This window comes from Erwinia sp. Eh17-17, assembly GCF_039675725.1.
Classification (GTDB): Bacteria; Pseudomonadota; Gammaproteobacteria; order Enterobacterales; family Enterobacteriaceae; genus Erwinia.
In genome coordinates this window covers 1-57,491 of record NZ_JBDFQT010000001.1, presented here as the reverse complement: position 1 = coordinate 57,491, position 57,491 = coordinate 1, and the positions used below count along the sequence as shown (strand labels likewise).

Annotated in this window: 53 protein-coding genes and 1 tRNA gene (1 of these 54 running past the window's edge); 27 read left to right on the top strand and 27 right to left on the bottom strand. The window is 56.2% G+C overall.

The window, feature by feature from the left end; genetic code table 11:
- The 4 genes from ABEH87_RS00270 to flk form a co-directional block, all read left to right on the top strand.
- Positions 1–237, top strand: the final stretch of a protein-coding gene (locus tag ABEH87_RS00270; RefSeq protein WP_346572843.1) for a fimbria/pilus periplasmic chaperone. Its footprint begins 513 nt before the window's first position; the window shows 237 of its 750 coding nt (coding positions 514–750); its start codon lies off the left edge, out of view; the stop codon is at positions 235–237.
- Positions 238–297: 60 nt separating this feature from the next.
- Positions 298–2,862, top strand: a complete 2,565-nt coding sequence (locus ABEH87_RS00265; protein WP_346572841.1) for a fimbria/pilus outer membrane usher protein — start codon at positions 298–300, stop codon at positions 2,860–2,862.
- A 13-nt stretch (positions 2,863–2,875) separates the two neighbouring features.
- Positions 2,876–3,913, top strand: coding sequence for a fimbrial protein (locus ABEH87_RS00260; protein WP_346572839.1), 1,038 nt, complete (start codon positions 2,876–2,878; stop codon positions 3,911–3,913).
- A 143-nt stretch (positions 3,914–4,056) separates the two neighbouring features.
- On the top strand, positions 4,057–5,112 hold the full coding sequence (flk, locus tag ABEH87_RS00255; protein WP_346572837.1) for a flagella biosynthesis regulator Flk: 1,056 nt from the start codon (positions 4,057–4,059) through the stop codon (positions 5,110–5,112).
- A gap of 48 nt (positions 5,113–5,160) precedes the next feature.
- Here flk and ABEH87_RS00250 read toward each other — a convergent pair whose 3' ends face one another.
- Both ABEH87_RS00250 and ABEH87_RS00245 read right to left on the bottom strand, forming a co-directional pair.
- Positions 5,161–6,609 (bottom strand): sugar porter family MFS transporter, encoded by a 1,449-nt coding sequence (locus tag ABEH87_RS00250; protein ID WP_346572835.1) that lies wholly within the window; start codon positions 6,607–6,609, stop codon positions 5,161–5,163.
- A gap of 141 nt (positions 6,610–6,750) precedes the next feature.
- Entirely contained in the window at positions 6,751–7,944 is a 1,194-nt protein-coding gene (locus ABEH87_RS00245) for an MFS transporter (protein WP_346572833.1), read from the bottom strand.
- Positions 7,945–8,130: 186 nt separating this feature from the next.
- On the opposite strand from ABEH87_RS00245, the gene ABEH87_RS00240 reads away from it, so the two are divergent.
- The 9 genes from ABEH87_RS00240 (at position 8,131) to ABEH87_RS00200 (ending at position 16,889) form a co-directional block, all read left to right on the top strand.
- Positions 8,131–8,829, top strand: a complete 699-nt coding sequence (locus tag ABEH87_RS00240; protein ID WP_346572831.1) for a hypothetical protein — start codon at positions 8,131–8,133, stop codon at positions 8,827–8,829.
- Between the two features lie 468 nt (positions 8,830–9,297).
- A complete protein-coding gene (locus ABEH87_RS00235) occupies positions 9,298–10,284 on the top strand; it encodes an autoinducer 2 ABC transporter substrate-binding protein (RefSeq protein WP_346572829.1) in 987 nt (328 codons plus the stop codon).
- A gap of 51 nt (positions 10,285–10,335) precedes the next feature.
- Positions 10,336–11,835: a sugar ABC transporter ATP-binding protein gene (locus tag ABEH87_RS00230; RefSeq protein ID WP_346572827.1), complete on the top strand. Its 1,500-nt coding sequence runs from the start codon at positions 10,336–10,338 to the stop codon at positions 11,833–11,835.
- On the top strand, positions 11,828–12,814 hold the full coding sequence (locus ABEH87_RS00225) for an ABC transporter permease (RefSeq protein WP_346572825.1): 987 nt from the start codon (positions 11,828–11,830) through the stop codon (positions 12,812–12,814). Before ABEH87_RS00230 ends, ABEH87_RS00225 begins: the two co-directional genes overlap by 8 nt.
- A 1-nt stretch (position 12,815) precedes the next feature.
- Positions 12,816–13,769 (top strand): ABC transporter permease, encoded by a 954-nt coding sequence (locus ABEH87_RS00220; RefSeq protein WP_346572823.1) that lies wholly within the window; start codon positions 12,816–12,818, stop codon positions 13,767–13,769.
- A 14-nt stretch (positions 13,770–13,783) separates the two neighbouring features.
- Positions 13,784–15,418, top strand: coding sequence for an FGGY-family carbohydrate kinase (locus tag ABEH87_RS00215; RefSeq protein ID WP_346572821.1), 1,635 nt, complete (start codon positions 13,784–13,786; stop codon positions 15,416–15,418).
- Positions 15,418–16,020 (top strand): SIS domain-containing protein, encoded by a 603-nt coding sequence (locus tag ABEH87_RS00210; protein ID WP_346572819.1) that lies wholly within the window; start codon positions 15,418–15,420, stop codon positions 16,018–16,020. Before ABEH87_RS00215 ends, ABEH87_RS00210 begins: the two co-directional genes overlap by 1 nt.
- 169 nt (positions 16,021–16,189) lie before the next feature.
- On the top strand, positions 16,190–16,462 hold the full coding sequence (locus ABEH87_RS00205; protein WP_346572817.1) for a YceK/YidQ family lipoprotein: 273 nt from the start codon (positions 16,190–16,192) through the stop codon (positions 16,460–16,462).
- Positions 16,463–16,517: 55 nt separating this feature from the next.
- Positions 16,518–16,889 (top strand): MmcQ/YjbR family DNA-binding protein, encoded by a 372-nt coding sequence (locus ABEH87_RS00200; protein ID WP_346572815.1) that lies wholly within the window; start codon positions 16,518–16,520, stop codon positions 16,887–16,889.
- A gap of 57 nt (positions 16,890–16,946) precedes the next feature.
- Here ABEH87_RS00200 and fabB read toward each other — a convergent pair whose 3' ends face one another.
- Positions 16,947–18,170, bottom strand: coding sequence for a beta-ketoacyl-ACP synthase I (gene fabB / locus ABEH87_RS00195; protein WP_346572813.1), 1,224 nt, complete (start codon positions 18,168–18,170; stop codon positions 16,947–16,949).
- A 155-nt stretch (positions 18,171–18,325) separates the two neighbouring features.
- Between fabB and mnmC the strand changes: the two genes are divergently transcribed.
- The 6 genes from mnmC to ABEH87_RS00165 all read left to right on the top strand — a co-directional run bounded on the left by mnmC (position 18,326) and on the right by ABEH87_RS00165 (position 26,042).
- A complete protein-coding gene (gene mnmC, locus ABEH87_RS00190) occupies positions 18,326–20,323 on the top strand; it encodes a bifunctional tRNA (5-methylaminomethyl-2-thiouridine)(34)-methyltransferase MnmD/FAD-dependent 5-carboxymethylaminomethyl-2-thiouridine(34) oxidoreductase MnmC (protein ID WP_346572811.1) in 1,998 nt (665 codons plus the stop codon).
- Between the two features lie 162 nt (positions 20,324–20,485).
- Positions 20,486–20,959, top strand: a complete 474-nt coding sequence (locus ABEH87_RS00185; RefSeq protein WP_346572810.1) for a (2Fe-2S)-binding protein — start codon at positions 20,486–20,488, stop codon at positions 20,957–20,959.
- Positions 20,956–23,193: a molybdopterin cofactor-binding domain-containing protein gene (locus tag ABEH87_RS00180; protein WP_346572808.1), complete on the top strand. Its 2,238-nt coding sequence runs from the start codon at positions 20,956–20,958 to the stop codon at positions 23,191–23,193. Before ABEH87_RS00185 ends, ABEH87_RS00180 begins: the two co-directional genes overlap by 4 nt.
- On the top strand, positions 23,190–24,485 hold the full coding sequence (locus tag ABEH87_RS00175; protein WP_346572806.1) for a cytochrome c: 1,296 nt from the start codon (positions 23,190–23,192) through the stop codon (positions 24,483–24,485). Before ABEH87_RS00180 ends, ABEH87_RS00175 begins: the two co-directional genes overlap by 4 nt.
- Positions 24,486–24,489: 4 nt before the next feature.
- Positions 24,490–25,068 carry a nucleotidyltransferase family protein gene (locus ABEH87_RS00170; RefSeq protein WP_346572804.1) on the top strand — a complete coding sequence of 193 codons (579 nt, stop codon included), beginning with the start codon at positions 24,490–24,492 and terminating at the stop codon, positions 25,066–25,068.
- Positions 25,065–26,042 (top strand): XdhC family protein, encoded by a 978-nt coding sequence (locus ABEH87_RS00165; protein ID WP_346572802.1) that lies wholly within the window; start codon positions 25,065–25,067, stop codon positions 26,040–26,042. Before ABEH87_RS00170 ends, ABEH87_RS00165 begins: the two co-directional genes overlap by 4 nt.
- 35 nt (positions 26,043–26,077) lie before the next feature.
- Here ABEH87_RS00165 and ABEH87_RS00160 read toward each other — a convergent pair whose 3' ends face one another.
- Both ABEH87_RS00160 and ABEH87_RS00155 read right to left on the bottom strand, forming a co-directional pair.
- Positions 26,078–26,359 (bottom strand): YfcL family protein, encoded by a 282-nt coding sequence (locus tag ABEH87_RS00160; RefSeq protein WP_346572801.1) that lies wholly within the window; start codon positions 26,357–26,359, stop codon positions 26,078–26,080.
- 30 nt (positions 26,360–26,389) lie between these two features.
- Positions 26,390–26,938: an elongation factor P hydroxylase gene (locus ABEH87_RS00155; protein WP_346572799.1), complete on the bottom strand. Its 549-nt coding sequence runs from the start codon at positions 26,936–26,938 to the stop codon at positions 26,390–26,392.
- Positions 26,939–27,421: 483 nt separating this feature from the next.
- On the opposite strand from ABEH87_RS00155, the gene ABEH87_RS00150 reads away from it, so the two are divergent.
- On the top strand, positions 27,422–30,001 hold the full coding sequence (locus tag ABEH87_RS00150) for an EAL domain-containing protein (protein ID WP_346572797.1): 2,580 nt from the start codon (positions 27,422–27,424) through the stop codon (positions 29,999–30,001).
- Here the strand turns inward: ABEH87_RS00150 and ABEH87_RS00145 are convergent.
- Positions 29,972–30,817 carry an AraC family transcriptional regulator gene (locus ABEH87_RS00145; protein WP_346572796.1) on the bottom strand — a complete coding sequence of 282 codons (846 nt, stop codon included), beginning with the start codon at positions 30,815–30,817 and terminating at the stop codon, positions 29,972–29,974. The genes ABEH87_RS00150 and ABEH87_RS00145 overlap by 30 nt on opposite strands.
- A gap of 132 nt (positions 30,818–30,949) precedes the next feature.
- Between ABEH87_RS00145 and iolE the strand changes: the two genes are divergently transcribed.
- Positions 30,950–31,843: a myo-inosose-2 dehydratase gene (gene iolE / locus ABEH87_RS00140; RefSeq protein ID WP_346572794.1), complete on the top strand. Its 894-nt coding sequence runs from the start codon at positions 30,950–30,952 to the stop codon at positions 31,841–31,843.
- A gap of 9 nt (positions 31,844–31,852) precedes the next feature.
- A complete protein-coding gene (locus ABEH87_RS00135; protein ID WP_346572792.1) occupies positions 31,853–33,025 on the top strand; it encodes a Gfo/Idh/MocA family oxidoreductase in 1,173 nt (390 codons plus the stop codon).
- Between the two features lie 47 nt (positions 33,026–33,072).
- Here ABEH87_RS00135 and ABEH87_RS00130 read toward each other — a convergent pair whose 3' ends face one another.
- Genes ABEH87_RS00130 through prmB form a run of 4 tightly spaced genes read right to left on the bottom strand, consistent with a single transcriptional unit; the run spans position 33,073 to position 36,757 of the window.
- Entirely contained in the window at positions 33,073–33,870 is a 798-nt protein-coding gene (locus ABEH87_RS00130; protein ID WP_346572790.1) for a sulfite exporter TauE/SafE family protein, read from the bottom strand.
- Positions 33,871–33,883: 13 nt separating this feature from the next.
- Complete coding sequence (mepA, locus tag ABEH87_RS00125) at positions 33,884–34,708, bottom strand: penicillin-insensitive murein endopeptidase (RefSeq protein ID WP_346572788.1); 825 nt, start codon at positions 34,706–34,708, stop codon at positions 33,884–33,886.
- Positions 34,709–34,711: 3 nt separating this feature from the next.
- A complete protein-coding gene (gene aroC / locus ABEH87_RS00120; protein WP_346572787.1) occupies positions 34,712–35,797 on the bottom strand; it encodes a chorismate synthase in 1,086 nt (361 codons plus the stop codon).
- Between the two features lie 27 nt (positions 35,798–35,824).
- The gene (prmB, locus tag ABEH87_RS00115; protein ID WP_346572785.1) at positions 35,825–36,757 is read right to left on the bottom strand and encodes a 50S ribosomal protein L3 N(5)-glutamine methyltransferase; all 933 of its coding nucleotides are present in this window, start codon (positions 36,755–36,757) and stop codon (positions 35,825–35,827) included.
- Between the two features lie 199 nt (positions 36,758–36,956).
- Here prmB and smrB point away from each other — a divergent pair, with 199 nt between their 5' ends.
- Entirely contained in the window at positions 36,957–37,505 is a 549-nt protein-coding gene (gene smrB / locus ABEH87_RS00110) for an endonuclease SmrB (protein WP_346572783.1), read from the top strand.
- Positions 37,506–37,618: 113 nt separating this feature from the next.
- On the opposite strand, the gene sixA is transcribed toward smrB, so the two are convergent.
- The 4 genes from sixA to ABEH87_RS00090 form a co-directional block, all read right to left on the bottom strand.
- A complete protein-coding gene (sixA, locus tag ABEH87_RS00105) occupies positions 37,619–38,101 on the bottom strand; it encodes a phosphohistidine phosphatase SixA (protein ID WP_346572781.1) in 483 nt (160 codons plus the stop codon).
- Positions 38,102–38,271: 170 nt separating this feature from the next.
- Entirely contained in the window at positions 38,272–40,425 is a 2,154-nt protein-coding gene (gene fadJ, locus ABEH87_RS00100; protein WP_346572779.1) for a fatty acid oxidation complex subunit alpha FadJ, read from the bottom strand.
- On the bottom strand, positions 40,425–41,735 hold the full coding sequence (gene fadI, locus ABEH87_RS00095) for an acetyl-CoA C-acyltransferase FadI (protein WP_346572778.1): 1,311 nt from the start codon (positions 41,733–41,735) through the stop codon (positions 40,425–40,427). Before fadI ends, fadJ begins: the two co-directional genes overlap by 1 nt.
- Before the next feature lie 209 nt (positions 41,736–41,944).
- Entirely contained in the window at positions 41,945–42,241 is a 297-nt protein-coding gene (locus tag ABEH87_RS00090; protein WP_346572776.1) for a YfcZ/YiiS family protein, read from the bottom strand.
- Between the two features lie 376 nt (positions 42,242–42,617).
- Between ABEH87_RS00090 and fadL the strand changes: the two genes are divergently transcribed.
- The gene (fadL, locus tag ABEH87_RS00085; protein ID WP_346572774.1) at positions 42,618–43,952 is read left to right on the top strand and encodes a long-chain fatty acid transporter FadL; all 1,335 of its coding nucleotides are present in this window, start codon (positions 42,618–42,620) and stop codon (positions 43,950–43,952) included.
- A gap of 99 nt (positions 43,953–44,051) precedes the next feature.
- On the opposite strand, the gene mlaA is transcribed toward fadL, so the two are convergent.
- The 10 genes from mlaA to ccmA form a co-directional block, all read right to left on the bottom strand.
- Positions 44,052–44,813 carry a phospholipid-binding lipoprotein MlaA gene (mlaA, locus tag ABEH87_RS00080; protein WP_346572772.1) on the bottom strand — a complete coding sequence of 254 codons (762 nt, stop codon included), beginning with the start codon at positions 44,811–44,813 and terminating at the stop codon, positions 44,052–44,054.
- Positions 44,814–44,850: 37 nt separating this feature from the next.
- The gene (gene ccmI / locus ABEH87_RS00075) at positions 44,851–46,056 is read right to left on the bottom strand and encodes a c-type cytochrome biogenesis protein CcmI (RefSeq protein ID WP_346572770.1); all 1,206 of its coding nucleotides are present in this window, start codon (positions 46,054–46,056) and stop codon (positions 44,851–44,853) included.
- Positions 46,053–46,514 carry a cytochrome c-type biogenesis protein gene (locus ABEH87_RS00070; RefSeq protein ID WP_346572768.1) on the bottom strand — a complete coding sequence of 154 codons (462 nt, stop codon included), beginning with the start codon at positions 46,512–46,514 and terminating at the stop codon, positions 46,053–46,055. Before ABEH87_RS00070 ends, ccmI begins: the two co-directional genes overlap by 4 nt.
- Positions 46,511–47,068, bottom strand: coding sequence for a DsbE family thiol:disulfide interchange protein (locus ABEH87_RS00065; RefSeq protein WP_346572766.1), 558 nt, complete (start codon positions 47,066–47,068; stop codon positions 46,511–46,513). Before ABEH87_RS00065 ends, ABEH87_RS00070 begins: the two co-directional genes overlap by 4 nt.
- Positions 47,065–49,020: a heme lyase CcmF/NrfE family subunit gene (locus ABEH87_RS00060; protein WP_346572764.1), complete on the bottom strand. Its 1,956-nt coding sequence runs from the start codon at positions 49,018–49,020 to the stop codon at positions 47,065–47,067. The genes ABEH87_RS00065 and ABEH87_RS00060 overlap by 4 nt, the downstream gene beginning before the upstream one ends.
- Complete coding sequence (gene ccmE, locus ABEH87_RS00055; RefSeq protein WP_346572762.1) at positions 49,017–49,499, bottom strand: cytochrome c maturation protein CcmE; 483 nt, start codon at positions 49,497–49,499, stop codon at positions 49,017–49,019. Before ccmE ends, ABEH87_RS00060 begins: the two co-directional genes overlap by 4 nt.
- Complete coding sequence (ccmD, locus tag ABEH87_RS00050; RefSeq protein WP_346572761.1) at positions 49,496–49,729, bottom strand: heme exporter protein CcmD; 234 nt, start codon at positions 49,727–49,729, stop codon at positions 49,496–49,498. The genes ccmE and ccmD overlap by 4 nt, the downstream gene beginning before the upstream one ends.
- Positions 49,726–50,469 (bottom strand): heme ABC transporter permease, encoded by a 744-nt coding sequence (locus ABEH87_RS00045; RefSeq protein WP_346572759.1) that lies wholly within the window; start codon positions 50,467–50,469, stop codon positions 49,726–49,728. Before ABEH87_RS00045 ends, ccmD begins: the two co-directional genes overlap by 4 nt.
- 93 nt (positions 50,470–50,562) lie before the next feature.
- The gene (ccmB, locus tag ABEH87_RS00040; RefSeq protein WP_346572757.1) at positions 50,563–51,222 is read right to left on the bottom strand and encodes a heme exporter protein CcmB; all 660 of its coding nucleotides are present in this window, start codon (positions 51,220–51,222) and stop codon (positions 50,563–50,565) included.
- Positions 51,222–51,839, bottom strand: coding sequence for a cytochrome c biogenesis heme-transporting ATPase CcmA (ccmA, locus tag ABEH87_RS00035; protein ID WP_346572755.1), 618 nt, complete (start codon positions 51,837–51,839; stop codon positions 51,222–51,224). The genes ccmB and ccmA overlap by 1 nt, the downstream gene beginning before the upstream one ends.
- A 249-nt stretch (positions 51,840–52,088) precedes the next feature.
- On the opposite strand from ccmA, the gene ABEH87_RS00030 reads away from it, so the two are divergent.
- The 3 genes from ABEH87_RS00030 to ABEH87_RS00020 all read left to right on the top strand — a co-directional run bounded on the left by ABEH87_RS00030 (position 52,089) and on the right by ABEH87_RS00020 (position 54,973).
- The gene (locus tag ABEH87_RS00030) at positions 52,089–53,006 is read left to right on the top strand and encodes a formate/nitrite transporter family protein (protein WP_346572753.1); all 918 of its coding nucleotides are present in this window, start codon (positions 52,089–52,091) and stop codon (positions 53,004–53,006) included.
- A 462-nt stretch (positions 53,007–53,468) separates the two neighbouring features.
- A tRNA-Arg gene (locus ABEH87_RS00025) sits at positions 53,469–53,543 on the top strand.
- A 179-nt stretch (positions 53,544–53,722) separates the two neighbouring features.
- Positions 53,723–54,973, top strand: a complete 1,251-nt coding sequence (locus ABEH87_RS00020) for an integrase arm-type DNA-binding domain-containing protein (protein WP_346572751.1) — start codon at positions 53,723–53,725, stop codon at positions 54,971–54,973.
- A 71-nt stretch (positions 54,974–55,044) separates the two neighbouring features.
- On the opposite strand, the gene ABEH87_RS00015 is transcribed toward ABEH87_RS00020, so the two are convergent.
- The 3 genes from ABEH87_RS00015 to ABEH87_RS00005 all read right to left on the bottom strand — a co-directional run.
- Positions 55,045–55,218: a hypothetical protein gene (locus ABEH87_RS00015; RefSeq protein WP_346572749.1), complete on the bottom strand. Its 174-nt coding sequence runs from the start codon at positions 55,216–55,218 to the stop codon at positions 55,045–55,047.
- Between the two features lie 77 nt (positions 55,219–55,295).
- Positions 55,296–56,882: a patatin-like phospholipase family protein gene (locus tag ABEH87_RS00010; protein WP_346572747.1), complete on the bottom strand. Its 1,587-nt coding sequence runs from the start codon at positions 56,880–56,882 to the stop codon at positions 55,296–55,298.
- Positions 56,883–57,148: 266 nt separating this feature from the next.
- Positions 57,149–57,491 (bottom strand): hypothetical protein (locus ABEH87_RS00005; protein ID WP_346572746.1); only part of this gene is annotated, 343 nt, incomplete at its 5' end.

Genomic DNA, 57,491 nt, shown 5'->3' with positions numbered 1-57,491 from the left:
CCGCCCTCTGCAGCCGAAAAAACCTTGCGGGTCAACAATCCTTCCGCCTATTTCATCAGTGTATCCAGCATAAAAATCATCACTAATGGAAAGGAAACTAAGAGTCTTAAAAGCCAGATGATCGCCCCGAAAAGCTTCGCAGATTTTCGCTTTACCTCGCTTCCTGAAAAGATAGCGGAGGGTTCGCTCAGTTATGAAATGATTAATGATTACGGCAGTGTCACGACGATCAAATAACCGCCAATAAAATAAAAGAGTGACGATTGACAATAGTCATATAATGCATGGAGAACTGATATGACCGGGGTTTTATTCCCTTTTTTTCCTGCACGCTGCGGCAATTATTCCTTTTCTACTGCGCGCAGCCTGATGGCCGCGCTATTTCTGGCAGGACTGCTGGGCTACGCCCTGCAGCGCAGCGCGATGGCTTCCGCAGATGAGGATGCTGCCATTTTTGATGCTAATTTTTTGCACCATACTTCGGATGAAATCATTGATATCAACCAGTTCAGCCACCGTAATGCTCTCCCTGCCGGTTATTATGATGTCAGGGTGATGCTGAACGAGAAATATGCCGGGGATATGCGGCTGCGGGTGAAAAAAGTCCATCACCGGTCGGTGATTTGCACGACCCGTGCGCTGATCGATCTGATCCCGCTGAAGGACGGGGAAATTGCTGCCGCGAAAATGGCAAACCTCACTGATAGCGGTAACTGCCTCGGCCTGGAATACTGGATCCCAGATGCCAGTGGGTATATCGATATCACCACGCTAAAGATGAATATCACTGTCCCGCAGGCACGACTGCGGCATCGCGCACAGAACGAGGTTGACCCTTCGCAGTGGGATCGAGGCATCAACGCGCTCATCCTGGGATATGACGCTAACTATTATCAGTCTCAGCAACAGGACAGCGCATACCGCTCTTTCTATAACGGCGACAATATTGGACTGAACTTATGGGGTTTTATGCTGCGCCATCAGGGGTCAATGAGCTGGCAGAAAGACAGCGGAAGCCACTATGTTAGTTTGCGTAACTACCTTGAGCATGACATACGTGCATGGCGATCGCGCATGGTCATTGGCGATACGGATACCAGCGGTAACCTGTTTGACAGTTTTTCCCTGCGCGGCGTGATGCTGTACAGCGACGATAATATGCTGCCAGACTCGAGGCGCGGCTATGCCCCGATGATCAGAGGGGTGGCCGATACCAATGCGCGTGTCAGCGTACGGCAGAATAATGTGCTGCTCTACGAAACGACCGTTTCCCCCGGCCCTTTCAGCATTGACGATCTCTACCCCACCGGCTACGGCGGCGATCTGACCGTGACGGTCCGGGAGTCCGACGGCAGGGTGAATCAGTTCAGAGTGCCCTACGCGGCTCTTCCACAGCGGGTCAGGCCCGGAATTACCCGCTACAGCATCAGTGCAGGCACCCTGCGCAATATGAACCTGTCAAAGCATGATGCGGTGGCACAGATGACGCTACAACGGGGTATCAGTAATTTACTGACCGGTTATGGCGGCGTATTAAGCACCCGCCACTATCATGCTTTCCTGTTGGGCGGAGCCATTGGCAGTGAATGGGGAGCACTGGCGCTGGATGCCACACAGGCACAAACCGTCACTCCCCATCACCACCTTTCCGGACAGAGCTATCGCGCCACGTACAGCAAGGAGTTTAACGCCGGCAACAGCACGGTCTCCGTGGCCGCCTGGCGATTTTCCTCTGCGGGCTACCTCGGTCTCAATGACGCCATGGTCACCCTCGATCGTGCCAGGCACCCCAGGCCTGGATCGTCTGACTATCGCGTACAGACACCTCGCAGCCGTTTATCAGCCAGCCTGTCGCAGGCCTTTCCCGACCACTGGGGGCAGCTTTATCTGACCCTCATCCGCCAGAGTTACCGGGTACAACGTAGCAAGAATAATCAGCTACAGCTGGGTTACAGCAATGCCTTCCGTAGTCTGAGCTGGTCGCTTTCCGTGAACCGTGTTCATTCACGCGATAACGAAGAAACGCAGTACACTCTGGGCCTGTCCGTCCCGCTGGGGGGAAGTTCGCCCAGAACTCATCTGAACATCAATATGAGCCACGACGCGGAGGGCATGGCCAGCCAGGCCAATATCAACAGCTCCTTTGGTGACGATCGGCAGCTGGATTATTCACTGGGCGTGCGCCATGACCGCCAGGAGCGCACCAGCGCGAACCTTGCCGCTAACTGGCACACGCCCTATACCTCACTGCAGGGCAGCGTTGAAAAAGGCCATCACAGCCACGCGTGGTCAGGTGGCTTAAATGGCTCGCTGGTGGCGCTGGCAGATGGCGTCGTCTCCAGCCCGTGGTACAGCGAAACCATGGCGCTGGTGGAGGCACCTTATGCGTCAGGGGCGAAAGTGGAAGGCCACTCAGGCCTGACGCTCAACCATCAGGGGCGGGCGCTGGTGCCTTACCTGCTCCCTTATCGCCTGAATGAAATCACGCTCGACCCGCAGCAGCTTCCGCAGGATGTTGAACTGAAAAGTACCCGTCAGCAGACCGCTCCCCTCACCGGTGCGCTGGTCCGGGTCCATTACGCAACCTCGCGCGGACGCGCGGTGCTGATTCATTCAACCCTGCCCGGCGGCAGGAGCCTGCCCTTCGGCGCAGCGGTACAGGATGCTCAGGGTAACAATCTCGGGCTGGTCGCCCAGGGCGATATGATTTACGTACGCCTGCCGACGGGCCGCTCCAGCCTGAGCGTTAAATCAGGTGACAACACGGTCTGTACGCTGTCACTGCAACTCACCCCTGAGGCGGCGCTGAAAAACGGATTTGAGCGTTTTGACCAACCCTGCCTGCCAACATCTTCCCATTGATAATGAGCCTGTCATGATGAATAACCGTCTGCTTTTACCGCTATCATGCTTCATTCTGGCGCTGTCACTGTTCAGCCCGAAAGTCGATGCCGGTTCGCTGAAATGCGCGACCGAAGTCAAAGGCGCCTTTCCTCTGATCGCGTTTACCGGCAGCAACGGCATCAAGCTGTCCTCCTCGCTGCCGGTTGGCCGGACGGTTTTCAATCAGAATTATGTCGTGAATGTCTGGTGCAGCATCAGCGATCCCCTTCAGCAGGGTGCTGAAATGGCGTTTTTCACCCGCACCACCACGCAGAAAACACTGGGCAATGGCTTAACGCTGTTCACCACGCTGAACGGCAATCGCGACAGTGAGCGCAGCGTCGTCAGTACCGGAGTGATGATTGATAATCATAATGCCGCGGCTCATAAGCCCTCCCGCACCTGGCAGCGCTTTCCGCTCAATGTCACCGTGGAAATCGTCAAAACGGCAAAAACCCCTGAGCGCCCTGAACAGGTCACCCCCATTAATTCACGCGTTCAGCTCTTCCATGTCGGGGGGGAAAGCGGGATCAGAAATGCGAAATATATGATGCTTGATGCCGCGACCGGACTGACATTCATTGCGCAGAGCTGCCATATTCAGGGGCCATCCTCGTTTAATGTCGCGCTGGGTCCGGTCAGGTTAAGGCAGCAGAAAGAACTGGGGTCCGGCATCGGTTCGACCAGCGCGGGTAAAACCTTCCTGATGGATTTTCTCTGTGATACCGCCGTTTCCGGTGAGTTCAGTGTGTTTCTGCAACTCAATGGCGTGGCCCCCGCAGGCAGAGCAACACCGGGGTTGATTGCGCTGAGCAACGACAGCAATCGCGCCACCGGGGTGGCACTGCAAATCTTGCATGCCGCCAGCGGGAGTGCCGTTGACATCGGGCAGCGCTGGCCTGTTGCTCGCTACCCGCTGAGCGGAAGCGCCATCTCCGTCCCGCTGCGGGTGCGCTACTATCAGACAGAGGAGCGCATCACGGCCGGAAAGGCCAACGGGACAATGACCTGGGTCCTGAGCTATTTTTAACGCCGCTGAATGAAAAAAAGCCGTCAGGCTGCGCGATTGTCTCCCACTTTCTCTACCTATCGCCGGGCGGGATTGTTATCATAGCGGATGACCATTCTTCTCCGGCGCTCCCCGGACGTTGACTCTGACTGAAGGACTTCGCCATGCAACCTATAAGCGGCCCCGGCGCGCCGTTACCCGGCGATCGCCCGGCGATTGACGCCCCTCCCGGCACTGTGCGCCCCGCCACCCTTTCGGCTGCGGGAACCGGCGAACAGCCGTTAACGCCAGCCCAGCGCACCACGCTGGAACGGCTGATCGTCAAAATTATGTCACTCAGTTCGCTGAAATCCGCTGAACTGTGGGCAGGCCTGCGCCATGAAGTGGGGGTCAAAAACGATGCGGGGTTACAGGCGCGTCATTTCCCGCCTGCGGAACAGTTCCTCAATACCCGCCTGTCGCAGGTGCAGAATACCCACGCCACGCGCCAGCTGCTGCAACAGCTGACCGACCTGCTGCCAACCGGCAATAACCGCCAGGCGGTGAGTGACTTTATTCGCCAGCAGTTCGGCCATACCGTGCTCAGTTCGCTCAACCCGGACCAGCTGCATCAGGTTCTGACCATGCTGCAAAATGGTCAGATGGCCATCCCGCAGCCGCAGCAGAACCGCGTTACTGACCGCTCCCTGCTGCCTGCCGAACACCAGACGCTGAATCAGCAGATTTCACGTCTGGCGGCGGCCACCGGTGAACAACCGGCTAAAATCTGGGCGTCCCTGCTGAAGGTGGTGAACCTGCACAGCGGCGACCCGATTCCGTCACGTTTCTTCCCGCTGATGAATCAGTATCTTCACGCCAGCCAGACGCTAAGCCAGCATACTGCGCCGACGCTGACGCTGCTGACCACCACGCTGAAGCAGCCGCCGGATGCCGGTGAACAGCGTATGCTTGAGGATTACAGCCAGCAGCGCTTTAACGCCACACCACAAACCCTGCTGACGCCGACCCAGACGCAGGACCTGCTGAATCAGCTGTTCAGCCGCCGCGCTGAGCGCCTGCTGGAACAGCCGCTGGCTGACAGCGAACTGAACCCGCGTCCGGTGGCTGTGCCACTGTGGGGAGCACTGCCGCCGGTGCTGCAGCCGCTGGCTAATCGCCCGGTGTTCACCGCCTTTGCGGTACTGTTCCTGCTGGTCCTGTTCCTCTGGATACTGCTTTAACTCACGCAGTCTGGCTGGCTCAGAATAGGGTTTTCTGAGCCACCAGCCTTACGCGGGCTGTTGAGTCACGCTCTTTTCACCAAATTTATCGCGCATGTGCTGCTCGATTTCCTCCAGGCTTTTTCCCCGTGTTTCAGGCAGCATAAAGGCGACAAAGGCCAGAGAACCCACGTTGATAATAGCGAAGATAAAGAAGACGTTGCTGCCGGCAAAGGCCATCAGCGGCGGGAAAGTGAACGCCACGATCGCATTGAAAATCCACTGCATCGATACCGCCGTTCCGGTGAGCGCGCCGCGTAACTGCATGGGGAAAAGCTCTGACATCAGCAGCCAGTAAACGGGGGAGATACACATTTGCATAAAGAACAGAAACAACAGAATCAGCCCCAGCGCCATGTAGCTTTGGGTTAAGCCAACCGGTACCAGCGTCATCACCAGCCCCAGCAAGACCTGAGCAGTCACGACAAAAAACAGACCGGTTATCAGCATTTTTCGGCGTGGAAAACGGCTAACCGCCCATATCCCGACAAACGTCGCCACGACCGAAACCACGCCATTCCCAATCGTCGCCGCAATAGCCGCACTGGTTCCCAGCCCGGTGGATTTGAGAATGATCGGGGTGTAATACATAAATCCGTTGACGCCGGTAAACTGAATAACGAACCCTAAACCCGTGCCAATCAACAGCAGACGTAATACCCATTTCTCCCGGATCAGGGTGCGCACGTCTGGCCCGCGCTGCGCTTTACGCGCCTGCTTTTTCATTTCACTCATTTCTTTACGGACTTCACGCGGCGTTTCACGCAGGTATTTCAGTATCTTTTTCGCCTCATGCAGTCGCCCTTCGGCCACCAGCCAGTGGGGGGAAGCAGGAACAAAAAAGGTGCCAATAAACAGCAGCAGACCGGGGATCATGGCAATCGCCAGCATGTAGCGCCAGAGATGCTGATCGTGAAGCAGGTAGCTGAGTAAGGTACTGGCGACATAAGCCACCAGCTGCCCGGTGACAATCATCAGTTCATTACGACTGACCAGCGGCGCCCTTAATTTAGGCCCGGCGATTTCGGCAATAAAGACCGGAACGGTAGCTGACCCACCGCCAACGGCAATACCGAGCAGAAAACGCATGGCGACCATCACAGGAACAGAAGGTGCGAGAGCCGTGCCGAGGGAACCCAGCACAAACAGGACGGCCAGACTGCGCAGTGTGATGCGGCGGCCAAACTTATCGGAGAAAAATCCGCTCAGGAAAGAACCCAGCGCAGCCCCGAACACCAGTGACGAAGCCACCAGCCCTTCGGTAAAGGAGGTTAACCCCAGCCCGCCCTGTGCGGCAGGCGCAGACATATAGGGTAAAGCACCGGAAATAATCCCGGTGTCGTAACCAAAGGCCAGCGCGCCCATTGTGGCCACCAGCACGACAAAGAAAATACGTTGCCGGACGGTCACCGCGCGCTGAGACTCATCGCCTGATGAGTCAGAAGAGGTTGTGTTCATAATTTCCCTGAATAATAGAAAAGTCTGTGACGCTCACTGTTGTCGTGAAGCAGCGCTAAAGGGTGAGTCGCGCTGAAAGTGTAGACTCCGTCACAGTTTTCGCCAGATTCAGGGAAAACTTAACATTTGCAGGTGCCCGGCTCAGCCGTCTGAGCTGTTGACGGCGGTACGGGAAAAGCGAAAGGTGACGGCAATCCCCACCAGCGCGCAGACAGCCCCCGCCACAAATACCGAACCATAACCCAGCGTCATGGCGAGGATCCCGGTCAGCGGCCCGCTGGCACCGTAGGCAATATCCTGAAATGCAGCAAACCCGCCAAGAGCCGTACCGCGCACCTGCGGCGCCACGCGTCTGAGCACTTCAACCCCCAGCGCCGGGAATACCAGCGAACAGCCGCAGCCGGTCAGTGCCGCACCCGCCAGCGCCATCCAGCCGTTCGATGCCGCACCCAGCAGCAGCAGTCCGCAGGCTTCCACCACCAGGGAAATCAGCGCTACGCGAATGCCTCCCAGACGATCCGGCAGCCCGCCAAACAGCACCCGCACCAGCACAAAAGCCAGCCCGAAGGCCGTCAGCGCAAATCCGGCATTACCCCACTGCTGGTCAGCAAAATAGAGCGAGGTAAAGGTTCCGATCACCGCAAATCCGGCGCCCTGCAGGGCCAGCGCCAGGCCCGGCCAGGCGATCTGCCCCACCACTTTCCACAGCGACGGTCGCTCCCCGCCGTGGACCGCCACCGCCGGCACGCCGACGTTGAATAACAGCGCCACCAGCGGCAACCCTATCGTTGCCGCGCCGAGGGCGAGAAAACCCCACTGGCTGTGCAGCCACAGGCCGATCGGTGCCCCGGCGGCCAGCGCACCGTAAATCGCCATGCCATTCCACGACATCACCTGTCCACCGCGCTTCGGTCCCACCAGCCCCATACCCCAGGTGAGATTGCCGGTCAGCAGCTGGCTTTCACCGAAGCCCAGCAGCAGCCTGCCCGCGACCAGCAGGGCAAATTTCCCCATCACCGGCAGCGGCAGCAGCGCCGCCGCCAGGTAAGCGACGCCCACCAGCGCCAGCGCCAGCATCCCCTGCAGCGTGGAACGTTTTGCGCCGCGCTGATCGGCCAGCCGCCCGGCATAGCCGCGCGTCAGCAGGGTAGCAAAAAACTGCACCCCAACCGCCAGGCCAACCATCACGTTATTCAGCCCCAGCTCGTGATGGACATACAGCGGGATCACCGGCAGCGCGAGCCCCGCCGTCAGATAGGTGATAAATACCGCTAATGAAATACGCGCAAGGGCCTGCGTTCCCTGCTGCGGGCTCCTGGTGACAGGGGTGGACATCGTCAACTTCTCCTTAGCAACCGACAGCGCAGCCTGTTCCGGTCAGCTGGCCTGAGTGAAATTTAATTTTCAAAGAAATTCAGACTGGCCAAAATATTTCACGCCGTCAATTTTTCGCGCGTGAGTATGTGAGACAGCCCGCAGTCAGGTATTATCAGGCAATATTGACTGACGGGGAACAAGGCATTGAAAAAACGGATATTCCCATTAACACTTAGCGCACTGCTGGCCAGCACTCACGCGTTTGCCGCCGAAGACGATAGCTGCCGCAACGGCTTTTTTCCAGGCTATCAGGGCGAATATCACCAGGCGGAAATCCGCGCCGGGGCGGGCCAGGTGCATTTCTATGACGACATGGACGGCTGCCCGGAAAAAGGCGAAAGCTGTGCACGGAAGGCCTATCTGGTGCCGGGCAACACGGTGCTGGTCGCGCAGACCAAACCCGGCTGGAGCTGCGTCTGGTATTTTGCCAAAAAACGCGATTTTACCAGCTGGATCCCCTCTGCCAGCCTGACCGCCATCCCGACCCGCGCCGTACGGGAAGAGGACTGGCTGGGGCAGTGGCTACCGGTGGAAGGCAACAATGCAATCGTCATTTCCCATCATGGCGACAAACTGCACGTCAGCGGCAGTGCAGACTGGCACGGCGGCACCAACAGCTACGGTGAAGAAGTGGTGCATATTGGTGAGATCGATGATGACGCCACGGTAAAGGCTAACCGCCTGACCTTTGGCATTCCTGACTCGACAAAGTATGAGTGTGGCGGCGAAATGCTGCTGATCAACGGCAATCTGGTGGTGCGCGATAACAGTAACTGCGGCGGAATGAACGTGCGTTTTGACAGCGTTTATCGCAAAGTCAGCCAGACAAAACAGACCCATTGATAAACTGACCGCCTGCGGGCGGTTTTTCCTCAGCCACTCTCCCCCCGCCTCCTGCCGTGTAATAAAATTACGTTCCCTTCTTTCCCCTCAACTGTCAGAAGATACCGACGCTGGCGCTAAAATCGTGAGTCCGATCCCATCCCGGACATATCAGCAGCAGCCAATTGCCCTTAAATCGGCATTACCGGCAGGTTACTTGCTGCATTTAGCCTCACAAATGTTAATTAATTGTTACCAATCAATTTAATTAACAAAAAAATAACTAATTACTGCTGTTTTAATCCGACAAAAAAATTAAATTTAACAAAAAATATACACAATAAATCTAATAATTTAACATTAAAAGTTATCGATCACATTTCATCACTCTGCTCAACTCTTCGCCAAAATCTTCTTGCTATCTTGAGCCGGTGGTTAATGCCACCTCTTACCTGACAAAAACAACGATTCGGATAACAAGGTACCGCTATGAAATTCAATCTCACGTTACTCAATGCATGTGTTGTTTCCGCCTGCATGTTGTTCGCTACCCCGCTGCTGGCCGCAGAAAAACATGACATTGCTCTGGTGGCCAAAGTGACCGGCATTCCATGGTTTACCCGTATGGCGGTCGGCGTGGATGAAGCCGCCAAAAAACTGGATGTGAATGCCTACCAGGTCGGTGGTTCCACCGCTGACCCGGCGCAGCAGGTGAAAGTGATTGAAGACCTGATTGCCAAAAAAGTTGACGCAATTATCGTGGTGCCCAACGACGCCAAAGTGCTTGAGCCAGTGCTGAAGAAAGCGCGCGATCAGGGCATCGTGGTGCTGACTCATGAATCGCCTGACCAGCCTATCGGCCAGTGGGATATTGAGACCATCGACAGCGTAAAATATGCTGAAAAGAACATGGATGAACTGGCCAGCAGCATGGGCGGTAAAGGGGGCTATGCCATCTACGTCGGTTCACTGACCGTGCCGCTGCATAATGCCTGGGCCGATGCGGCGATTAAGTATCAGAAAGAAAAATATCCTGAGATGCATGAGGTAACCTCGCGTCTGCCGGTAGCAGAAAGTATCGATAAGTCCTACGCCACCACGCTCGATCTGATGCGTACCTATCCTGACCTGAAGGGCATTATCGGCTTCGGCTCACTCGGGCCAATCGGTGCCGGACAGGCGGTGAAAAGCAAGCGGGCGAAAAATAAAATTGCCGTCGTCGGCATCGCCATGCCTGCCCAGGCCGCCCCGTATCTGGCCAGCGGTGATATTAAAAAAGCCCTGCTGTGGGACCCGAAAGATGCCGGATTTGCCCTGGTAAGCCTGGCTGACCAGCTGCTGGACGGCAAGCAGGTCACCCCGGACCTGACGATTGACGGTCTGGGTAAAGCCGATGTGGATATGGAACACCATGTGATTCGCTTTAACCGCATCCTTGAAGTGACCAAAGATAACGCGAAATCCCTCGGCTTCTGATCGTATTGGGCCAGTCTCTGCTGGCCCTTATCCACTCCAGGATACTGAATTATGTCCACGCAAATACCGTTTATCTCACTGGAAAACATCAGCAAATCGTTTCCGGGCGTCCGCGCGCTGGATAACGTATCGCTGACGCTCAACCGTGGTGAAGTGCACTGCCTGGCCGGACAGAACGGCTGCGGTAAAAGCACGCTGATCAAAGTGATCTCCGGGGTCTATCAGCCGGATAAAGGCTCGCATATCAGCATTGACGGTAAGCTGCTGAGCCATCTCACGCCGTCACTTTCGGCTTACTACGGTATTCAGGTCATCTACCAGGATCTGTCGCTGTTCCCCAACCTGTCTGTGATGGAAAACATCGCCGCCCATCGCTATCTGCCAGGCGGCAACTTCTGGGTTAACCGCCGGGCGATGCGCCAGCTGGCGCAGGAAACGATGGCACGCATTGGCGTACAGCTGGATCCGGCGCGCAAGGTTGAAAAACTGTCGATTGCCGACCGCCAGCTGGTCGCCATCTGTCGGGCGCTGGCGGCTGATGCCAGCCTGGTGATCATGGATGAACCCACGGCCTCACTGACCCGTCACGAAGTGAACGGCCTGCTGCGGGTGGTCAGTGAACTGAAAGCCGCCGGGATCTGCGTGGTGTTCGTCAGCCATAAGCTGGATGAGGTGATGGAGGTCTCCGACCGCATCAGTGTGATCCGCGATGGCAAACTGGTGGACACCTTTGCCGCCAGCAAGCTGGATAGCGACGATCTGGCATACCTGATGACCGGGCAGCGCTTCAGCTTCAGCCACCTGCCGGAACGCGCTGATGTCAGCGAAACCCCGCTGCTGGAAGTGCGCCAACTTTCCCGACGCAATCAGTATCAGCAGATCAATTTGCAGCTGAGAAGCGGCGAGATCACCTCGATTGTTGGCCTGTTGGGCGCCGGACGCACTGAACTCTGTCTGTCGCTGTTTGGCATTACGCGGCCCGACAGCGGCGAGATCATCATCGACGGCAAACCGGTAACGCTGCGCAGCAACCGCGATGCCATCCGCCACGGTATTGCCTACGTGTCGGAAGACCGGCAGACCGAAGGGCTGATTATGTCACAGTCGATCTTCGACAATCTGCTGGTACCGATTTTCTCCCGACTGCGCAACCGGTTAGGGCTGATGGACCGCGATGAAGCGCGTCAGCAGGCTTCGAAGCTGATCCGCGAGCTGAACATCAAAGTGTCTGACAGTCAGCTGGCCGTACAGACGCTGTCCGGCGGCAACGCACAGCGTGTGGCGATTGGTAAATGGGTCGCTACCCGACCGAAAGTGCTGATCCTCGACTCCCCTACCGTGGGCGTTGATATCGCCAATAAAGAGGGGATCTATCGCATTGCCCGCGAGCTGGCCGAGTCCGGTATGGCGGTGCTGATGATCTGCGATGAGATCCCGGAAGCTTATTACAACAGCCACCGCGTGCTGGTGATGCGTAAAGGTAAACTGGTCGCCAGTTTCGCCCCTCATCAGTGCCGCGAAGAGGAGATTGCCGGGGTGGTCAATGAATAACAAATTACGTCACCTCGTCAGCCAGCACGAGTTCTGGCTGGGTATGCTGATTGTGTTACTGGCGCTGGGCCTCAGCCTGCGCACTAACGAGTTTCTCACCCTGGGCAACCTGACCGACGTTGCCACCAGCTATGCCATCCTCGGCATTCTGGCCTGCGGGCTGTTTGTGGTGCTGATTGCCGGAGGCATTGATATCTCGTTCCCGGCCATGACGGCGATTGCACAGTATGTGATGGCCAGTACCATGCTGGCGCACGGCGGCAACCTGTTCAGCGCCTTTGCCATTGCTATCGGCTGCGGGCTGCTGCTGGGTATGCTCAACGGCCTGCTGGTTTATCTGCTGCGGGTGCCGGCGATCATAATCACCATCGCCACGCTGAACCTGTTTTACGGCCTGCTGGTCTGGGTCACCAACGGCACATGGCTGTACGGTTTCCCTGACTGGTTTATGAACGGGATTAACTGGTTTTCCTTCACCGCCGCCGACGGCTACGAATATGGTCTGACGCTGCCGCTGTTCTGTCTGCTGGCGGTGTTTATCCTGACCGGGGTGCTGATGAACTTTACCCGCATCGGGCGGCAGATTTATGCGATGGGCGGCAGCCGCGAGTCGGCTTCGCGTCTGGGCATTAACCTGCGCAGTCTGCATCTGACGGTTTACGGTTACATGGGGGTACTGGCCGGTGTGGCCGCGGTGGTGCAGGCGCAAACCACGCAGTCCGTCGCGCCCAACTCACTGGTTGGCTACGAGCTGACGGTGCTGGCAGCGGTGGTGCTGGGCGGGGCCAGTATGAGCGGCGGTCGCGGGACGCTGACGGGAACGCTGCTGGGCGTGCTGCTGCTCGCCTTCCTGCAAAACGGCCTGACGCTGCTGGCGGTGTCGTCTTACTGGCATATGGTGTTTAGCGGCATCATTATTCTGGTCAGCGTCAGCGCCACGGCCTGGAATGAAAAACACCAGCGGGCAAAGGGGAACTGAGATGCAAACATTACTGAATAAACTGCCGGGCGACCGCATTATCCGGCTCCAGGTGCTGATGCTGGTGGCGGTGCTGGTGCTGTTTTCCCTGACGCTGGGTGGGCGCTTTTTCAGCGCCGGTAATTTCCAGTCGATTGCCAGCCAGCTGCCGGTGCTGGGGCTGCTGGCGCTGGGGATGGGCGTGACCATGCTGACGGGCGGAATTAATCTGTCGATTATTGCCAGCGCCAACGCCTGCTCGCTGCTGATGGCGGCGCTGATTGTTGCGCACCCTGACCAGCCGCAGTGGATTGCTCTGGCTCTGCTGGCCGGGCTGGCCCTGGCAGTGGTGATTGGCGTGGTCAATGGCGTGCTGATAGCCGTGATTGGCGTCTCGCCGATCCTCGCGACGCTGGGCACCATGACGCTGATTGCCGGGCTGAATATTCTGCTGTCGAACGGCGCAGTGATCTCCGGCTTCCCACCGCTGATACAGATGCTGGGCAACGGCGATATCGCCGGAGTGCCGCTCTCCCTGCTGTTGTTCCTGGGCGTCGCCGCGCTGATGTGGCTGCTGCTGGAACGCACCACGCTGGGACGCACCATTCTGCTGCTGGGCAGTAACGAAAAGGCCACGCGCTTCAGCGGGGTCAATACCACCCGCGTCACTATCGTGGTGTATGTGCTGTCGGCACTGATGAGCTGGGGTGCTGCCCTGCTGATGATGTCGATGTTCAACTCTGCCAAGGCAGGCTACGGCGAGTCCTGGCTGCTGGTGACCATCCTTGCCTCCGTGCTGGGTGGCATCAACCCGGACGGGGGGTTCGGGCGCATTCCCGGCCTGATTCTGGCGCTGATTGTGCTACAGATGCTGGAGAGTGGACTGAATCTGCTGGGAGTGAGCAGCTACCTCACTATGGCCCTTTGGGGTGGTGTACTGATCCTGTTTATTGCGTTGCAACATCGCAGAACCTGAGACTGAGGATAAAAATGGCGAGCTATTACATTGGTGTGGATGTGGGAACCGGCAGCGCACGCGCAGGCATTTTTGATGTAACCGGGCGCATGATGGGCCAGGCGAGCCGTGAGATCGCACTGTTTCGCCCGCAGGCCAATTTTGTCGAGCAGTCCTCTGACAATATCTGGCAGGCGGTATGCCAGGCGGTACGTGATGCGATTAATCAGACCAATATCAATCCGGTGCAGATAAAAGGCCTGGGATTTGATGCCACCTGCTCGCTGGTGGTGCTGGATAAAGAAGGCCAGCCGCTGACGGTCAGCCCGTCCGGACGCAGCGAGCAGAATATTATTGTGTGGATGGATCACCGCGCGATTGTGCAGGCGGAACGCATCAACGCCTTAAAACACCCGGTGCTGGACTACGTAGGCGGGGTGATCTCCCCGGAGATGCAGACGCCCAAACTGCTGTGGCTGAAACAGCATATGCCGTCCAGCTGGCAGAACGTCGGTCACCTGTTTGACCTGCCCGACTTTCTGACCTGGCGTGCCACCGGCGATGTCACCCGATCCGTCTGCTCGCTGGTGTGTAAGTGGACCTGGCTGGCGCATCAGGACGGCTGGGATGCCAGCTACTTTAACCAGATCGGACTTGAGGATCTGCTGGAGCACGACGCGGCAAAAATTGGCAGCGATGTAAAAAGCATGGGTCAACCGCTGGGGCGCGGACTGACTCAGCGCGCCGCCAGCGAGCTGGGCCTGCTACCCGGCACACCGGTCAGCGCTTCAATTATTGATGCCCATGCCGGGAGCCTGGGAACGCTGGGTGCCGCCGGGCCTTCCGGCGAACTGGCCGACTTTGACCGCCGCATTGCGCTCATTGGCGGCACTTCGACCGGGCATATGGCTATCTCACGCGAGCCGCGCTTTATTAAAGGTGTGTGGGGGCCATACTATTCGGCGGTACTGCCCGACTTCTGGCTGAACGAGGGCGGCCAGTCGGCCACCGGGGCGCTGATCGATCATGTGATCCAGTCACACCCCTGCTATATCCAGCTGCGCGATCAGGGGAAAAGCCAGGGTAAAACCATTTACGAAGTGCTGAACGACCTGCTACGTACTATGGCAGGTGAAGCGGATAAAATCGCCTTTCTGACGCGTGATATCCATATGCTGCCTTACTTCCACGGCAACCGGTCTCCGCGCGCCAATCCGAATCTGACCGGGATCCTGACCGGGCTGACGCTGTCGCGCACCCCGGAAGATATGGCCCTGCATTACCTGGCGACCATTCAGGCGATTGCCCTGGGCACCCGGCATATTATTGAAACGATGAATCAGACCGGCTACAGCATCGACACGATTATGGCCAGCGGCGGCGGCACTAAAAATCCTGTCTTCGTACAGGAACACGCTAACGCCTCAGGCTGCACCATGCTGCTGGCCGAGGAGAGCGAGTCGATGCTGCTGGGTAGCGCGATGATGGGCACCGTGGCGGCAGGGGTTTATGACTCGCTGCCGGAAGCCATGAACGCGATGAGCCGCATCGGGAAAACCGTGACGCCGCAGACCAACGAGATTAAACGCTATTACGATCGTAAGTACCGCGTGTTCCGCGAGCTGTATCACGACCACATGAAATATCAGCAGATGATGCAGGAGGCCTGATGACGCCGGAACAGAGCTGGCAACAGGCCAGCGCAGGCTGGGACACCTACCGCCAGGCGCTGGCCGCGCTGGAAACGCAGCTTGACCGTCAGCAGTGGCTGGGGGTGCTGAATGCCCTGGCCACCTGTCGCGGTAAAATTGCCGTGACCGGCATCGGCACCTCCGGCATTGCGGCGCGTAAAATCGCCCACATGCTGGCCTGCATTGAACACCCCGCCATCTGGTTAAGCGCCGCCGATGCTGCCCACGGCGATATCGGTTTTCTGCGCGACGGCGACGTGCTCATTATGCTGTCGCGCGGCGGTAACTCCGATGAGCTGACGCGGCTGCTGCCGACGGTGAAAGCCAGAGGCTGCACCCTGGTAAGCGTGACCGAGAACGCGGAGTCGGCTATTGCTGGCGCCGCCGATCTGCCGCTGTTGATGCCGAAATCACAGGAGATCGACCCGCTGAATATGCTGGCGACAACCTCGATTATCAGCGTACTGGCCGTATTCGATGCGATGGTCGCCGTGCTGATGACCCGCAGCGGTTACAGCAAAGAGACGCTGCTGGCGGTCCACCCTGGAGGAAATGTCGGGAAAGTGCTGCGCGAGGAGTAGCAAGGATGCTTAGCGCCGTCACGCAAACCTGATGCTGCTACGCCTCGAACAGGCTCCGGATTGATTAAAAATCGCCCGGGCCTTTTCTCTCATCCCGCACTTAACATCCGCCCCTCTCTCGTCCTTTCCCTTACCCTGTCAAAGATTTTAATCTGCAGGGACAACCATCATGTTAAGGAAAACACGCCTCACTCTCGCCATGCTACTGCTTAGCGGCTGTGCCACTATCACCAGCCACACCGTCGGCGAAAACCCTAAAAACTCTTTCTACGCGGGGACGCAGCTCGACTTCAACATGCTGCATGACTGCTTCTGGTGCTGGCTCGATCTCCCGGTTTCTGTCGTGGCGGATACGCTGATGCTGCCGTTTGATACCTGGCACTATTACCACACGCCGGAAACCTCAGAACAGACGAAGAATTCACCGCCGCCGGTGAAGTAAACGCCCCCTTTGTGCTAGCCTGCGGGATATAGAAATATCCTTAAGGAGAGTGACAGTGGACGGACAGCAGATACAGAATATCGCCAGAAAAGTCGCGCAGGAGCAACCTGAAGCAGAGCTTTGTTATCCGTTTGGTCCGGAGTATGAAGTGTTTAAAGTGCGCGGAAAAATGTTTGTCTTGATGTCGCAGGTGCGCGGTGAACCGATTGTGAACCTCAAGTGTCGCCCGGAAGAAGGCGAGCTGCACCGGGCGATCTACGACAGCATTCACGCCGGCTATCACATGAATAAACGCCACTGGATTTCACTTTACGCGGGTGAACAGATAACGGAAGGATTAGTGAAGCAGCTGGTCGAAGAGTCTTACGATCGGGTGGTGGCCGCCATGCCGAAACGGCAGCGTCCGCTGGCGCTGAGGCAGGAATAGCGCACAAAACAAAGGGGCGACAGATGTCGCCCCTTTGCAGCACTGCGCGATGGCAAATTATGCCAGCTTGCGCATGACCAGCGTGGCGTTGGTGCCGCCGAAGCCGAAGCTGTTAGACATCACGGTGGTCAGCTTACGTTCAGTTGGCGTGGTCACGATATCCAGGCCTTCTGCTGCCGGGTCCAGCTCGTCAATGTTGATGCTTGGCGCAACAAAGCCGTGCTCCAGCATCAGCAGGGAATAGATCGCTTCCTGCACGCCAGCGGCACCGAGTGAGTGACCCGTCATCGCTTTTGTTGCCGACATGGCCGGAGTTTTGTCCGGGAAAACAGCACGGATAGCGCCCAGCTCTTTCACATCGCCGACTGGCGTTGACGTACCGTGGGTGTTCAGGTAATCGATAGGCGTATCCACGCCTTCCATTGCCATACGCATGCAGCGCATTGCGCCTTCACCTGATGGCGCCACCATATCCGCGCCGTCAGAGGTCGCGCCGTAGCCGACGATCTCTGCGTAGATATGGGCGCCACGCGCCAGGGCGTGTTCCAGTTCTTCAACCACTACCATGCCGCCGCCGCCTGCGATGACGAAGCCGTCACGGCTGGTGTCATAGGTACGGGAGGCTTTTTCCGGGGTTTCGTTGTATTTGGTGGACAGTGCGCCCATCGCGTCGAACTCACAGGACATTTCCCAGCACAGCTCTTCGCCGCCGCCAGCAAACACGATATCCTGTTTGCCCAGCTGGATCTGCTCAACCGCGTTACCGATGCAGTGTGCAGATGTCGCACAGGCTGAACTGATGGAGTAGTTCACGCCGTGAATTTTAAACGGTGTCGCCAGGCAGGCAGACACGCCGGATGCCATCGCTTTGGTAACCATATAAGGGCCAACGCCGCGCAGACCTTTGGCACGCATGCCGTCAACGCTGGCAGCCTGATAGAACGGTGAACCACCGCCAGAACCGGCAACCAGGCCCACGCGTGGGTTGTTCTGGTATTGCTCATCGGTCAGGCCAGCATCTTTCACCGCATCCTGCATTGAAAGGAAAGCATAAATTGACGCATCGCTCATGAAACGCAGCATTTTGCGGTCGATACGGGCTGAAATATCGTCTTTCGTTAACTTAACGTTACCCCAGACGTGACTACGCATACCGGAATCTTTCAGTTCCTGCGAGAAGGTAATACCAGAGCGACCTTCACGTAATGATGCCAGAACTTCCTCTTGGTTATTACCAATACTGGAAACGATCCCTAGGCCAGTAATCACAGCACGTTTCATTCAATACCTCTTTCACTTCTAATTAGGATTCGAGTGGCACTCTAGCGTACAGTTGTACGCCGAACAAGTCCGATCAGCATATTCCTTGTGTAAATTTGCGTAGGGTCAAGCACATCGTTAAAATTGCGCCACTGCCTGAGCAACGAGCCTTTGCCGTGAAAACCGCACCAATAGAGTACGCAGAGCTAAGCTGGAACGATCAGGGTACACCTGTATCCCGAGTATTTGATGACGTCTACTTCTCGAACCAGAATGGTCTTAAAGAGACCGGTTACGTCTTTCTTGGCGGCAATCATCTTCCCGAACGCTTTATCACCCACCCGCGCGATCTGTTTATTGTGGCTGAAACCGGATTCGGTACCGGCCTTAACTTTCTGACGCTGTGGCAGGCGTTTGATGCCTTCACAGCCAGCGCCCCGGATGCGACATTACAACGCCTGCATTTTATAAGCTGTGAGAAGTTTCCGTTATCCGCCAGCGATCTTGAAGCCGCTCATGCCAGCTGGCCTCAGCTGGCCGCGTATGCCAGCCAGCTGCGTGAACAGTGGCCACTGGCCCTGCCGGGCTGCCATCGCCTGCTGCTGGACGGCGGGCGGATTACGCTCGACCTGTGGTTTGGCGATATTAATCAGCTTATCCATACTTTTGATGACACGCTGAACCAGCAGGTTGATGCCTGGTTCCTCGATGGTTTCGCCCCGGCGAAAAATCCGGATATGTGGACGCCAGAACTGTTTGACTGCATGGCCCGCCTGGCCCGCCCTGGCGCCACGCTGGCAACCTTTACCGCCGCCGGCTTTGTCCGGCGCGGGCTGCAACAGGCCGGATTTATGGTCAGCAAACGCAAAGGCTTCGGGGAAAAGCGCGAGATGCTGACGGGCCACCTGCCCGCTGCGGTCACGGCACCGGCAAAAGCCCCGTGGTATGCACGTCCGGCCGCTGAGGGTGAGGATATTGCGCTGGCAGGCGGTGGTATTGCCAGCGCGCTGCTGGCACTGGCGCTGCTGCGGCGCGGCAAGCAGGTCACCCTCTATTGCGCCGATGCGCAGCCAGCGCAGGGGGCCTCCGGTAATCGTCAGGGGGCACTTTACCCGCTTCTTAATCACCACGATCCCGCGCTGGCGCAGTTTTTCCCCGCTGCTTTTACCTTCGCCCGACGCGTCTACGATCGACTCACCCTGCCCTTTGAGCACGACTGGTGTGGTGTGACGCAGCTGGCCTGGGATGAAAAGAGTGCGGATAAAATCAACAAAATGCTGCAGATGGCGCTGCCGCCGACGCTGGCCGCAGGCGTGGATAGTGCAGAGGCTGAAGCGCTGTGTGGCGTCACAACCGGCTGCGGTGGCATTACCTATCCACTGGGCGGCTGGCTCTCACCTGCTGAACTGACTGCCGGCCTGTGGCAGCTGGCGGAGCAGCAGGGGGCGACCCTGCGCTGGCAGCATGAAATCACTCAGCTGACCCCCCATCAGGCAGGCTGGCAGCTGAGTTTCAGCACCCAGACTGACTGTACGCACCAGAATCTGGTGCTGGCGACCGGGCATCGCCTGACGGCATTCAGTCAGAGCGAGAAGCTGCCAGTCTATGCGGTCGCCGGTCAGGTCAGCCACGTACCGACCACTGAGGCCCTGTCCGCGCTTAAACAGGTGTTGTGCTACGACGGCTACCTGACCCCGGTCAGCCCGCAGTTCCACCAGCACTGCATCGGCGCCAGCTATCACCGGGGCGAAACCGCCACGGAGTACCGTGGCGATGACCAGCAGGAAAACCGGGAACGGCTGATCCGCTGCCTGCCGGATGCCGGATGGCCGCAGGATATTGATGTCAGTGGCGGGGAAGCGCGCTGCGGCGTGCGCGCCGCCACGCGCGATCATCTGCCAATGATGGGGGCACTGCCGGACTACGATGCCACCCTGCAACAGTATGAAACGCTGGCGCAGCAGGAACACGCCGTTACCGCGCCGGTACATGCAGGATTATTTGTTCTCGGCGCCCTTGGATCGCGGGGACTGTGCAGCGGGCCGCTGGCGGCAGAAGTGCTGGCGGCACAGCTTTGCGGCGAACCGATCCCCCTCGACCGTGACACCCTGGCTGCCACCAGCCCAAACCGCTTCTGGGTGCGTAAGCTGCTAAAAGGAAAAGCACTGAAGTAAGTATTATCTTTGTTGAAAAATGCTTATTCCGCTGAATAACGTTACCAAAAGGCACTAAATAGCATAATATTTCAATTGTGCCCCTGAACGCTTCAGGGGCATTTTTGTCTCTGTCCCAACAGACGACATACGGAAAGGACGGCATTCAATGGATGATTTGCTATGGAATTTATGCTTAACGGCCAGCGCGTCACAATCGACGATGCGCATTCAGATACCTCAATTCTTTATATCTTACGTAACGACTTTCAGTTAAATGGTCCCAAATATGGCTGCGGCGTTGGTGAATGTGGTGCCTGCACCATTCATATTGACGGTGTCGCCGCGCGCTCCTGTAGCGTCCCGGCTCACGCCGTGGCAGGTAAACAGGTCACCACCCTTGAAGGACTGGCACAAGGCGGCCAGCTCCACCCGGTCCAGCAGGGCTTTATCGACGAACAGGCGGCGCAGTGCGGTTACTGCACCAACGGCATGATCATGACGCTGGTCGCGCTGTTCAGGCGCGCTCCGCAGGCTACCGAACAACAGATCAAAGATGAACTGGCGTTCAATCTGTGTCGCTGTGGCACTCATCTGGAGATATTACGTGCGGCTCAGAAAGCGCGCGAAATTATCGCCGGGGGTCCGCAATCATGAAGCTGTTTAATCTGACACGCCGCCGCCTGTTGCAGGCCGGGGGCTTTATCAGCGTCAGCACCCTGCTCCCCGGAGTTTCACTGGCCCGACCCGCTCCCGCCAGTGGCCGCCCGGCCGACTGCCTGGACAGTTTTATTGCGCTGGCCGCCGATGGCAAGGTGACCGCCTTTAACGGCCATGTTGACCTCGGCACCGGTGTACGAACCGCGCTGGCACAATATGTTGCCGATGCCCTTGATGTGCCCTTCAGTGCGATTACCATGATTCTGGGCGATACCGCGTTAACGCCGGACCAGGGGCCGACCATCGCCAGCGCCACCTTACAGGTGACGGCGGTACCTTTACGTCAGGCCGCCAGCCAGCTGCGCCAGCTGCTGGTGCAGCTGGCCGCCAGGGTTATGAATGTGCCCGTCAGTCAGCTGGATACGGATGCAGGCTGGGTGATTGACCGTCAGCACCCTGAGCGGCGTCTGAGCTACGGTCAGCTGGCACAGGATAAAGATACCCATTTGCCACTGAACACTGCCGTTACGCTGAATGCCGCGCGCCGCTATGTCGGAAAATCGATAGCGCGAGTGGATATTCCCGCCAAAGTCAGCGGTGAACTGACCTGGGTTCATGACATGCGCGTACCGGACATGCTTCACGGGCGCGTGATACGCCCTCCTTATGGCGGTGCCGACAGTAGCGCTCCGCTGGGTTACAGCCTGGTAGCGGTGGATAAAAGTTCCATTGCCCACCTTCCCGGTATTGTCAAAGTGGTGGTGGTCAATGACTTTGTCGGTGTTGTCGCCGGGCGTGAAGAACAGGCGATTGCCGCCATGTATGCCCTGAAGGTCAGCTGGAAACCCTGGTCAGGATTACCCGCTCTGGGTCTGGACCAGCTGCATGACACGCTGGCCAGCTGCGAAAAAACACCGCGCGTACTGCGCGACGATCGTGGCACCGACATCGCGCTGAAAAAACGGCATGTTGCCGTTGATGCCGATTACGTCTGGCCTTACCAACTGCACGCCTCCATCGGCCCCTCCTGTGCCCTGGCCGACGTGCGTGACGGGCAGGCAACAATCTGGTCGGGGACGCAAAACCCACACGATCTGCGCAAAGATATCGCGCTGCTGCTGGATCTCAACGCCGCCGTGGTCGATGTGAAGCGTATGGAAGCGTCAGGCTGTTACGGGCGTAACTGCGCAGATGATGTCGCGGCAGACGCGGCACTGCTGTCGCAGGCGACCGGCAGGCCGGTTCGCGTCCAGCTGATGCGCGAACAGGAAGCCGCCTGGGAACCGAAAGGCAGCGGTCAGCTAATTCGTGTTAGCGGTGGGCTGGACCGCCTGATGAACATCTCCTGCTACGAACTGCGCACCTGCTATCCCTCCAACAATGCCACCACCCTGCCACTTATCCTGACGCGCAAAGTCGCGAATAAGCCGGTGGTGCAGTCAATGGGCGATCGCACTGCGATTCCTCTGTACCGCTTCCCGCATATCCGCACCATCTGTGAAGATGCCGCTCCACTGGTTCGCGCCTCCTGGATGCGCGGCGTCTCTGCCCTGCCCAATGTTTTTGCTCATGAAAGCTGGATGGATGAAATCGCCTGGCATGCCGGCCGTGATCCTGTCGATATGCGCATGGATTATCTGGACGATCCGCGCGCTATTACCATGATTAATCATCTGAAAAACATGTCGCAGTGGAAGAAAGGCCCGTCACATCATCACCCCCGGCAGGAAGGAGACTGGCTGCACGGCCGTGGCTTTGCCTGGGCACGCTATATCCACAGCCAGTTCCCCGGATTTGGTGCGGCCTGGGCGGCCTGGGTGTGTGATTTACGCGTTAACCGTAAGACCGGTGAGATCCGCCTGGATAAAATCTTCGTCTGCCATGACTGCGGCCAGATGGTCAATCCCGACGGCGTTCGCCATCAGGTACACGGCAATATCATTCAGTGTGCCAGCCGGGTGCTGAAAGAGTTTGTCACTTTTGATGCCAGTGGCACGACCTCACTCGAATGGGGTAGCTATCCGCTGTTACGCTTTGATGAACTGCCAGACGTTGAAATCGCGCTGCTGGACTATCCGGATGAGCCCGCGATGGGCGCTGGCGAGTCGGCCTCTGTTCCGGGAGCCGCCGCCATTGCCAATGCGCTGTTTGATGCCACCGGTCTGCGGTTCCGCGCACCGCCTTTCACACCGGAACGAGTACTACGTGCTTTACAGGGAGGTAAAGTATGACCCGCAGAAATCAATGGCTGGGCCTGTCAGGCGCCATCGTGCTAGCCGTAGCGGTCACGGTCGGGCTGCTCTGCCTGCAGCCGGAAATTGCCCCGATTGTCCCCCCTGCCGCTACGCAATTTTCGGCTGACAGTATCGCCAGGGGAAAAACGCTGGCGGCACTGGGCGACTGCAGCGCGTGCCACACGCGGTCGGGTGGCGTGCCGAACAGCGGGGGGCTGGCGATGAAAACCCCCTTTGGCACCATTTATACCAGCAATATCACTCCGGACGCCGTCAACGGTATTGGCAGCTGGTCGTATCCGGCCTTTCTGCGCGCCATGCGCTACGGTATCGATCGCCGGGGCAATTATCTCTATCCGGCCTTTCCCTATACGGCGTTTACGCACTCCAGCAATGAAGACCTGCAGGATCTTTACGCGTTCCTGATGAGTCAGCCCGCCGTCAGCTATCAGGTGCCGCAAACCCGGATGACCTTTCCCTTCAATATTCGCCTGGGACTGGCCGCCTGGAACTGGATGTTCCTGCATCCGGGGGAACGCGAACCGGACCCGGAGCATGACGCAATGTGGAACCGGGGGGCCTATCTGGCCGAAGGGCTCGGCCACTGTGGTGCCTGCCACTCCCCGCGCAACCTGGCCGCTGCGGAAAAAGAGGGAAATGATGCGCTGGCAGGCGGCATCGCTGAAGGCTGGACCGCGCCTGCACTCAACGCGCTTTCTCCAGCCCCCGTCAGCTGGAATGAAGCACAGCTAAAGCGCTATTTCCGCACCGGCTACTCTCCTGAACACGGCGTGGCGGCAGGTCCGATGGGGCCGGTGATTAGCGTAGGGCTGTCACGGCAGTCGGACAGGGATCTCAAAGCGCTGGCCCATTGGCTGGTCAGCTTTCAGCACCCTGCCCCCACGCAGCCCGCTGCGTTGGAGAGCGATGCTGAGCAGCAGTCCCTGAATCTGGGGTCGGCAGGCGCACGGCAGTTCTCCGGATCCTGCATGGCCTGTCACTCCAGTCAGAAAGGCCCCCGGATGGTGGGCGTACGTCCGTCGCTGGTGCTCAACAGCAACCTGTATAGCGACACGCCTGACAATCTGATCCGTATCGTGCTGGATGGCATTACCCACCCAGCGAACCCGGACCTGGGAAGCATGCCGGGGTTCCGGCATCAGCTTAACGATCGGCAGATCGCCACGCTGCTGAACTGGCTGCGTACCGAGCTGGCCAGACAACGCCCCTGGGGCAATCTGGAACATAAAGTGGCAGACATGCGTCAGCAGAGCCACGAGGCAGGGTAGATAAATGAACGTCGGGGTGTTAGTGATGGCGGCGGGTTCCAGCAGCCGCTATCGTGAGCGGGACGGGCAGCATAAATTGCTGGTGCGACATCCGGTGTGTGGCAATCTGCCACTGCTGGCGAACACGCTGCAACTGGCAACGGCTGCCTGCAACAAACGGGTCAACGTGATACTGCGCCCTGAGGACCTGCCGCTGATCGAGATGGCCCACCGTTACCGCTGTGGAGTAACGCTGCTGCAAAGCCGCTGTCTGGGTGACTCAATTGCCGCAGGGGTAGCGGCGCAGCCCGACTGGGCTGGCTGGCTGGTCATGCTGGCCGATATGCCCTGGCTGCAGCTCAGTACCGTCAGGCGGGTGTGCCAGGCGTTGAACTTTGCCGATATTGTCCGTCCGCTGTGGCAGCAGCGGCCGGGGCACCCGGTAGGATTCAGTGCTGACGTACGCGAAGCCTTACTGGACCTGAAAGGCCAGCCTGGGGCGCGTTGCATTCTGGAAGGCGCGCCACCGCTCCTGTTACAGGTGAACGACCCCGGCTGCGTGCGTGATGTGGATGTCCCGGACGACTGGGGGCCGGACCAATGACGTTAAGTTCTCTGGATATTACGGTAGTGGAAAGCGCACTCGGCTGGCTGGGAAAACAGCATCACGTCTGGCTGTGTACCGTGGTGCAGACGTGGGGGTCGGCACCGCGTGCGCCCGGTGCACTGCTGGCGGTCAGTGAGGTGGGTGACGTGTGTGGTTCGCTTTCCGGCGGCTGTGTTGAACAGGATTTTTTGCGGCGTCTGGCAAACGGTGACTACCGCCAGCCCAGCCAGCAGGTGCGTTACGGCGCGGGTGGCCTGGCACCTGATGTGGCCCTGCCCTGCGGCGGCAGTCTGGAAGTGCTGATTGAATATTTATCCCCTTCAGCGCTCACTGAAGACTACCTGCGGGAGATGCTGCGGGCACTGCGCGGCGAACTGACGCTGGAAAAACAGGTCACTCCGGGGCAACCCGCCCGGTTAAGCGCCAGCGAAACCGGGCCATCTCAGCGGCAGGTCACGCAGCAGGCAGGCAGCCTGCGCCTGACCCTGGGGCCGGCCATCTCATTGCTGATTGCCGGATTATCTCCGGTAGCGGATTACTGTATTCACTTCGCGCGCATGCTTGGGTTTCATATTCTGGTGTGCGAGCACCGCGAAAACTATCTCACCGAGTTTGCCGCCCGTCCGGTGCTCAATGACGGCGTGGAGCTGGTGCGTCGTTTTCCCGCACGTTACCTTGAGCTGCACGGCTGTCAGGCGCACACGGCGGTGCTGAGCCTGACGCACGATGCTCGCATTGACGACCTGACCCTGATGGAGGCCTGCCGCACCCCGGCCTTTTACATCGGGGCTCTCGGTTCACGGCGCAACAGCGAAAACAGGCGGAGGCGTCTGGCCGCAACAGGCGATCTGACGGCGCAGCAGCTGGGACGCATCAGCGCACCGGTCGGCCTGGCGCTGGGCAGCAAAACGCCAGCGGAAATTGCGCTGGCGATCATGGCGGATATTGTGCGGGTAAAAAACGGTGCCTGAGAACAGGACAGAAACGTTTTCTGCCCGGCCAGGTTTCACGGCGCTGACTGCGCCTGCTGGAACAGTTTGTCCCACATGCCCATCACCAGCACCTGGTCACGCGGGGAGAGTTCACCGGCGGTGATGGCTTTATCCAGGCTGTGCTGAACCTGAACCTGTAGCGCTTCCTGAGTATGTACGCCGGCCTGTTCGATTTCCGCTACGGCCAGCGTCAGGTGGCCACGCAGATATCCCCCGGCAAACAGCTCGTCATCACTGGCGTGTTCTACCATGTCGTCAATCAGGCCCAGAATACGCGCCTCAAATTCATCGATCATAAAATCCTCTGTAAACTATTTGCTCCCCGTTCAGCACAGGTCTTCCGGCCAGGGAAAATGTGCTGCCGTCAGCGGTGGAGTGGAGTAAAACGAGCGTAGTTCTGCAATCAGCCTTGCCGGACGGGCGGGTATGCCCTGCTCCAGATATGCCATCACCTGTGCATGCACCTTCCGCTGAAACGCTATGCGATCCGGTTCACAATCGCCTTCAAGATTGTCACAACTTACATTGAACGGAAAGCCTGCCGCAACACTAAACAGCCACTCCAGCGCCTGCGGTTTTATCTCAACCGATTCAAACTGTCCCTGGGTTTCCGCATCACGCCCGTCCGGGCAGTACCAGTAGCCAAAATCCACCTGCTTGCGGCGTTCGGCACCGGCAATACACCAGTGGGAAATTTCATGCATTCCGCTGGCATAGAAACCGTGGGCAAACACCACCCGGTTCCACGGTGACGTGTCGTCAGCAGGAAGATAGATCGGTTCGTCGTCGCCTTTAATCAGGCGGGTCTGAAAATCATCCATAAAGCAGCGATCGAAGATGTCGATCAGGTCCTGATAGTGGTGTTGCTGGCTCATAGCTGTTTGTCGTCAAAGTAAAAAACGCGCAATTTTGACATTTTGTCCGCCAGGATTCGAGAACTATTCATCATTTTGTCACGCCGAATGCCTCGGCGACCCTGGTCAGAGATGGCGTCAAAGAGCCGAGAGGTGAAAATGCCGCGCATTTGAATAGTGAATAAAATTTACCTCAGAATGGTTTACTCACCGGCGGAGAAATGAACAGCAGGCGTATAAAGTTATCGCCTGAACGGCCGATAATCTCTTCTGGAATTTTAAAATTAAGCACAGCAAAAATTTAACTTCCATTAATGAAAAATTTTTAACACGACGCTTCAGCCATGACCCCTCTCACAGTATCTCATTGAATAATCTGATGAGATAAATTGACCGACCGTGAGGAAACGACTTACCGCCTGCTTAGCATCAGGGAATTAAAAAATAAGTGACCGGGATGCCCTGAACCCCGGTTAGCACTCTCATTCCTCCAGGCAAATATTAATGAAACAAAAAAAAGATCAAACAAGAATCATTATTAACAGAGAGATGGGCGGCCTGGTTAAACAGCCGATGATCGTCATGCTGCTGTTGCTGGGAATATTATTTCTTTGCGCTATTGCGGCACTTTTCTATATTGCTGACAGACAAAATTCCCATGAAGATCATCATAGTGAGTTGCTGATAGGGAAAGCGTTTAAAAACCGTCAGGAGCTCATGCAGTCACATTTATCGGATAATGCCGAATGGGGTGAGGCCTACGAAAATCTGCATCTGACTGTTAACCCCGTCTGGGCGTGGGATAACCAGAACTTCGGTGAGTCCCTTTATCAGACCTTTCACTACGAAGGTATTTTCGTCGTGTCCCCGGACGGCCAGACGCGCTACAGCGTGCTCAACGGCCAGCTCCGGTTAGAGCTGATTGAGACATGGCTGGGTAAAGACCCGGTTCCCTGGCTTAAACAACAGCTTGCGGTCTCTAAAGGCAAAGCCATTTCCAGCCTGGTAGTGATTAACGGGCAGGCCACGATCCTCAGCGCGGCCTGGATCACCCCCGGTGGTGACTCCAGCGTGGTTTCCGACGACGGGCCGCACTCAATCATGATCTTTGCTGACCAGCTCACGCCTGAGAAACTGGCGAACATGGCCCTTGAATACGGCATTCATGGCGCGCGTATTGTGCATCCCACGGCAGACGATGACAAAATGCGCACCAACATGACCCGACTGTCAGCGCAGGAAGACAACATTACCGTCGAATGGCAGAGTGATAATCCGGGTCAGGCGCTGGTCATTGGTATATTACCGGCACTGGTATTACTGATGTTTGCCACACTGCTGATGACACTGATGCTGATGAAGAATGCCCTGCGCAAGGCACGCCTTAGCGATGAAAGTCACTTCCTGCTCGCCCAGAGTCAGCAGGCGCTGTACAGCAGCGAATGTCGCTTCAGAGACGTAGCGGAAACCACCACTGACTGGATCTGGGAAGCCGATGAAAATTTACACTTCACCTGGATTTCAGAGCGTTTCCCGGTGATAACCGGATACCGCATCTCTGACTGGATTGGCCGCCCGGTGGCCGCCTTCCTGCTGGAAGAGCCCCATGCCGTGGAGCAGCTCTCCTCCCTGAGCCTGTCTGGCGGCAGGCTCAGCCTGCCGAACAGTCGCTATCTCTCGGCCCAGAACCATCAGCGCTATTGCAATATGATCGTTAAGCGCGTCTGGCTTGCCGGTAATAAAACGGGTTTTCGCGGCACCGCAACCGATGTCACCCAGGAAGTCGAAGCTCAGGAACGCGTGCGCTATTTATCCCACTTCGATGATTTAACCGGACTGCCTAACCGCGTACAGATGAAAGAGTTCCTCGAAGGCAAACTCAACGCCGGGCCGACGCCGGAGCGTCAGCTGGCGATTATCATGGTGGACCTGGACAAATTTAAACCCGTCAACGATATCTACGGACATGCCGCCGGTGACAGGGTATTGCATGAGGTGTCATCAAGGCTGAAAGCGTGCCTGAAAGAGAGCGGTCTGGTGACCCGTCACGGCGGTGACGAGTTTATTATTATTCTGCCTGACGTGCAGAGCCAGGCGCATATCGAAGCGCTCTGCCGCCAGATAGTTCTGGACATCAGCCAGCCATTCCTTAGCGGGGAAAGTGAGGTCTTTATCGGGGCCAGCCTGGGGATTGCGCTTGCGCCTCAGGATGCGCAAACCGCCAGCGATCTGCTGCGCTATGCTGATATCGCGCTGTATAAAGCGAAAAATGAAGGGCGCAATCAGTGGGCCTTCTTCCAGCGCGATATGGGCGAAAAAATTGTCCAGCGCCGGGAAATGGAGCAGGAGCTGAGAGAAGGGATCCGCGACGGTGAGCTGCGGATGGTTTATCAGCCGCGCTATGATACCCATTCAGGTACAATTACCGCCGCAGAGGCGCTGGTGAGATGGCAACATCCGCGCCACGGGCTGCTGATGCCCGACCAGTTTATCCCGCTGGCAGAAGAGACCGGCCTGATCAATGCGCTCAGTGACTGGGTGCTGCACACCGCCTGCCACGACGCTCAGTCTCAGCTGCAGGGGATGTCGGTATCCGTTAATCTCTCTGCCGCAGAATTCCAGGATCCTGGCCTGTACAACAGAGTCAAGAATGCTCTGGAAAGTACCGGCCTGCACAGCTCACGCCTGGAAATTGAAGTGACTGAAAATGTCACGTTGCAGGATCCGGTAAAAACGCAGATGGCGATGGAGCAGATCAAAGCGCTGGGCGTGAAGTTCCTTATCGATGATTTTGGCACCGGCTTTGCCTCACTCAGCTACCTGAGAGCCTTCCCGTTTGACGGCATTAAGCTGGATAAATCGTTCATTTTACCGATGAATCAGTCGCGGATGGCGCTGCAAATCGTTGAGAATATGATTGGTCTGGGCAAAGCCTACTCGCTGAATGTCACTGCCGAAGGCGTGGAAACCCGGCAGCAAATGGAGCAGCTCAGCCAGTTACACTGCGACAGCCTGCAGGGCTACTACATCGGTAAACCGATGCCCGTTCAACAACTACAAGCCCTCGTCTTCGGCCGTGATTAACGCCAGCGCCTGCTGGCGAAAAGCCAGCGGCGCAAGTCCGTACTGTTCTTTGAACAGGCGGGAAAAATGGAACGGTGAAACAAATCCGCACTGTTCGGCAATCAGCGCGACCGGCAGACGGCTGTGTGTCAGCAGCCTCTCCGCATGACGCAGACGCACATCGCGCAGGTAGCGGGCGGGCGTCTGGCGCAGATGACGACGAAAAAGCGCGATCAGATGATTGACCGAACAGTGGGCGCGCGCGGCGATGTCCTCCAGCACCAGCGGATGCTGATAGCGCATGGCAATAAAACGGCAGGCCTCACGTACCCCCTTCGGCATAGGTTGCCGCTCTCCACTGCGCGGCTGACCACTGCGCGAGGTGTAATAATAAAGCAGGGTTTCGGCCAGCGAGATCAGCGCACGCGCGGCGCCTTCAGGCTGGGAGGTTAAGCTGATGCCCAGCTCCATCAGCTGCTCAGCCTGGTGATCAAACGTTATCACCGGCGGCAGCTGCATCAGTTCAAGGTTAAAATCCGCCGGCAGTGCAGCAAAATCCAGCTGGCACCAGATATGTTCACTCGGCTGTAGCGGGTCAAAACGAAACAGCTCGCGCTGCCCCGGCAGCAGCAGCGCCAGCATTCCGGGTAGTAACAGCAGGGAACGCTGCTCCGTCTCAATCGTGACGCTGCCGCTCAACAGCGCCATAAACTGAATACCGCGCTGAATTCGCGGCCCGTAAATCTCCCCTGCTCCATAGCGTGACAGCCCAAAATACCCCTCAACCACCGGTACCGTTAGTGTGATTTCAGACATTTTTTTCACAACTCTGGTCATGTACCCCCCTACCCTGAACGGGCTATCTTCTTTCCACTCTTCAGCCTGATAGCGATTAATACAACCGCAAACAGCTGACAGAGAGCAAATCTGCGACCCGGATCAAACTTTGATTTCAGACAGGAGAAAACCATGGCAAATGCCAACGTGCGCCTCGGCGTCAGTCCGCTGGCCTGGACCAATGATGTCCTGGAGGACCTGGGGGATGACGTCAGCGCGTTGCAGTGTATGCAGCAAGCCGCCGCCGTCGGCTATCAGGGCATTGAGCTGGGCCGTAAGTTTCCGCGCGAACCGGCGGCATTAAACCCGCTGTTACAGGAAACCGGGCTGTCGCTGGCGTCAGGCTGGTTCTCCGGCACGCTGGCTGACATCAGCGTGCAGCAGGAGCTGCAAAACGTCGCCGGCCACGCTCGCCTGCTGCAGGCACTGGGCTGTTCCGTGATGGTGTACGGCGAGTGTGGCGCTATGCCGGGCGAGACGCCGCTGGATATCGGGATTTCTCATTCACCCAAACTCAGCGCGATAGATTTCGATGCTTATGCCCGCCGCATGAGTCAGTTTGCCAGCGCACTCCATCAGGAATATGGGCTGACCCTGGCCTACCACCACCATCTGATGATGCTGGTCGAACGGCAGGATGAGATCGAGCGTTTCTTTGCGGCCACCAGCGACAGCGTTGGCATGTTGCTGGACACCGGGCACGCCGTGGCAGCAGGCGCCGATCTCCGGGCGCTGATACAGCAGTTTGGCAGCCGCATCTGCCACATTCACCTGAAAGATATTCGCCGCGCACGGCTGGATCAGGTGTACCACCAGGATGAAAGTTTCAATCAGGGTGTGCGTGGCGGGATGTTTACCGTGCCGGGCGATGGCTGCATCGATTATCAGCCGGTGGTGGACTACGTCAGCCGCAGCGGCTACCGCGGCTGGCTAATTGTAGAAGCGGAACAGGACCCGCTTAACGCTCCGCCGGTGCCGACGGTCACCCGCGCGTTTAACCATGTTAACCACCTTTTTTCGCTGTAAGGGAACCCTATGTCTGACACTCTGAATATTGGTCTGATCGGCTCCGGTTTTATGGGCCAGGCCCACGCTGACGCCATTCGCCGTGCGGCCCTGCTCTACCCCAACTTGCCAAAAACGCCGGTACTGTACGCCATTGCCGACCAGAATCAGCTTCTGGCACAGCAGGCAGCACAGCGCTTCGGCGCACTGCATGCCTTTGGCGACTGGCGCGAGATGTTGCAGGATCCGAATATTGACGTGATTGATATCACTTCACCCAACCATCTGCACCACCAGATGGCGCTGGAGGCAATAGCCGCCGGGAAGCACGTATACTGCGAGAAACCGCTGGCGGTGACAGAACCTCAGGCACGTGAAATGGCTGAAGCGGCGCAGCGGGCCGGCGTCAAAACTATGGTGGCGTTTAACAACATCAAAACCCCGGCGGCACAGCTGGCCAGACAGCTGATCGCGCGCGGTGAAATCGGCACGCCGGTGCGTTTTCGCGGTACCTTCGACCAGGGGTTTTACAACGATCCTGAGCTGCCGTGGTCATGGCGCTGTTCAAAAGAGCTGGCAGGTTCAGGTTCACTGGGCGATCTCGGTGCCCACACCCTGTCTGTGGCGCAGTATCTGATGGGCGAGGTGTCTGAGGTGTGCGCCAGCGGACAGACGTATCTGAAAACCCGTCCGGTTCCCGGCGTTGACAGCGGCTATGCCAGCAAGGTAGAAGCCAATGCAGAACGCCGTGCGGTGGAAAATGACGACCAGATGCAGTGTCTGGTGAGCTTTAACAGCGGTGCTGCCGGGGTGATTGAGTCGTCACGCATTGCCGCCGGACGCATTTTCGGCGTTTACTGGGAGGTTTCCGGCACTGAGGGCACGCTGTACATGGATGGCGAGCGCTTTAACGAGCTTCAGGTATTTCGATTTAATGATGACAAGCGCGATCGGGGCTTTAAGACGCTGTATGCCGGTAGCCAGATCCCGTCCTATTCGGCGTTCTTTGGCTTTGATTTTGGCGGCGGCGGGCTGGGTTACTTTGATGTCAAAGTGCTGGAAGTCCACGATCTGGTGCAGGGGATCTGCAGCGATGAAGACTGTTACCCTAACTTCTCTTTCGGCTGGGAGAATCAGCGGATATTGCAGGCGATAGAGGATTCAATGGAACAGCGTCGCTGGATTGATGTGAAGAGAGGTTAACGCACGCACGGGCTGACCCTGATTTTCGGCCAGCCCGGCGCTAAACGCTACAACTGATGCAACCACGCGGCGATTTCCGCACCGTGGCTGTCGTAGAGCAGTTTGGCACTCATCACCGCAGAAACAATCACGATCATCGGACGGATCAGTTTCTGTCCTTTGGTCAGTACCATGCGCGCCCCGAGGCGGGCACCGCACACCTGACCTGCCAGCATCACCAGCCCGACCAGCCACACCACTTTCCCTCCGAGCATAAACAGCAGCAGGCCGCCGAGGTTAGAGGTGAAATTTAACACTTTGGCATGGGCGGTAGACTTCGCCAGGTTATAACCACACAGCGTCACGAACGCCAGCGCATAAAATGACCCCGCGCCCGGACCGAAGAACCCGTCATAGAAGCCGACACATCCCCCCGCCACCAGCGCAAAAGGCAGGCCATGCAGGCGACGCTGGCGATCGTCTTCGCCAATCTTTGGCATCAGCAAAAAATAGAGGCCGATAGCGATCACCAGCAGCGGTAACAGCTGACGCAGAATATCGCCCTTGACGTGCTGAACCAGCAGCGCCCCGCTGATGGAGCCGAGAAAGGTCAGCGCAATATTCAGCTTTTGTTCGCGTAAATCCACTGCTTTGCGGCGAATAAAGTAGAGGCTGGCAGAAAAAGAGCCGCCCACCGACTGCAGCTTATTAGTCGCCAGCGCCTGCGCCGGGGAAAGCCCCGCCGCCAGCAGCGCAGGCACCGTCAGTAACCCTCCGCCCCCCGCAATAGCGTCGATAAAACCCGCCAGTAACGCCACCAGAAACAGGACGCCGAGCAGCCAGGGAGCAACGTTAATCCATTCCATTTATGTTAACGCCTTACAGTAGATGTTTATCCAGCAGGGCCTGGCAGGATGGCGGTAACGGCGGCGGCTCACGCTTAACCGGCGGTGTGCTGCCGGGCTTCGGCGGGGCAAACCAGCTTTGCAGCTCCGCACCACAGCCGTCACCCGCCGGGGGGACGGGCTGATCCTGGCACTCCAGGCTCCCTGCCGGGCAGCGCAGGCGCACGTGCATATGTGCCCGATGCTGGAACCACGGCCGCACCTTGCGTAACCAGTCACGATCGGCACCGGCATCTGCGCACAGCTGCTTTTTAATCGCCGGGTTAACGAAAATGCGCGTCACGTCGTCATCCTTCGCCGCCAGCTTGATCAGGCTGTCAATTTCTGGCTGCCAGTGGCGCGCCACCACGTTTTTACCATCGGCGGCGACCAGGTCGAGCGGCTGAGGCTTCAGCAGCATCTGCTGTGACCAGCGTTGTTTCGGTAACTGAAGCCAGATATCAACGTCCAGACCAGACTGATGGCTGGCGTGACCGCTGCTGAAGCGCCCCCCTGCCGCCATGCCCATATCGCCAACCAGCACTTCGCCCAGCCCCAGCTGATGGGTCTGGGTGCTGAGACGCTGGATAAACGCGATCAGATCCGGGTGACCAAAAAAGCGACGCTGATCGGTGCGCATCACCTGATAACCGGATGCCTCCAGCGGCAGCGGCTGCGCGCCAATAATGCAGCCGTTAGAAAAGGCCCCAATCGACTGCGGCGCACCGCTTATCGGCTGGTGAATAGTCTGCCACGGCGTGGCCGCATGGCTCATCGTGGCGATCAGCAGCGCGCACAGCGCTGTCAGCGTCTTTTTCATGGGTTACCAGCGTGGGTAAGTAGTTTCAACATCGGCGTTTTGCGCCCGGTGGCGCAGCAGGTGATCCATCAGCACAATGGCCATCATCGCTTCGGCGATCGGCACGGCGCGGATCCCCACACACGGATCGTGGCGACCTTTAGTGATCATCTCGACTTCCTCACCGCTGCGGGTCAGGGTTTTCCCCGGCACGGTAATGCTTGAAGTCGGTTTCATTGCCAGGTGAGCAGTAATACTCTGGCCGCTGCTGATGCCGCCGAGAATACCGCCGGCATGGTTGCTCTGGAAACCGCTGGCGCGGATTTCATCACGATGTTCGCTGCCGCGCTGGCTGACCACGGCAAAGCCGTCGCCAATCTCAATGCCTTTCACGGCATTAATGCTCATCAGCGCATGCGCCAGGTCGGCATCAAGGCGGTCAAACACCGGCTCACCGAGGCCAGCCGGGACATTTTCAGCCATCACCGTCACTTTAGCACCGATGGAATCGCCCTCTTTTTTCAGGGCGCGCATCAGTTCATCCAGCGCCTCGATTTTGTCAGGATCCGGGCAGAAGAAGGGGTTCTGTTCGACCTGATCCCAGTCTTTCAGCTCACAGGCTACGTCACCAATCTGCGCCAGATAACCACGTACGATGATGCCGTGTTTCATCTGAAGATATTTTTTCGCAATCGCACCGGCCGCTACGCGCATCGCCGTTTCACGCGCCGAAGAGCGCCCGCCGCCGCGGTAATCGCGGAAGCCGTATTTCTGGTCGTAGGTGTAGTCCGCATGGCCGGGACGGTAGAGATCTTTGATTGTGCCGTAATCCTGGGAACGCTGATCGGTATTTTCGATCAGCAGACCGATACTGGTCCCGGTGGTTTTCCCTTCGAATACGCCGGACAGAATTTTCACCTGGTCCGGTTCGCGGCGCTGAGTGGTATAGCGGGAAGTGCCGGGGCGGCGGCGATCGAGATCGTGCTGTAAATCAGCTTCAGTCAGCGGAATGCCCGGTGGCACACCATCTACGATGCAGCCGAGGGCGATGCCGTGCGATTCGCCAAATGTTGTGACCCGAAATACTTGTCCAATGGTGTTACCCGCCATGACTTACTTCCTCGCTAAAATTTATCATCAGTCTTTATAGATTTTAAAATGATGTTGCGCATCGATAATCTGCTGTTTCGTCAGCATAAATACGCCGTCGCCACCGTTATCGAACTCCAGCCAGGTGAAAGGCACATCCGGGTACTGATCCATCATGTGCACCATGCTGTTACCCACTTCGCAAATCAGCACACCCTGCTCGCTGAGATAGTCAGGGGCGCAGGCCAGGATGCGGCGCACCAGCTTAAGGCCATCGCGGCCTGCTGCCAGGCCGAGTTCCGGCTCATGGCGATACTCGTTAGGCAGATCGTCCATGTCATCCGCATCCACATAAGGCGGATTAGTGACAATCAGGTCGTACTGGGTTTTCGGCAGCTCGCGGAACAGGTCGGCACGGATTGGCGTTACGTGGTGATCCAGACCGTGTGCGCCGATGTTCTGCTCGGTCACTGCCAGCGCGTCAACAGAGATGTCAACCGCATCGACTTCCGCCTCCGGGAAGGCGTACGCACAGGCGATAGCGATACAGCCGCTGCCGGTACACATATCCAGAATGTGCTGCGGATCGTGACTGATGATGCCGTCAAAGTGACTGTTAATCAGCTCACCGATCGGCGAGCGCGGCACCAGCACGCGCTCATCAACATAGAACTCATGGCCGCAGAACCAGGCTTTGTTAGTGAGGTAAGCGACCGGGATACGTTCATTGATGCGGCGGATGACGCGCTCAACGATGCGATGACGCTCGCTGGAGGTCAGACGCGCGTTTCGCATATCTTCCGGAATATCCAGCGGCAGATAGAGGGTCGGTAGCACCAGTTGAACGGCTTCGTCCCAGGGGTTGTCGGTGCCGTGGCCATACCAGATATCAGCAGCAGAAAAGCGGCTGACCGACCAGCGCAACATATCCTGAATAGTGTGCAGTTCATTGACTGCTTCATCGACGAAAATTTTGTCCAAAGTGCCCTCCGCAGGCCGTTCTGTTATACCCGGCCGTTAGTTTGCCACGAAGCTTGAGATAATTCAGCGCGAGGGGGTGAAAAAGCTGAGATTTGTTTCAGCCGCCGCCGTGGAACAGGTAGACTGACGGCTAAAATTTGATGGAGTGACCTTTTGCCTGGTCACCATCGCCTAACCGCAAACATAGCGATCGCAGATAATGAGTAAAAAAGAGAATCTGAATGCGGAAGACAAGGCGCTGTTTCGCGGGCTGATGACCGGTACGCGCAAGCTGACGCAGGACACCATTGTCCACAAGCCGCCACGTAAAAAAATCAGTGAAGTGCCGCAGAAACGCCTGCTGTCAGAGCAGATGGACAACAGCCACTATTTTTCGGATGAATTTCAGCCGCTGCTGGCGACGGAAGGTGCGGTGCGCTACGTCCGCGCAGATGTTGACCATTATGAATTGAAAAAACTGCGGCGCGGCGATTACAGTCCGGAAATTTTTCTCGACCTGCACGGATTAACCCAGAAACAGGCGAAAGAAGAGCTCGGTGCACTGATTGCCGCCTGCCGTCGTGAACATATCTTCTGCGCCAGCGTGATGCACGGCCACGGTAAACATATTCTTAAACAGCAGACCCCGCTGTGGCTCGCCCAGCACCCGCAGGTGATGGCTTTTCATCAGGCACCCAAATTGTTCGGCGGAGACGCGGCTCTGCTGGTGCTGATTGAGATTGAAGAGTGGTTACCGCCGGATATTTAAGGCAGAGTTTCAATATTTGCCGGGGCGGACCCGTTATTTCGGTCCGCCCGCAGGGCATTGCACATCATCCGGACGAGCCAACCAAAAAAGAGGGTCGGCACGGCGGTGATAAATCACATGGCTTTGGCGAGTTTGGCCGGGGAAACCTGCCATTCCAGCTTGCCCGCTGCGTTCTCGGCATCGAAGTCCACACAGGCAATCGCAGAGGTGGCAAACATCGGCGGCGCTTCCTGCGGACACAGTTCGGCCACCAGATAGCCCACCAGCGGCAGGTGAGAAATCACCAGCGCGGATTTCACCCCTTCGTTCGCCAGCACCTGCAGGTAGCAGGCTACTAAACCAGGGTCGCCGCCGGGTGTCAGCTCCGGCAGAACGTCCTCGCCGTCGGGCAGGGGCAGCACTTCACGAACCGTGTTCAGTGTTTGCCGCGCCCGCAGATAAGGGCTAACCAGAACCCGCTCAATATCCACTGACTGGCTGTTAAGCCATGTCGCCATCTGGCGAGACTCATCACAGCCGCAATGCGTCAGAGGTCTGACAGAATCGCTTGCTGCATCTAACGCTGCATCGCCGTGACGCATAATGAAAACTTGCATATAACACCGCTGTTGTTAAACAAAAACGCCGGGGGACAACGCCATCCGACTCTTCATCCAGAGAATGAACGCTGTGTTGTACCCCAATGCCTTGAGTATAGTCAACCGATTGTTTACTTAGTGAGCGCCCTGCAGATTATCCTGCAAAAAGCATTCACTCCCCCGCCAGACTAACCCGCTGAATCAGTGCGACTATTCAGCTTAACTTCCGGTGTGTAGAAGGTTTCCCCGGTATCAGCCATTTTTCTCAGACGTTCACAGGGGCTAAATCGCGGCCCGTGGCTCTGCATGAGCTGCTCTAAACTTTTCACCACCTCTGCAATGCCGTACCGATCCATATAGCGGAACGGCCCCCCCAGGAACGGAGGGAAACCAATACCAAAGACGGCACCGATATCACCATCACGAGCGCTGCCGATCACCTGCTCATCCAGCGTGCGCGCAGCCTCATTTAGCAACATCATCACACAGCGCTGAGAGACATTCTGTGCGCTCAGGTGGTGTTTCGCGCTGATATTAAGCAGACGGTAGATGGAACTGTCGACCTGCTTTTTGCGCCCCTCCTGCGGGTAGAGATAGAAGCCCCGGCCATTTTTACGCCCCTTACGATCGTCTTTGAGCACCGCATCCAGCGCGGCGGGCAGCGCAAAGCGTTCCCCCCAGGCCTTTTGCAGAACCGGCATGATATGGGTGCCGACATCAATGCCGACCTCGTCCAGCAGCTGCACCGGGCCAACCGGGAAACCAAACTGCACCAGCGCCCGGTCGATTAACTCCACCGGCTCTCCTTCCAGCAGGCAGTGCATCGCCTCAATCATATACGGAGCCAGAATACGGTTAACATAGAATCCTGCCCGGTCAGCCACCACAATCGGGGTTTTTCCCTGTTTTTTTGCCAGGGCAACCGCCGTTGCCACCGTTTCCGCCGCCGTTCCCGCATGCGGGATCACCTCGACCAGCGGCATTTTCTCCGGCGGGCTGAAGTAGTGCAGACCAATAATATTTTCAGGTCGCTGCGCCCCGGCGGCAATATCCGCAATCGGCAGCGAGGAAGTATTGGAGGCAAACAGGGTATGCGGGGAACAGTGCGCCTCAATTTCTGCCACCATTTTTTGTTTCAGCGCCAGGTCTTCAAACACCGCTTCAATGACCATATCGCGCTGCCGGAAGCCCTGATAATCGGTGCTGCCGCTGATTAATGCCATCTGCTGCTGACGCTCTGCGCGGCTCAGACGACGGCGTTTCACCCCACGGCTCAGCAGCTGCCAGCTGGTTTTCAGCGCCCGGTTGATCCCCTCCGGGTTCACGTCTTTGATGCGCACCGGGAGTCCGGCACGGGTGGCAGTGACACAGGCGATACCGCCCCCCATCAGCCCGCCACCCAGTACGCCGATACGTTTAAGTTCGCGCGGTGTCGCACTGGCACCGGGATCTTTCTTCAGCGCCGTGGTGGCAAAGAACAGACTTCGCAGGGCAGCAGACTGCGGCGTCATTGCCAGTTCACCAAATGCCTGCGCTTCGGCGACATAGCCGCTGCCGCTGCCCTGCTCCAGCCCGCAGCGTACCACATGAATGATTTTTGCCGTCGCCGGGTAGTTGCCGTGCGTTTTCGCCTGCGTCTGGCGCTTTGCCAGCGCAAACAAAATCGCCCGCCCTGCCGGTCCGGTTAACAGCCGTTCACGCAGAGGCAGCGGTTTTTTCGCGCTGCGCGGTTTCAGCGCCAGGCGTACCGCTGTCTCCAGCAGAATACTGTGCGGCACGGCGTCGTCCACCAGCCCGCATTTCAGGGCCGCACGCGCACGCAGCGTTTTCCCCGTCAGGATCATATCCAGCGCCGTAGACGCACCCGTCAGGCGCGGCAGGCGCTGCGTACCTCCCGACCCCGGCAACAGCCCAAGCTGCACCTCAGGCAAGCCAAGGCGGGTTTTATCATCCAGCGTACACACCCGACGGTGGCAGGCCAGCGCCAGCTCCAGCCCGCCGCCCAGACAGGCACCGTGAATGGCAGCGACCACCGTCACAGGCAGCGCCTCGATCTCGTCCATGACGGACTGCCCCGCCAGCGCCAGCGCTTCTGCCTGCGCGGCGGTGTCACAGGCCGCGATCATGCTGATATCGGCCCCGGCGATAAAGGAGTCCGGCTTACCCGAAATGATCACCAGCCCGGCAAGCTGCGGATTGGCCCGCGCCTGTTTCAGCACCGCACGGATTTGCCCGGCAAACGCCTCTTTCAGGGTATTCATTTTCTCATCCGGGACATCGATAGTGATGACGCCGACGTTATCCAGACGCATGGTGAGCGTAAATGCGGTTTGCAAATCCATTATTCAGCCTCCAGAACCATTGCTGCACCCAGGCCACCGGCCGCACAGGCCGTGACCAGCCCAAGACCGCCGCCGCGCCGCCGCAGTTCGTTCAGCGTCTGGGTAATCATCCGCGCCCCGGTGGCTGCAAACGGGTGACCATAGGCGATGGAACCGCCCAGCACGTTGAACTGCTCCTGATTCACCTCGCCCAGGGCATGTGGCCGGTTCAGCACGTCGCGGGCGAAACGTTCATCGGCAAACATCTTCAGGTTTGCCAGCGTCTGTGCCGCAAAGGCTTCATGCATATCAATCAGGGTGAGGTCGCCCAGGGTGATGCCGGCGCGGTCCAGCGCCAGCGGCGAAGCATAGGCCGGGCCGAGCAGCATGTCCTGACGCACATCAATCGCGGTGAAGGCGTAGCTGCGCAGATAGCCCAGCGGCACCATACCCAGTTCTCTGGCGCGGGATTCAGTCATCAGAACAACGGCGGCAGCACCGTCCGTCAGTGGCGTACTGTTTGCCGCCGTGACCGTACCGTGCCTGCGGTCAAATGCCGGGCGCAGGCGGGCATAATCCTCCAGCCGCGAATCAGTACGAACGCTGTTATCCTGTATGAAGGGTTTTTTCCACGGTGGGGTATAGGCCGTCATCACTTCATCATTCAGCAGGCCCTGCTGCCAGGCTCTGGCCGCATGCTGATGTGAACGATGTGCCAGCGCATCCTGCTGTTCGCGCGTAATGCCGTGACTTTTTGCCATCTGCTCGGCGGTGTCGCCCATGCGCAGCCCGGTCGAATATTCTGCCACGGCGGGAGGTACCGGCAACAGGTCGCGTGGGCGCAGCTGGCTGAACAGCCTGAGCTTTTGCGGCAGGGTTCGCGCTTTACTCAGGTCGACCAGCATGCGCGCCAGCGTTTTACTGACGCCAATCGGCAGCACCGACGAGGAGTCCGCGCCTCCGGCAATCCCGGCCTGAATCGTCCCTGCCAGCAGGCTCTCGGTGACATTGGCCACCGCCTGAAAACTGGTGGCGCAGGCGCGGCTGACGCTGTAGGCGTCGGTGTTAACGCTCAGTCCGCTGGCCAGCACGATTTCACGGGCAATATTAGGCGCTTCCGGCATCTGCACGACCTGGCCAAACACCAGCTGTTGAATCATTTCAACGGGAATATCGCTGCGGGCCAGCAGTTCGCTGACCACCATACGGCCGAGTTCCAATGCAGGAACGCCGTGAAATGCGGTTGCCTGACGGGCAAACGGAGTGCGCAGCCCGTGGGTAATCGCGATGCGGTCACCCTGACGAGTCAGCAACGGTAACGCCTTGCTCATTATTCTCACCTTTCTACCCGCCTGGCTTTACCAGGCGAAGAGGTCAGCCACGGTAAAAATCAGGTCGAATATCGTTTGTTAGACGGCATCATTGCCAAGAGGTCTGACCTGATCAGTGTTAACCAGAATAACGGTGGGCGCTACAGCAGGAAGATAAAAATGCGAGAAGAAACACGATTCTGGTGGAGGGTAACCCCTCCACGGAGAGATTAACGCAGGCCGAGCTGGAAGATCATGGTTTCCGCCTGACAGGTAAAGGTGAAGTCACACTCCAGCTGTACCCCCTGGGATGTTTCAGTGAAACGACTTTCGATAACGCAAGGTTCGGACTCCACCGCACGCGCTTTATCGCTTAACGTACGCAACATCGCTTCGGCCAGATCGCGGCGCTCAAACGTGTGGCTGTAGCTGGCAGTACAGTCCGTGTTATCCAGCACGGTCCCCACATCAACACAGCAGCAGGCTGCGGTTTCACTGGCATTACAGCGGTTAATCGCGTCGGTCATAGTTCCTCCGGGTTGCTCCCTTTTCGGGTGGCAGATTAATTTAGACTGGCGTCAGTTTACGCCCGACCTTATTTCAGCTCCAGCCATGACCGGGAAACAGCGCGTTGAGTGATGAAAATCACACTATTATTTGATCCAAAACAATTCCGCTGCTGACATAAAAATCACGACTGTCAGGTTTTTGTTAGCCAGATCTCTTTTTCGTCATCATTTTAGAAATATTTAAAAAACATTATTGCAACATATACACAGGTCGGACCTATACTTGCGCCACTGGTCTGATTTGTTCGTTGTCTGTCAGTCACTAGAATCCGCGATCCCTTGTTACGTTAAGTAACAGAGCTTAAATAAAAAATCAGATAATGAGGTTGTGGTTATGAACCATAAAAACCTGTTTGCTAAGTCTGCACTCGCAGCAGCAGTGGCGCTTGTTTCTTCTAATGCTTTCTCGGCTGGCTTTCAACTGAACGAATTTTCTACCATTGGTCTGGGCCGTGCCTATGCCGGTGAAGGCGCCATGGGTGATTCCGCGGCATCCGCCAGCCGCAACCCGGCAACGATGGCATTAATGGACCGTCCGATGTTTTCCATTGGCGCGGTATTTATCGATCCCGACGTGAATATTGAGGGACGCTCTGGCGCAGGCAACAGTCTTAATGCTGATAATATTGCCCCGGCGCAGTGGGTGCCGAATATTCATTACGTTCAGCCACTGAACGATCAGTGGTGGATTGGTGCTTCCGCCACCAGTAATTACGGTCTGGCGACAGAATTTAACGACGGCTATGCCGGTGGCCCGTTTGCCGGTAAAACCGACCTGATGACGGTGAACCTGAACCTGAGCACGGCCTACCGTCTCAACCAGCACTTCAGCTTTGGTGTCGGCTTCGACGCCGTCTATGCGAAAGCGAAAATCGAACGTACGATTGGTGAGCTGGGTTCCTTTTTACCCGCAGCGGGCCTGCCTGCTGCACCCGCCAACACTCAGATTGCCCATCTGAAAGGCGATGAATGGGGCTACGGCTGGAATGCAGGTATTCTGTATGAAGTGGATGACAAGAACCGCTTTGGTCTGACCTACCGCTCCGAAGTGAAGATCGATTTCGACGGTGACTACCGCAGCAATATTCCGGTCGCGTTTAACCCCATTGGCAGCCAGTTCGGCCTGCCGGTCGGCACCAGCGGCAACACTATCCCTGGCTCGCTGTCACTGAACCTGCCAGAAATGTGGGAAATTTCCGGCTTCCACAAAGTCGCACCGCAGTGGGCGGTCCACTACAGCATGGCCTACACCAGCTGGAGCCAGTTCCAGGAGCTGAAAGCCACTGGCAGCAACGGTCAGGAGCTGTTCTATAAAGATGAAAGCTTCCGTGATGCTTACCGCATCGCGCTGGGTACCAGCTACTACTACGATGATAACTGGACCTTCCGTACCGGTATTGCCTTCGATGACAGCCCGGTCCCGGCAGATAAACGTTCTATCTCGATTCCCGATCAGGATCGTTTATGGCTGAGTGCCGGTACTTCGTACGCCTTTAATAAGGACGCCTCCATCGATCTGGGCATCTCATATATGCACGGGAAGAAAGTTACCGTTAAAGAAGGCAACGATCCGATCGCCACTGCGCGAAACGGGCAGGCGACGCCTTATACCTTCAATTCTGAAGGCAAGGCCTGGCTGTATGGCGCGAGCTTCAACTATAAGTTCTGAGTTTTATGCTGGCATAAAAAAAACCCCACTCCGGTGGGGTTTTTTATTTTCTGGAAAATATCGCAACGCATATAACAAGTCTAATGAACGTGGTGCGTATTATTCGGAATCAATATCGCCCAGGTCATTTTTAATCGCTGCGGCGTTAGGGTTTTCCTGCGGAATCAATTTACCGTCACTCGCAAGGAAATCATGATGCTGGAAATAAGCCGCACGCACAAAGGCGTAAGGATCGTTTGAATTTTTCAGTATCGCATCGGAATCCAGCAGCTGAGCACGGGTTTCAATCCCTTCCAGCGCCCATTTACCCGCCGACATCCACCAGGTCAGCCATAGCAGCGGTGGATAGACATCATCAACCAGGCCACCCAGATCTTCACGCGGCGTAAAGCCACCGTAAGCCGGGACTTCCACGTAGGTACCGTAACCCACACCGTAGTGTCCTAGCGTACTGCCGAAAGCACGGGGCTCTTCTTTCGCCAGCTTCGGGTTGGCCATCGACGCCACGTCAATCAGCCCCCCCATACCCAGCAGGGTGTTCAGGAAGAAGCGGTTAAAATGCACCATCGCCTTGTACGGGTTCCCTTCAATAAAGTAGTTCACCATTGAAGAGGGTTCATTCAGGTTACTGAAGAAGTTACCCATTCCGTTACGCGCGGGCTGCGGAACATAGTCACGCCAGGCCACGGCCACCGGACGCAGCACATACGGGTCCAGTACGTTGTAGTTAAAGTTAAACATGGAACGGTTGAAGCCTTCCAGAGGATCGGCATGCCCCTGGGGCTTATCAGCCGTCTCAGAACTGGCACATCCCACCATCAGTACGCTCGCCAGTACTAAGCCCGTCAGACGGTAATTCATAGTTTTCTCCCTGTACTGTTTTAAAGATTATCGCCCGCTAATGTCGATTAATTTCAACGGCAAGCTGCTGTTGACCGGCAAATGGCGTTATCTCACTCAACCCGTACCAGTCACCGGGAGAAGGATATGCGCTGCCGTCGCGTGATATTCGCACGCGAACCTGCACCTGATGTTGCGCGGATAAAAGCCGGTCAGGCATCATAGCAGTGCTGTCATCCAGCGTGATCGATAAAGGAAAATGGCTCAACGGGATCTTTTTCACGGCTACAGGAACCTGTGAAATACCGTCAGACACAGAAATATACAACACTCCGTCCTTGGGTAACATTTTTTCTGCCTCAGAAGAGAGGGTAATCGTTAACGCCAGATGGCTGTTGTCTCTACCTGACTCACTTTTCGCCTGCTCAATGCTGCGCTGTATCATCGTCACACGATGGTCCCCGGCAGGGAGCAGCGATAACATCTTATTCCATGATTCAATCGCCTGCGCATAATCCTGCTGATTATAAGCATTGAAAGCTAACAGCCCGAGCACCTGCAAATTGGTGGCATACTGCACCGCCATCGGCTTCAGCATCAGCAACGCTTCACGGTTATCCTGCGGGTCGTTAGAGCGGGTCAGCACGTCAGCGTAACTGATTTTCGCATCCAGATCGCCCGGTGCCAGCTGTAGCGCATGGCGGAATGCCTGGCTGGCCATCGCCGCATTGTTCAGCACCATGCCAAGACGCCCGAGCATTTTCCAGTTATCAAGACGGGCGGGGTCAGTTTGTAATTGACTGCGAATACCCAGCGCCAGGCGCGCCAGCTGTTCCATACTGAGCGGCCGCGCTTGCGGATCCATCACCTGCGCCCGCAGCGCGGGCAGCTCATTCTGGACACGCTGCCAGCCCATCACCTGCTGCAACCCGCCGGTCTTAAGATAAAAACCAAGACTCACCAGCACCAGTATCATCACGCCAGGCAGTAACACCCAGCGGCTGGAGTGGCGCACGGGGCGCGGCGGCACTTGCGGAATATCCAGCAGCAGCGTTTCCTGAAGCTCACGCACCATCTCAGGACGATCGGCCACCACGCCCTGCCCTTCATCCTCTTCCAGCTCACGCAGGCGCTGATGATAGAAGGTCTGATTCAGCTGGTCGCGGTCAGTTGTGCTGTCGCCACTGCGGCGGCGACCCGCCAGCAGCAGCAGCGTACAGGTTGCTCCCAGCAGCAGCAGGATCGTCAGAAAAAGTGTGCTCATGGTTGCTTCCCGTCATCTTTCAATAGTGCATCCAGCCGCTGCTGCTGTTCAGCATCCAGCTCGACGCGCCCGCTCCGTTTGCGGCTGCGCAGAATAATGACCGCCGCACCGATAATGACAAACAGCGCCGGACCGGCCCAGAGGATCAGCGTTGACGGCGTGACCGGCGGCTGATAGGAGACAAAATTACCGTAGCGCGCCACCATGTAGGCTTTCACCTGCTCCGGCGTCTGCCCGGCCTGCAGCAGTTGATAGACTTTCAGTCGCATATCGCCGGCAATCATCGCGTTAGAATCAGCAATGCTGTTGTTCTGACATTTAGGGCAACGCAACGAGGCGGTAAGCTGGCGGTACTGCTGCTCCTGGTCCACCGAGGCGAACGCGTACGTATCGATATTGTCAGCCTGCACGCCCGCGCTGAACAGCATCAGCGCCAGCAGCATCAGATAAGCTTTCACGATCCCGCCTCCTGACTGTATTTTTGCCACAGCGGTTTCACTTCCTCATTCCACACCCGATCGTTCATATCCCCGGCATGGCGATAGCGGATAATGCCGTGGCCGTCGATCAGGAAGGTTTCCGGGGCACCATATACGCCCAGATCCAGCCCCAGCATGCCATCACCGTCATACAGGCTCAGGGCGTACGGGTTACCCAGGCTGTTCAGCCAGGCGATGGCTTTCTGACGATCGTCTTTGTAATTAAGCCCGACCACGCGCACACCCTGCGCGGCCAGCGTATTCAGATACTGGTGTTCGGCGCGGCAGGTCGGGCACCAGGTAGCCCAGACGTTCAGCAGAATCGGTTTACCGTCGTTAAGTACCGACTGATTGAAGGTTTTACCCGGCTGGTCCAGCGACTCCAGCGTAAAGATCGGCACCGGCTTGCCCACCAGGGCAGATTCCAGCCGGGTCGGATCGTCACCGTTTGCATTACGGCTCAGCTGCCACAGCAGGGCCGCAGCCAGCAGCAAGAACAGAATCAACGGAATATAAAGGATTTTCTTATTCATGCTGGCACCTTTTGCGCTTTTTTGCGTGAACGGTAGCGGGGATCCAGCAGGCACAGTACCCCGCCGAGTGCCATAAACACGCCGCCAAACCAGATCCAGCGCACAAAGGGTTTGTAATAGAGGCGAACTGCCCAGGATTTTCCTTCCAGCTCTTCACCCAGCGCCGCGTACAGATCGCGTGAGAAACCGCCGTCAATCGCCGCTTCGGTCATCATAGTCCGTGCTGCGCTGTAAAAACGTTTCTCTGCTGACAGCGTCGCCTCATGCTGACCATTGCGGGTGACATCAATCACCCCGGAGCTACCGGAATAGTTCGGGCCGACCAGGTTTACCACGCCCCGCAGGGTAAAGTGGTAGCCCGCCACGTCCACGCTGTCGCCTTCTTTCATGCGCACATCACGTTCGACACTGTAGTTCTGGCTGAAGGCAATGCCGATCACCGTCACCGCGACGCCCAGATGGCCGAGCACCATTCCCCAGTGGCTGCGCGACAGGTGGCGCAGACCGCGCAGGAAACGGTGGCGATGCGTGGCGCGCTCGTGCAGTTCCATTAAGGTCAGCAGGATCACCCAGACCGCCATCAGCAGGCCCACCACCGTCATCGCTTCTATGCGGTCCTGCATCAGCCACGGCAGCACGATAGACAGCGCCAGGGTCACAACAAGTGCCAGCCCCAGCCGCTTCCACAGCTTCTGCGGCTCATCGCGTCGCCAGCGAACCAGCGGCCCGATGCCCATCAGCAGCGCCATTGGTGCCATCAGCCAGGTAAATAAGGTATTGAAGAACGGCTCACCAATCGAGATGGTGCCGAGGCCGAGTTGTTTATGCACCAGCGGCAGCAGTGTGCCGAGCAGCACCACCAGCATCGCGGCGATCAGCAGCACGTTATTGCCCAGCAGGAAGGATTCGCGCGACCAGGCCTCATTCTGCACCCGGCTGCGCACTTTACCGCCTTTAATCGCGTACAGCAGCAGCGACCCGCCAATGACAATGATCAGGAAAGCGAGAATAAACATGCCGCGCGCGGGATCGGAGGCAAAAGAGTGCACCGACACCAGCACCCCGGAACGCACCAGGAACGTCCCCAGCAGGCTGAGAGAGAAAGCGGTTATCGCCAGCAGCACCGTCCAGGCCTTAAAGGTTCCGCGTTTTTCCGTCACCGCCAGCGAGTGGATCAGCGCGGTTCCGGCCAGCCACGGCATAAAGGACGCGTTTTCTACCGGATCCCAGAACCACCAGCCCCCCCAGCCCAGTTCGTAATAGGCCCAGGCCGATCCGAGCACAATGCCGATGGTGAGAAACACCCAGGCTGCCGTGGTCCACGGACGCGACCAGCGCGCCCAGGCGGTATCGAGACGCCCGGCCATCAGTGAGGCAATGGCAAATGCAAATGCTACAGAGAAGCCGACGTAGCCCATATACAGCAGCGGCGGATGGAAAATCAGCCCGATATCCTGCAGCATCGGGTTCAGATCGCTGCCCTCGATGGGGAAGTCCGGCAGCGTGCGGGTAAACGGGTTTGAAGTCAGGGTAATAAACAGCAGAAACCCTAGGTTGATCATCCCCATCACGGCCAGCACGCGGGCAATGGCATCCTGCGGCATTGCACGGCTGAGCAGCGCCACCGCCAGCGTCCAGCCGCTGAGCAACAGCACCCACAGCAGCAGCGATCCTTCGTGTGCCCCCCAGGTAGCCGCAATACGGTAATAAACCGGCAGCAGCGTATTGGAGTTGGTGGCTACGTAGGCAACGCTGAAATCATTGACCACAAAGGCGTGAACGAGGATAAGAAACGCCCCGGCGATACAGGCAAACAGCCCGTACGTCAGCGGACGAGCCAGCCCCATCAGCCGCTGATCCTGGCGCGCAGCCCCCCACAGAGGATAAACGCTGAGCAGCAGCGACAGCGCCAGCGCGAGGCACAGCAGGAAACTGCCAACTTCCGGCATCATGACTGGCCTCCGGTTGCGGCGGTCGCCGCCGGAGAGGTGTGATTTTTCTTCATCGCATCTTCAATTTCAGGCGGCGTGTATTTCTCATCGTGTTTTGCCAGCACTTCTTTCGCCAGTACGTGATTGCCGTCCTGTAAAACGCCCTGCGCCACCACGCCCTGCCCTTCACGGAACAGGTCCGGCAGGATACCTTCATAGCTGACGCTGATGGTGCCGACCGCATCATACAGTTTGAATGAAACCTGCAAGGTATTCGGGTCACGCTTCACGCTGCCCGGCAGTACCATACCGCCGACGCGCAGACGCTGGCCCGGCTCCGGTTTGACGCGCTGGTCGCCCTTACCATTGATGACCTCACCCGGCGTATAAAACAGGTCGATGTTGGAGCGCAGCGCGTACATCACCAGCGCCGTTGCCAGCCCCAGTCCGACCAGCACCAGCGTCACCAGGATCAGGCGATTTTTACGACGGGGGTTCACGATTTATCTCCTGCCGCACGGATCGCGGCGTTTTTCATTTTGACCGCACGAATACGCTGCTCGCGCGCCTGTCGCTGGCGGATATCGGCCAGCAGACGGCGGCGCAGCCACAGCGTGTGCAGCACCAGCATACTCAACGGGATCAGGGTACTGGCGACGGCCAGCCAGACGTAAAAGGCATAGTGGCCCATGGCAAAAAAATCATGCCAGGAAGCGAAAGCGGGAGTCATAGGCTGCGCCCTCCTTTTGCCGCAATCGCCGCCACCCAAGGACGATGGCGTTCGCTGTGTAGCAGCAGGTTGCGCAAGCGCATCAGCGTCAGCGTGATAAACAGCAGCCACACCCCCAGCACGGACCACAGCAGCGGCGTCCGCATCGTCGGATAAACCGCCTCCAGCAGCACGCCGGACGACCCCTGGTGCAGGGTATTCCACCACTTGACTGAATAATGAATAATCGGCAGGTTAATCACCCCGACGAGGATCATAATCCCGGAGGCGCGTCCGGCCATGCGGCGATCCTCAAAAGCGTGATACAGCGCAATCGCCCCGATATACAGGAACAAAAGCACCAGCTCGGAGGTCAGGCGCGCATCCCACTTCCACCAGGCCCCCCACATCGGCTTGCCCCAGGCCGCCCCGGTGACCAGCGCAATAAAGGTGTAGACCGCGCCGATGGGAGCCATCGCCATCGCGGCGAGGTCGGCAGTTTTCCACTGCCACACCAGCCCGACGAAGGCCGCCACCGCCATTGAGGCGTAGATACCCATCGACCACATTGCCATCGGTACATGGATATAGATGATACGGAAACCATCACCCTGCTCAGATGCCGGGGGGGCAAAACCAAAGCCCCAGGTCCAGCCCAGCAGCAGCGCCGCCGCGCAGGGCACAGCAAACCACGGCACAAAACGTCCGCATAGCCGGTACAGCCGCTCAGGCTGGCCCAGTTGATGTATCCATTTCCACATTATTATTTTGCTCACAATAAAAGAATCATCGTTCTGGTGTTAATTCATCGACAGCGTGCGTACACCGGCCTGTTTATCTTTTTTATCAGTGCGTTAGTGCATGCTTACCCGCAGTGCGGCCGCTGTAGCAAAAGGTGCCAGCGTTGCACTGCCTGCCAGCAGTGCGCCGAGAATGGCCAGATAGCCATCAATTGGCAGCCCCTGCCCGGCAGCGTCAATGGCGGCGCTGGCAAAAATCAGTATCGGTACCGCTAACGGCAGCACCAGCAAACTCAGTAATACCCCACCGCGACGCAGCCCCACCGTCAGCCCGACGCCAATCGCCCCAAGGAAACTGAGCGTTGGCGTACCCAACAGCAGCGTCAGCGCCATCGCCCGCCAGGTGGCAAAGTCCAGCGACAGCAGCAGCGCCACCAGCGGAGAGAGGATCAGCAGCGGCAGGCCGGTGACCATCCAGTGGGCGGCTATCTTGCCCAGCACCGTCAGCGGCAGCGGCGCGGGCAGCAGCAGCAGTTGTTCCAGTGAACCGTCGAGAAAATCGTCACGGAACAGCCTTTCCAGCGCCAGCAGGGATGAAAGCAGCGCTGCCACCCAGACAATGCCGGGAGCAACTCGCGCCAGCAGCAGTGGATCCGGCCCAATCCCCAAGGGAAACAGGGTGATGACAATCAAAAAGAACCACAGGGGGTTGATGATTTCCGTGCCGCTGCGAAACGCGATATGCAGCTCCCGTTTCAGTACCCGCCACAGCATCAGAGGACCTCGCCGGAGGTCAGACGGATGCGGTTCAGGTTGCGGACAGAATCAGGCAGGTCCTGATGAGTGGTGAGGATCACCGCCCCTCCCCGGCTGGCATGTTCAACACAGCGCGCCATCAGCTTTTCCACCCCGGACTTATCAATGGCGGTTAGCGGCTCGTCAAGGATCCACAGCGGTGCGGAGGAGAGCCACAGCCGGGCCAGCGCCACGCGTCGCTGCTGCCCGGCTGACAGCTGGGCAACCGCAACATCCTCATAACCCGTCAGGTCAACCTGCTCAAGCGCCTGCCAGATCGCCTGTTCCGGGCGATCGACATACCAGAAGCGAAGATTTTCAAAAGGCGTTAATACCGCTTTGATTCCCGGCAGATGGCCGAGCCAGAGCAGGCTGGCGTAGTAATGTTCCCGCTGCTGGCGAATGTTGCGCTGCTGCCAGTGGACCTCGCCCTGCTCCGGCTGACTGAGCCCGGCCAGAATGCGCAGCAGTGAGGTTTTTCCCGCGCCGTTTTCCCCTTCAACCTGCACGATATCACCGGCATTTACGGTAAAACTGAGATCGCTAAAGAGCGTTCGCTCGTCGCGAACACATGTCAGATTTTGGGCTGCCAGCATGAGAGGTAAATCACATAGTGTTAAATTTGATGGGCGGATAGTACCACAAACTGTGGGTCTGCCTAAGCTGACCACCCCTTGTCCGGGCCACGTCCTGCCCTGCATAGAGCGCATTATGGTTAATTTCCGCGCAATTCTGCTCTCTGGTTAAAGCTTTGTTACTCTTCTTCTTAAACAGAGTTACATTTTCATCGCGCCAGATAATACCCGCTACGCTTAATTGAAACATCATCACTTTTGGGAAAATCAATGAACAGCACACAAAACGATAATAACGAGGTTGAAAGCGAGGAAAGCGAACAGGGAAAGGAAATTGAGGTTGATGAGGAGGCCCTGCCCTCCCGCGCGGCTGCCGTCCATGAACAGATCCGCCAGGAAGGTGAAAAAGAGCTGGAGCGTGATGCCCTCGCACTGCTGTTTTCCGCCATCGCCGCCGGCCTGTCGATGGGAGCATCGCTGATGGCAAAAGGGATTTTCCAGGTGAACCTGCACGATGTCCCCGGCGGGTTTCTGCTGGAAAACCTGGGCTATACCTTTGGCTTTATTATTGTGATTATGGCGCGCCAGCAGCTGTTTACTGAAAACACCGTCACCGCCGTCCTGCCGGTGATGCACAAACCCAGCGGCAGTAATCTGCTGCTGTTAATGCGGCTGTGGGGCCTGGTACTGTGCGGTAACCTGATGGGAACAGCGCTGGCCGCACTGGCCTTTGATCATATGCCGATTTTTGACGAGGCCGTGCGCGGTGCGTTTGTCAGCATCAGCCAGAAAGTGATGGAAAACAGCCCCGGCGAGATGTTTGCCAACGCGGTGGTCTCCGGCTGGATTATTGCCACTATGGTCTGGATGTTTCCGTCCGCGGGCGCAGCCAAGATCTGGATAATTATCCTGATGACCTGGCTGGTCGCGCTGGGCGACCTGGCCCATATCGTGGTGGGTTCAGTCGAAGTGTTCTACCTGGTGTTTAACGGCGATATCCCGTGGCAGCAGTTTATCTGGCCGTTCGCCCTGCCAACGCTGGCGGGCAATATCATCGGCGGCACCTTTATTTTTGCTCTTATCAGTCACGCGCAGATCCGTAACGATATGAGCAATAAGGCGAAAGCGAAAGCGGCTGCCGAGGCGAAGCGCCAGCAGAAAAAAGAGACCTCAGAACGGGAAGACTGAGGGTAAAACGCACGGTCAGTAAGGTAAGTGGTTAAGCTGCGGCAAGAATGCGTTACTCTTCGCGCCGCAGTTCACTTGGTTAAATGGGTACAGAATAAACAATAACTGAAGAAAGACAGAAACTACCTGGTGCCGGGGCTTGTGTTGATTGCCGCTGGGTTTGTAAATGCCGTGATGGGATTAAGCCTGGCCTGAACGTTAAATGCAGATGGCGTTGTCATGGGCCAGCGGCTTCCGCTTCGGCGCCCGGATGCATCTAACCGGACCTGGCCGGTGGATTTTGTCATAGAAGCAGCGGTGGCAGATCACTCGATGTGCAGACAATGGCAGGTGAACGATGCGACCACAAGGCGGAACAACAGGGAACAGGGCGAGGCAATCAGGAACGTAATCCTTGAAAAAAACTGAAGAAATACGGTAAGATAGAAGCACTGGCGAACGTTTCAAGCGTAGCCGCTCTAAGTCTCCTTAGTTAAATGGATATAACGAGCCCCTCCTAAGGGCTAGTTGCAGGTTCGATTCCTGCAGGGGACACCAAATGTTAGCCCGCCTAAGTATCTCAAAGTCTAGTCAACTCTTTAACTTCAAACACTTACCTCAAGTTAATAGCCCATTAACGTTCACCACTGTATTTCAAAATCTACTCTGTTTAGTTGGTACATATGTTGGTATGTTAAGTTCGATATTGCAGATACCATCATCTGAGGGTTTTTAGTATGGCGCTCACAGAGTTAAAAATAAGAAATACAAAGCCTTCTGATAAGCCAGTCAAAATGACCGACGGTAATGGTATGCACCTGCTGATCACCACAAGTGGTTCCAAGTACTGGCGTTTTCAGTATCGCTTCGCTGGTAAACAGAAAATTCTCGCGCTGGGTGTTTATCCAGAGGTTTCATTGTCAGAAGCCAGACGAAGAAGAGATGAAGCCCGTCAGCTCGTTGCAAACCATGTTGACCCAAGTGAAAAGCGCAAAGCCGAAAAGATTGAGAGCAAAGGCTTGCTAACATTTGAGCAAGTTGCACAACAATGGCATACCAGTAACAGAACCTGGTCAGACAGTCATAGAACAACTGTTTTGAACAGCCTTGTTTCCCATGTGTTCCCAGTCATCGGCAAACGTAATGTCAGCGAGCTAAAAACTCGTGATTTATTGGTTCCTTTGAAAAAAGCAGAAGCTTCAGGACACAATGAATTAGCTTCCCGATTACAACAACGCATTACGGCGGTGATGAGGTATGCCGTTCACAATGCGTTGATTGAACAGAATCCTGCAAACGACCTCGCTGGTGCTGTTGTTTCCACTAAAAGTGTTCATCGCCCTGCCCTTTCTTTGGAGCGATTGCCAGAACTGATGAATAGACTGGAAGCATATAAAGGAAAAGGTATTACTCAAATTGCAGTGCAGTTAACACTCCTGACCTTTGTCCGTTCGAGTGAATTACGATTTGCCCGCTGGTCAGAAGTTGATCTCAAGAACTCATTGTGGACTATTCCCGGAAAGCGAAAACCTATGAACGGGGTAAAATATTCTGCAAGAGGGGCAAAGATGAAAACCCCACATCTGGTTCCACTAAGCACACAAGCTAAAGCACTCTTGGAAGAGCTTCACTCGATCAGTGGTGACAAAGAACTTATGTTTATCAGTTTTACTGGGGACGACAAACCTATCAGTGAAAACACTGTCAACAAAGCACTCAGGACGATGGGCTACGATACGAAAGCAGAAGTCTGTGGGCATGGTTTCAGGACTATGGCATGTAGTGCCTTAATCGAATCGGGATTATGGTCCAGAGATGCTGTGGAAAGACAAATGAGCCATCAGGAGCGCAACAGTGTCCGGGCTGCATACATACATAAAGCGGAGCATTTGGAAGAACGGAAACTTATGCTGCAATGGTGGGCTGACTATCTGGAAGCTTGTAAAGAAAGAGCGCTGAGGCCCTATAATTTTTATAAAAATTCATGAAATTATTTTAGTAAAGGGCATAAGTGTAGCAGTAGGCACATCACATGTAAAAGAAACGCTCGCTAAATCACTCACTCTTTTTTATTGGCAATAACAAAATTTTGTTTTTCTGATTTTGCTTTGAATCTTTTACTCGCACTTTTAAAGGCCTGAACTGGCTCATTCGAAAAATAATTGTCAACGGTCCTTACAAGACCTTTACTGATAGCAACATTTAAGGCATTTGAAGATATTACTTTACTCATAGTTCCTCCGGTAGGATGACCTTTAAGATCCGCAAAGGTCACCATTATAAATCATCGGAATTTCAGGATTCAAAAAATTAAATCTTGTACCCATTGGCATCATGGAAGACCAATTGATTACCAAGCATTGCCATTCCGATTAAATTAACATACGTATTTACTATTATAACAAAATCTTGGTCAATGTCAAATTGTCCATTTTGAGCATTATAGTTAAGCCAATTACAAATTGACTTATTACAAGCAACTGATAAACACAACACACCTAAAATTGGATTATATTTTGTCTGATGAATATCGCCCTCCTTAATATTTTTTTTTGAAATCGGAAAACAAACTCTAACCTTATTATTATCAAACTTAAATTCAATACTTTTATTCTTCCAAGCCTCAACACAATCAATTCCTTGCTGACTTAAAGAATATTGATAATGAGGTGGATCAAAATCGCTGTTTGACCCTACCGAAAAAGATATTATTTCCTTAGGCTCAGAATTGATACATGTGTAAAGCCAAGTATTTACTGTTAGGTTTTGAAATGAAATCCTGTCAGCTAAGTCAGCTAATATCTCGTCGTAAACACCATATATTAAAGCTCCTACTTTGTGAGAATCATTAGCCTCTTTAGATAGCTCTGTTAAATCGTGATTTTCAAAAAAATTTTTTGCACTCTCCTTTCCAGATTCAAAGAGAGAGTTAATTTGCTCGCTATTTAGATTGAAATCTAAAGTGTTTATTCCTATCGGAATTTTTACAGGTACAACTATACAACCAACTTCTTCGGAAATAATTTCCGTACTGGCATCTAATAATGAAGTTATAATATTCCAAGTATAAGTTATAATATTATTAAATTTCTTTTTAGGTGCAGAATCCACAACTAAATCAAATGCATATATAGGTAATCTTTTGTGAACTTCATTTGCAAACAAAAAACTTGGCAGATTACACGAAACTCCGCCATCGATCAGGTAAGACTCGCCTTCAATTGTTGGTTCATAAAAGAATGGGAATGACGATGATGCTGCGACAGCCTTAAACACACAATGGTTTGGCGTGTCGATATGTGAAAATCTCTCAGCTCTTCTGGAATTCAAGTTTGTAGCAACTAGCCTTAAATCCTTACCAGTAATGTGAAAAAAATCTTTAAATGATATTGTTTCTACACCATCTTTCTTAATTAAATACTCAGTAGAAATTTTTTCCTTGGCATATTTTATTAGTATTTTTATCATCTCATCTTTAGAATGAACACCATATCTGCTTTTCAGTTTTCCTATTATTTTGAGACAAGAAGTTATTACATCAAGCCTGAAAGAATTTTTTATCACTTTCAATTTTGAAGTTATCGATCCTCGAATACCACTTCCTACCGAATCATTAATGATTTTTTTATTTTGACTTATTACTTCATGAATAATGTTAGTTTCGTTAACTATCCCCTGATCTAAAAACTCCGATAGATCCAGTGATTTGATTCTTAACTCTAATTCACTTGAAGTAAAACCGAGACAAGAAAGAAATGCAATTATACTACCAACTGAAGCACCTCCGTATCCAACGAAATTAATCTCAGCATTTTCAGCAGACACCAATGCGCCAGCAAAGGCTGAACCTTTTACACCGCCCCCTTCAAACACTGCATAGCACTCTAACTTTGACATTAATCCTCCTTTTTCCGAAAAAAATATAAAACCTTTCTATGTGGTAAGCAAGGGCTAACTGAGCGATGCTCAGTTGCCTTGCTTTTTCTGTCCTTCGGTTGAAAAAGAAAGATCAAAGCAAAGACCTCAATCCCAACCCGTTGACATGATTGAACTTTATGGTATTCATTACAGATAGCATATGGATATGCTATTAATAAAAATATCAAAAGGAGTTGATATGAAAAAAATAAATATTATTTTCGATGATGATTTTCCTTCTTCGTTTACCAATAATCCTGCCGCAAAAAAGTTACCCCCGAATCGTCTTCGTAGATACTCAGTGACTGTAAGATTAAACGAGGTTGAGCTGAATAAAGTAAACCAGTCCAGAGGACAGCTAAGCAGGAGCTGTTGGCTGAGATCCTCAGCGCTTCAGCAACTTCCTCCAACAGTTCCAGAACCCAACAAAGAAGCCTGGCACCAACTAACAGCTTCATTACTGACCCGCTCCCCGTATGTGATCCATTCATAATCAGGAATAACCGGCTTCTGACCCGCTCCCCGTATGTGATCCATTCATAATCAGGAATAACCGGCTTCATTCTGGCTGCATATTCTGGCAACCGG

What these genes read in the sequence shown, in the direction of transcription:
- ABEH87_RS00180 (WP_346572808.1), top strand. Translation starts at nt 20,956, where the DNA reads ATGAAGCTGTTTAATCTGACACGCCGCCGCCTGTTGCAGGCCGGGGGC.
- ABEH87_RS00210 (WP_346572819.1), top strand. Translation starts at nt 15,418, where the DNA reads ATGACGCCGGAACAGAGCTGGCAACAGGCCAGCGCAGGCTGGGACACC.
- ABEH87_RS00230 (WP_346572827.1), top strand. Translation starts at nt 10,336, where the DNA reads ATGTCCACGCAAATACCGTTTATCTCACTGGAAAACATCAGCAAATCG.
- sixA (WP_346572781.1), bottom strand. Translation starts at nt 38,101, where the DNA reads ATGCAAGTTTTCATTATGCGTCACGGCGATGCAGCGTTAGATGCAGCA.
- ABEH87_RS00030 (WP_346572753.1), top strand. Translation starts at nt 52,089, where the DNA reads ATGAACAGCACACAAAACGATAATAACGAGGTTGAAAGCGAGGAAAGC.
- ABEH87_RS00015 (WP_346572749.1), bottom strand. Translation starts at nt 55,218, where the DNA reads ATGAGTAAAGTAATATCTTCAAATGCCTTAAATGTTGCTATCAGTAAA.
- ABEH87_RS00175 (WP_346572806.1), top strand. Translation starts at nt 23,190, where the DNA reads ATGACCCGCAGAAATCAATGGCTGGGCCTGTCAGGCGCCATCGTGCTA.
- ABEH87_RS00155 (WP_346572799.1), bottom strand. Translation starts at nt 26,938, where the DNA reads ATGAGCCAGCAACACCACTATCAGGACCTGATCGACATCTTCGATCGC.
- ccmB (WP_346572757.1), bottom strand. Translation starts at nt 51,222, where the DNA reads ATGCTGTGGCGGGTACTGAAACGGGAGCTGCATATCGCGTTTCGCAGC.
- ABEH87_RS00060 (WP_346572764.1), bottom strand. Translation starts at nt 49,020, where the DNA reads ATGATGCCGGAAGTTGGCAGTTTCCTGCTGTGCCTCGCGCTGGCGCTG.
- iolE (WP_346572794.1), top strand. Translation starts at nt 30,950, where the DNA reads ATGGCAAATGCCAACGTGCGCCTCGGCGTCAGTCCGCTGGCCTGGACC.
- fadL (WP_346572774.1), top strand. Translation starts at nt 42,618, where the DNA reads ATGAACCATAAAAACCTGTTTGCTAAGTCTGCACTCGCAGCAGCAGTG.
- ABEH87_RS00160 (WP_346572801.1), bottom strand. Translation starts at nt 26,359, where the DNA reads ATGATCGATGAATTTGAGGCGCGTATTCTGGGCCTGATTGACGACATG.
- ABEH87_RS00205 (WP_346572817.1), top strand. Translation starts at nt 16,190, where the DNA reads ATGTTAAGGAAAACACGCCTCACTCTCGCCATGCTACTGCTTAGCGGC.
- ABEH87_RS00135 (WP_346572792.1), top strand. Translation starts at nt 31,853, where the DNA reads ATGTCTGACACTCTGAATATTGGTCTGATCGGCTCCGGTTTTATGGGC.
- ccmA (WP_346572755.1), bottom strand. Translation starts at nt 51,839, where the DNA reads ATGCTGGCAGCCCAAAATCTGACATGTGTTCGCGACGAGCGAACGCTC.
- ABEH87_RS00090 (WP_346572776.1), bottom strand. Translation starts at nt 42,241, where the DNA reads ATGACCGACGCGATTAACCGCTGTAATGCCAGTGAAACCGCAGCCTGC.
- fadI (WP_346572778.1), bottom strand. Translation starts at nt 41,735, where the DNA reads ATGAGCAAGGCGTTACCGTTGCTGACTCGTCAGGGTGACCGCATCGCG.
- ABEH87_RS00045 (WP_346572759.1), bottom strand. Translation starts at nt 50,469, where the DNA reads ATGTGGAAATGGATACATCAACTGGGCCAGCCTGAGCGGCTGTACCGG.
- fabB (WP_346572813.1), bottom strand. Translation starts at nt 18,170, where the DNA reads ATGAAACGTGCTGTGATTACTGGCCTAGGGATCGTTTCCAGTATTGGT.
- ABEH87_RS00225 (WP_346572825.1), top strand. Translation starts at nt 11,828, where the DNA reads ATGAATAACAAATTACGTCACCTCGTCAGCCAGCACGAGTTCTGGCTG.
- mlaA (WP_346572772.1), bottom strand. Translation starts at nt 44,813, where the DNA reads ATGAATTACCGTCTGACGGGCTTAGTACTGGCGAGCGTACTGATGGTG.
- ABEH87_RS00020 (WP_346572751.1), top strand. Translation starts at nt 53,723, where the DNA reads ATGGCGCTCACAGAGTTAAAAATAAGAAATACAAAGCCTTCTGATAAG.
- smrB (WP_346572783.1), top strand. Translation starts at nt 36,957, where the DNA reads ATGAGTAAAAAAGAGAATCTGAATGCGGAAGACAAGGCGCTGTTTCGC.
- ccmI (WP_346572770.1), bottom strand. Translation starts at nt 46,056, where the DNA reads ATGAGCACACTTTTTCTGACGATCCTGCTGCTGCTGGGAGCAACCTGT.
- ccmD (WP_346572761.1), bottom strand. Translation starts at nt 49,729, where the DNA reads ATGACTCCCGCTTTCGCTTCCTGGCATGATTTTTTTGCCATGGGCCAC.
- ABEH87_RS00150 (WP_346572797.1), top strand. Translation starts at nt 27,422, where the DNA reads ATGAAACAAAAAAAAGATCAAACAAGAATCATTATTAACAGAGAGATG.
- ABEH87_RS00010 (WP_346572747.1), bottom strand. Translation starts at nt 56,882, where the DNA reads ATGTCAAAGTTAGAGTGCTATGCAGTGTTTGAAGGGGGCGGTGTAAAA.
- ABEH87_RS00215 (WP_346572821.1), top strand. Translation starts at nt 13,784, where the DNA reads ATGGCGAGCTATTACATTGGTGTGGATGTGGGAACCGGCAGCGCACGC.
- ABEH87_RS00165 (WP_346572802.1), top strand. Translation starts at nt 25,065, where the DNA reads ATGACGTTAAGTTCTCTGGATATTACGGTAGTGGAAAGCGCACTCGGC.
- ABEH87_RS00260 (WP_346572839.1), top strand. Translation starts at nt 2,876, where the DNA reads ATGATGAATAACCGTCTGCTTTTACCGCTATCATGCTTCATTCTGGCG.
- flk (WP_346572837.1), top strand. Translation starts at nt 4,057, where the DNA reads ATGCAACCTATAAGCGGCCCCGGCGCGCCGTTACCCGGCGATCGCCCG.
- ABEH87_RS00170 (WP_346572804.1), top strand. Translation starts at nt 24,490, where the DNA reads ATGAACGTCGGGGTGTTAGTGATGGCGGCGGGTTCCAGCAGCCGCTAT.
- ABEH87_RS00130 (WP_346572790.1), bottom strand. Translation starts at nt 33,870, where the DNA reads ATGGAATGGATTAACGTTGCTCCCTGGCTGCTCGGCGTCCTGTTTCTG.
- ABEH87_RS00145 (WP_346572796.1), bottom strand. Translation starts at nt 30,817, where the DNA reads ATGACCAGAGTTGTGAAAAAAATGTCTGAAATCACACTAACGGTACCG.
- aroC (WP_346572787.1), bottom strand. Translation starts at nt 35,797, where the DNA reads ATGGCGGGTAACACCATTGGACAAGTATTTCGGGTCACAACATTTGGC.
- ABEH87_RS00265 (WP_346572841.1), top strand. Translation starts at nt 298, where the DNA reads ATGACCGGGGTTTTATTCCCTTTTTTTCCTGCACGCTGCGGCAATTAT.
- ABEH87_RS00235 (WP_346572829.1), top strand. Translation starts at nt 9,298, where the DNA reads ATGAAATTCAATCTCACGTTACTCAATGCATGTGTTGTTTCCGCCTGC.
- mepA (WP_346572788.1), bottom strand. Translation starts at nt 34,708, where the DNA reads ATGAAAAAGACGCTGACAGCGCTGTGCGCGCTGCTGATCGCCACGATG.
- ABEH87_RS00245 (WP_346572833.1), bottom strand. Translation starts at nt 7,944, where the DNA reads ATGTCCACCCCTGTCACCAGGAGCCCGCAGCAGGGAACGCAGGCCCTT.
- ABEH87_RS00185 (WP_346572810.1), top strand. Translation starts at nt 20,486, where the DNA reads ATGGAATTTATGCTTAACGGCCAGCGCGTCACAATCGACGATGCGCAT.
- ABEH87_RS00065 (WP_346572766.1), bottom strand. Translation starts at nt 47,068, where the DNA reads ATGAATAAGAAAATCCTTTATATTCCGTTGATTCTGTTCTTGCTGCTG.
- ABEH87_RS00220 (WP_346572823.1), top strand. Translation starts at nt 12,816, where the DNA reads ATGCAAACATTACTGAATAAACTGCCGGGCGACCGCATTATCCGGCTC.
- fadJ (WP_346572779.1), bottom strand. Translation starts at nt 40,425, where the DNA reads ATGGATTTGCAAACCGCATTTACGCTCACCATGCGTCTGGATAACGTC.
- ABEH87_RS00250 (WP_346572835.1), bottom strand. Translation starts at nt 6,609, where the DNA reads ATGAACACAACCTCTTCTGACTCATCAGGCGATGAGTCTCAGCGCGCG.